This window comes from Dyella sp. EPa41 (assembly GCF_016586165.1).
Taxonomy (GTDB): domain Bacteria; phylum Pseudomonadota; class Gammaproteobacteria; order Xanthomonadales; family Rhodanobacteraceae; genus Dyella.
In genome coordinates this window covers 1-57671 of the sequence record NZ_BCPR01000015.1, presented here as the reverse complement: position 1 = coordinate 57671, position 57671 = coordinate 1, and the positions used below count along the sequence as shown (strand labels likewise).

Annotated in this window: 42 protein-coding genes and 1 pseudogene (1 of these 43 running past the window's edge); 26 read left to right on the top strand and 17 right to left on the bottom strand. The window is 65.2% G+C overall.

The features are described from left to right. Together uvrD and JMF82_RS07215 are read left to right on the top strand one after the other, a co-directional pair. On the top strand, window positions 1-1260 hold the 3' portion of the coding sequence (gene uvrD, locus JMF82_RS07220) for a DNA helicase II (protein ID WP_201313853.1). The gene continues 936 nt to the left of window position 1, outside the view; the window shows 1260 of its 2196 coding nt (coding positions 937-2196); its start codon lies beyond the left edge, outside the window; it ends in the stop codon at window positions 1258-1260. 121 nt (window positions 1261-1381) lie between these two features. Continuing rightward, on the top strand, window positions 1382-1738 hold the full coding sequence (locus JMF82_RS07215) for a hypothetical protein (RefSeq protein WP_201313852.1): 357 nt from the start codon (window positions 1382-1384) through the stop codon (window positions 1736-1738). A gap of 110 nt (window positions 1739-1848) precedes the next feature. Here the strand turns inward: JMF82_RS07215 and JMF82_RS07210 are convergent, their stop codons facing one another. From JMF82_RS07210 to JMF82_RS07200, 3 genes are all read right to left on the bottom strand, one after another. Further along, window positions 1849-3105, bottom strand: coding sequence for a heme biosynthesis HemY N-terminal domain-containing protein (locus tag JMF82_RS07210; protein ID WP_201313851.1), 1257 nt, complete (start codon window positions 3103-3105; stop codon window positions 1849-1851). After that, window positions 3102-4193 carry a uroporphyrinogen-III C-methyltransferase gene (locus JMF82_RS07205; protein ID WP_201313850.1) on the bottom strand — a complete coding sequence of 364 codons (1092 nt, stop codon included), beginning with the start codon at window positions 4191-4193 and terminating at the stop codon, window positions 3102-3104. Before JMF82_RS07205 ends, JMF82_RS07210 begins: the two co-directional genes overlap by 4 nt. A 105-nt stretch (window positions 4194-4298) precedes the next feature. Continuing rightward, window positions 4299-5069 carry a uroporphyrinogen-III synthase gene (locus JMF82_RS07200; RefSeq protein WP_201313849.1) on the bottom strand — a complete coding sequence of 257 codons (771 nt, stop codon included), beginning with the start codon at window positions 5067-5069 and terminating at the stop codon, window positions 4299-4301. 88 nt (window positions 5070-5157) lie between these two features. Between JMF82_RS07200 and JMF82_RS07195 the strand changes: the two genes are divergently transcribed. The 3 genes from JMF82_RS07195 to JMF82_RS07185 all read left to right on the top strand — a co-directional run bounded on the left by JMF82_RS07195 (window position 5158) and on the right by JMF82_RS07185 (window position 6742). Beyond that, window positions 5158-5640: a YiiD C-terminal domain-containing protein gene (locus JMF82_RS07195; protein ID WP_201313866.1), complete on the top strand. Its 483-nt coding sequence runs from the start codon at window positions 5158-5160 to the stop codon at window positions 5638-5640. Between the two features lie 50 nt (window positions 5641-5690). Then, on the top strand, window positions 5691-6104 hold the full coding sequence (locus JMF82_RS07190) for a hypothetical protein (protein ID WP_201313848.1): 414 nt from the start codon (window positions 5691-5693) through the stop codon (window positions 6102-6104). Between the two features lie 194 nt (window positions 6105-6298). Beyond that, entirely contained in the window at window positions 6299-6742 is a 444-nt protein-coding gene (locus JMF82_RS07185; RefSeq protein WP_201313847.1) for a rhodanese-like domain-containing protein, read from the top strand. 112 nt (window positions 6743-6854) lie between these two features. Here the strand turns inward: JMF82_RS07185 and JMF82_RS07180 are convergent, their stop codons facing one another. Beyond that, the gene (locus JMF82_RS07180; protein WP_201313846.1) at window positions 6855-7916 is read right to left on the bottom strand and encodes a 2Fe-2S iron-sulfur cluster-binding protein; all 1062 of its coding nucleotides are present in this window, start codon (window positions 7914-7916) and stop codon (window positions 6855-6857) included. Window positions 7917-8001: 85 nt separating this feature from the next. On the opposite strand from JMF82_RS07180, the gene JMF82_RS07175 reads away from it, so the two are divergent. The 7 genes from JMF82_RS07175 (at window position 8002) to rmuC (ending at window position 14648) form a co-directional block, all read left to right on the top strand. Continuing rightward, window positions 8002-8442, top strand: a complete 441-nt coding sequence (locus JMF82_RS07175; RefSeq protein WP_201313845.1) for a hotdog fold thioesterase — start codon at window positions 8002-8004, stop codon at window positions 8440-8442. After that, window positions 8439-9383, top strand: a complete 945-nt coding sequence (locus JMF82_RS07170; RefSeq protein ID WP_201313865.1) for a serine/threonine protein kinase — start codon at window positions 8439-8441, stop codon at window positions 9381-9383. Before JMF82_RS07175 ends, JMF82_RS07170 begins: the two co-directional genes overlap by 4 nt. A gap of 68 nt (window positions 9384-9451) precedes the next feature. Next, window positions 9452-9955, top strand: a complete 504-nt coding sequence (locus JMF82_RS07165) for a hypothetical protein (RefSeq protein WP_201313844.1) — start codon at window positions 9452-9454, stop codon at window positions 9953-9955. Window positions 9956-10030: 75 nt separating this feature from the next. Next, complete coding sequence (locus JMF82_RS07160; RefSeq protein WP_201313843.1) at window positions 10031-10465, top strand: hypothetical protein; 435 nt, start codon at window positions 10031-10033, stop codon at window positions 10463-10465. A gap of 253 nt (window positions 10466-10718) precedes the next feature. Continuing rightward, entirely contained in the window at window positions 10719-11891 is a 1173-nt protein-coding gene (locus JMF82_RS07155; protein WP_201313842.1) for a class I SAM-dependent rRNA methyltransferase, read from the top strand. 26 nt (window positions 11892-11917) lie between these two features. Continuing rightward, complete coding sequence (locus JMF82_RS07150) at window positions 11918-13120, top strand: DUF2252 domain-containing protein (RefSeq protein ID WP_201313841.1); 1203 nt, start codon at window positions 11918-11920, stop codon at window positions 13118-13120. Window positions 13121-13202: 82 nt separating this feature from the next. Further along, complete coding sequence (rmuC, locus tag JMF82_RS07145) at window positions 13203-14648, top strand: DNA recombination protein RmuC (RefSeq protein WP_201313840.1); 1446 nt, start codon at window positions 13203-13205, stop codon at window positions 14646-14648. A gap of 328 nt (window positions 14649-14976) precedes the next feature. Here the strand turns inward: rmuC and JMF82_RS07140 are convergent, their stop codons facing one another. The 11 genes from JMF82_RS07140 to JMF82_RS07080 all read right to left on the bottom strand — a co-directional run bounded on the left by JMF82_RS07140 (window position 14977) and on the right by JMF82_RS07080 (window position 36177). Then, window positions 14977-15234, bottom strand: coding sequence for a hypothetical protein (locus tag JMF82_RS07140; protein ID WP_201313839.1), 258 nt, complete (start codon window positions 15232-15234; stop codon window positions 14977-14979). Window positions 15235-15393: 159 nt separating this feature from the next. Beyond that, window positions 15394-15747 carry a hypothetical protein gene (locus tag JMF82_RS07135; protein ID WP_201313838.1) on the bottom strand — a complete coding sequence of 118 codons (354 nt, stop codon included), beginning with the start codon at window positions 15745-15747 and terminating at the stop codon, window positions 15394-15396. Between the two features lie 175 nt (window positions 15748-15922). After that, the gene (locus tag JMF82_RS07130; protein ID WP_201313837.1) at window positions 15923-16177 is read right to left on the bottom strand and encodes a hypothetical protein; all 255 of its coding nucleotides are present in this window, start codon (window positions 16175-16177) and stop codon (window positions 15923-15925) included. Then, a complete protein-coding gene (locus JMF82_RS07125) occupies window positions 16174-16383 on the bottom strand; it encodes a hypothetical protein (RefSeq protein ID WP_201313836.1) in 210 nt (69 codons plus the stop codon). The genes JMF82_RS07130 and JMF82_RS07125 overlap by 4 nt, the downstream gene beginning before the upstream one ends. Before the next feature lie 179 nt (window positions 16384-16562). Beyond that, window positions 16563-16946, bottom strand: a complete 384-nt coding sequence (locus JMF82_RS07120; protein ID WP_201313835.1) for a hypothetical protein — start codon at window positions 16944-16946, stop codon at window positions 16563-16565. Window positions 16947-17273: 327 nt separating this feature from the next. Continuing rightward, complete coding sequence (locus tag JMF82_RS07115; RefSeq protein ID WP_201313834.1) at window positions 17274-17729, bottom strand: hypothetical protein; 456 nt, start codon at window positions 17727-17729, stop codon at window positions 17274-17276. Between the two features lie 159 nt (window positions 17730-17888). Further along, on the bottom strand, window positions 17889-18353 hold the full coding sequence (locus JMF82_RS07110) for a hypothetical protein (RefSeq protein WP_201313833.1): 465 nt from the start codon (window positions 18351-18353) through the stop codon (window positions 17889-17891). After that, window positions 18353-21907 (bottom strand): hemagglutinin repeat-containing protein, encoded by a 3555-nt coding sequence (locus JMF82_RS07105; RefSeq protein ID WP_201313832.1) that lies wholly within the window; start codon window positions 21905-21907, stop codon window positions 18353-18355. The genes JMF82_RS07110 and JMF82_RS07105 overlap by 1 nt, the downstream gene beginning before the upstream one ends. An 833-nt stretch (window positions 21908-22740) precedes the next feature. Continuing rightward, window positions 22741-23028 carry a hypothetical protein gene (locus JMF82_RS07090; protein ID WP_201313830.1) on the bottom strand — a complete coding sequence of 96 codons (288 nt, stop codon included), beginning with the start codon at window positions 23026-23028 and terminating at the stop codon, window positions 22741-22743. Further along, window positions 23025-34454: a hemagglutinin repeat-containing protein gene (locus JMF82_RS07085; RefSeq protein ID WP_201313829.1), complete on the bottom strand. Its 11430-nt coding sequence runs from the start codon at window positions 34452-34454 to the stop codon at window positions 23025-23027. Before JMF82_RS07085 ends, JMF82_RS07090 begins: the two co-directional genes overlap by 4 nt. Window positions 34455-34512: 58 nt before the next feature. After that, window positions 34513-36177 (bottom strand): ShlB/FhaC/HecB family hemolysin secretion/activation protein, encoded by a 1665-nt coding sequence (locus tag JMF82_RS07080; RefSeq protein ID WP_236585343.1) that lies wholly within the window; start codon window positions 36175-36177, stop codon window positions 34513-34515. 571 nt (window positions 36178-36748) lie between these two features. On the opposite strand from JMF82_RS07080, the gene JMF82_RS07075 reads away from it, so the two are divergent. Both JMF82_RS07075 and JMF82_RS07070 read left to right on the top strand, forming a co-directional pair. Next, window positions 36749-37525 (top strand): hypothetical protein, encoded by a 777-nt coding sequence (locus JMF82_RS07075; protein ID WP_201313827.1) that lies wholly within the window; start codon window positions 36749-36751, stop codon window positions 37523-37525. Window positions 37526-37567: 42 nt separating this feature from the next. Next, window positions 37568-38413 (top strand): hypothetical protein, encoded by an 846-nt coding sequence (locus JMF82_RS07070; RefSeq protein ID WP_201313826.1) that lies wholly within the window; start codon window positions 37568-37570, stop codon window positions 38411-38413. 7 nt (window positions 38414-38420) lie between these two features. On the opposite strand, the gene JMF82_RS07065 is transcribed toward JMF82_RS07070, so the two are convergent. Both JMF82_RS07065 and JMF82_RS07060 read right to left on the bottom strand, forming a co-directional pair. After that, the gene (locus tag JMF82_RS07065; RefSeq protein ID WP_201313825.1) at window positions 38421-39170 is read right to left on the bottom strand and encodes an energy transducer TonB; all 750 of its coding nucleotides are present in this window, start codon (window positions 39168-39170) and stop codon (window positions 38421-38423) included. Window positions 39171-39404: 234 nt separating this feature from the next. Further along, window positions 39405-40253: an energy transducer TonB gene (locus JMF82_RS07060; protein ID WP_201313824.1), complete on the bottom strand. Its 849-nt coding sequence runs from the start codon at window positions 40251-40253 to the stop codon at window positions 39405-39407. 165 nt (window positions 40254-40418) lie between these two features. Here JMF82_RS07060 and folE point away from each other — a divergent pair, with 165 nt between their 5' ends. The 12 genes and pseudogenes from folE (at window position 40419) to JMF82_RS07000 (ending at window position 56773) form a co-directional block, all read left to right on the top strand. Continuing rightward, window positions 40419-41021 (top strand): GTP cyclohydrolase I FolE, encoded by a 603-nt coding sequence (gene folE / locus JMF82_RS07055; protein WP_038623148.1) that lies wholly within the window; start codon window positions 40419-40421, stop codon window positions 41019-41021. Window positions 41022-41034: 13 nt separating this feature from the next. After that, on the top strand, window positions 41035-42330 hold the full coding sequence (locus tag JMF82_RS07050; RefSeq protein ID WP_201313823.1) for a hypothetical protein: 1296 nt from the start codon (window positions 41035-41037) through the stop codon (window positions 42328-42330). Then, window positions 42323-43039 (top strand): hypothetical protein, encoded by a 717-nt coding sequence (locus JMF82_RS07045; RefSeq protein ID WP_201313822.1) that lies wholly within the window; start codon window positions 42323-42325, stop codon window positions 43037-43039. Before JMF82_RS07050 ends, JMF82_RS07045 begins: the two co-directional genes overlap by 8 nt. Further along, window positions 43032-45824, top strand: a complete 2793-nt coding sequence (locus JMF82_RS07040) for an AAA family ATPase (RefSeq protein ID WP_201313821.1) — start codon at window positions 43032-43034, stop codon at window positions 45822-45824. Before JMF82_RS07045 ends, JMF82_RS07040 begins: the two co-directional genes overlap by 8 nt. A gap of 2 nt (window positions 45825-45826) precedes the next feature. Next, window positions 45827-46150 carry an EF-hand domain-containing protein gene (locus tag JMF82_RS07035; RefSeq protein ID WP_201313863.1) on the top strand — a complete coding sequence of 108 codons (324 nt, stop codon included), beginning with the start codon at window positions 45827-45829 and terminating at the stop codon, window positions 46148-46150. 238 nt (window positions 46151-46388) lie between these two features. Next, a pseudogene (locus JMF82_RS07030) lies at window positions 46389-47615 on the top strand (TCR/Tet family MFS transporter); the annotation flags it as partial. Window positions 47616-47733: 118 nt separating this feature from the next. Then, a complete protein-coding gene (locus JMF82_RS07025; RefSeq protein ID WP_201313862.1) occupies window positions 47734-48240 on the top strand; it encodes a DUF1993 domain-containing protein in 507 nt (168 codons plus the stop codon). A 101-nt stretch (window positions 48241-48341) separates the two neighbouring features. Further along, complete coding sequence (locus JMF82_RS07020) at window positions 48342-48995, top strand: DsbA family oxidoreductase (protein ID WP_201313820.1); 654 nt, start codon at window positions 48342-48344, stop codon at window positions 48993-48995. A gap of 151 nt (window positions 48996-49146) precedes the next feature. After that, window positions 49147-50781: an NAD(P)/FAD-dependent oxidoreductase gene (locus JMF82_RS07015; RefSeq protein ID WP_201313819.1), complete on the top strand. Its 1635-nt coding sequence runs from the start codon at window positions 49147-49149 to the stop codon at window positions 50779-50781. 256 nt (window positions 50782-51037) lie between these two features. Then, on the top strand, window positions 51038-53956 hold the full coding sequence (locus JMF82_RS07010; protein WP_201313818.1) for a TonB-dependent receptor: 2919 nt from the start codon (window positions 51038-51040) through the stop codon (window positions 53954-53956). A 163-nt stretch (window positions 53957-54119) separates the two neighbouring features. Then, window positions 54120-56222 (top strand): ATP-dependent DNA helicase DinG, encoded by a 2103-nt coding sequence (gene dinG / locus JMF82_RS07005; RefSeq protein WP_201313817.1) that lies wholly within the window; start codon window positions 54120-54122, stop codon window positions 56220-56222. Then, a complete protein-coding gene (locus JMF82_RS07000) occupies window positions 56219-56773 on the top strand; it encodes a HutD family protein (RefSeq protein WP_201313816.1) in 555 nt (184 codons plus the stop codon). The genes dinG and JMF82_RS07000 overlap by 4 nt, the downstream gene beginning before the upstream one ends. The last annotated feature ends 898 nt before the right edge of the window (window positions 56774-57671 follow it).

Sequence of the window (57671 nt, the reverse complement as noted above, 5' to 3'; positions counted from 1 at the left end):
GGCGATGGCGAGCGCATCGCGCTGTACGCCTCGTACAACGAACAGGACGAAGCCCGCTTCGTGGTGGAGCGCATCCGCGAGTACATCGCCGAACACGGCGAAGCGCGCGACATCGCCATCTTGTACCGGTCGAATGCGCAGTCGCGCAACTTTGAAGAGCAGCTGATGCAGAGGGACATCCGCTTCCGCGTCTACGGCGGCCAGCGCTTCTTCGACCGCGCGGAAATCAAGGATGCGCTTGCCTATCTTCGCCTGGCCTCCAATCGGCACGACGACGCCGCGTTCGAGCGCGCGGTGAACACCCCGCCGCGCGGCATCGGCGATCGCACGCTGGACGTGCTGCGCCGTCGCGCACGCGTCGAGGGCAGCTCGATGTGGGAGTCCGCGCTCAGCGAGCTGGGCGGCGGCAAGGAACTGGCCGGTCGCGCGAAGAACGCGGTGAAGGCCTTCCTCACCATGATCGAGGACATGGCGCGTGCCTTTGCCGGCACGGAAACGGGCAATGCGCTTGCCCTGGCCGAACAGATCGACCACGCGGTCACGCAGAGCGGCCTGCGCGACTTCTACGAAAAGGACAGCCGCGGCAACGCCGAATCGCGCGTGGAGAACCTGGACGAACTGGTCAACGTCGCCAGCCGTTTCGAGCTCACGCCCGACGACATCGAAGCGGGCCTGAGCGAACTGGCTGCCTTCCTTTCGCACGCGGCGCTCGAAGCGGGCGAAGGCCAGGGCGAATCGTGGGACGACTGCGTGCAGTTGATGACGCTGCATTCGGCCAAGGGCCTGGAATTCCCCGTGGTGTTCCTGGTCGGCATGGAAGAAGGCCTGTTCCCCAGCCAGCGCTCGGTGGAAGACGAAGGCCGCCTCGAAGAGGAGCGCCGCCTCGCCTACGTGGGCATCACGCGTGCCCGCGAGCGGCTGTTCATCACCTACGCCGAATCGCGCCGCATGCACGGCGTGGAAATGCTGGCGCGGCCGTCCCGCTTTCTCTCCGAGATCCCGCCTGAGCTGATCGACGAGGTGCGCCCGCGCGTGCAGGTGAGCCGCCCGCTGTATGGCGCGCGTCCGGGCGGCGGTTCGACGTCGCTGGACGAGCCCATGCCGCTGAAGCTGGGACAGCGCGTCAGCCATCCGAGCTTCGGCGAAGGCGTGGTGGTGAGTGCCGAGGGCAGCGGCGCGCACATGCGCATCCAGGTGAATTTTTCTTCGGCCGGCAGCAAGTGGCTGGTCTATGCCTATGCCAACCTGACGCCGATGTGATGCCGGCGGCGCCGGGAGGTGCCGCGCGGTATGATCGCACCGCTTCATGGGCGACCTGCCCGGGAACCAGTGGCGACAGCCGGGCTCCCAGCTTCCGACCCTTCAGCGACCAGGCCTTGCCATGACATCCAACGTCGAAGAGGAAGCCCCCATCGCACGCCGCCGTCGCCTGGACGACGACATCTGCGTCCACATCTTCACCGCGTCCGCCACCATGGTCGGTGTCTGCCTCACCGTCATCGGCATCCTGCGCGTGGTGATCTCGCTGCGGCGCGAGGACACCCTCGCCGACGACATGCTGGCCGTCAATTCGCTGCTCTACCTGGCCTCGTGCCTGCTGTCGTACTGGGCGCTGCGAACGCGCAACGTCAGCCGCAACTATCGGCTGGAACGCATCGCGGATGTCATCTTCCTGGTCGCCATGGTGTTCACGGCGATCAACGCGGGTTTCATCACCTGGGCGATTTCGGTGGGCTAGGCCGTCCCGCGCTTTTCCAGTGGTGGGAACGCACCCGGTGCGCGATGGAATTGCGTGGTGTCGCGAGGTTGATATCGCGCACTGGGTGCGCTCCTACAACAGAGCCGCGGCTACTCCGGCAGCCGCGGCACGCCGTGCTCGCTGCGCTCTTCCATCGCGATGGGTCGCGTGTCCAGGCGCGTGGAACGCGCGCCTTGCGGCAACGACGTGGCCGGTTCGCCGCGAGCCAGTGCGAGGGCATTGCGGTAACAACGTTGCGCCATGGCCGCGTCGTTCTGCCCGGCATAGACATCGCCCAACGCTTCCCAGGCGCCGCTGCTGGGTGACAGCGCCAACGAGCGTTCGAGGTATTGCGAGGCCTTGCCCCAGAGACCCAGGCGCACGCACATGCGGCCCAGCGTGAGCAGCAGTGCGGCATCGTTGGGATGCGCGTCCAGCCACGATTCGGCGCGGCGCAGGCGCGCCTCGATGTCTTCGGCGCCGAGCGCGCCGTAGGTTTCGATCAGCAGCGGCGACCATTCGCGACGCAGCGCCGACTCCACCTCGTCCATGGCCGGCAGCACCATGCCGAACGACGCCGCCTGGCGGGCGTAGGCATCGACAGCAGCCGGCACGCGGCGCTGCGCCTTGGGCAGTTGGGTCCACAGCGCATTGAGCGCGGCGGCGTCCGGCGCGCCACGCAACGAGGCGGCCAGTACCTGCGCTTCGAGCGCAGCGTAACCGCGCGCGCCGAGGGCGCCGCCCTTCTGCAACGGATCCAGCGCCATGCGCGCCCGACGCGTGTCGCCGGCCGCCAGCGCTGCCAGTGCGAGTTCGCGCCAGCCGCCGGGCGTGAGCTGGCCGTTGTCGGCATCGGTCGCGAGCAGGTTCACCGCCTCGGCCGGCTTGCCTTCGCGGCGCAGCACGCGCGCACGCAACACGCGCGCGGCACGCGGCGCCACCTGGCCGGCTTCGTCGAGCGTGGTCAGCGCGCGGACGTTCTCGCCACGGCGCGACGCCGCCTCGGCTGCCGCGAGCAGCGCCGGACCACGCAAGGCATCCAGGCGGGAGGCGCGATGCAGATCGCGCTCGGCATCGCCATGGCGACCTTCCATCAGCGCCACCAGGCCTTCACCCATTTTCTGCCGGCTGAGCCGACGATGGCGGCGCGTCAGCGCGCCGAACGGCCAGCGGATGGCAAACCACAGCGCGCCGAGCACGCCCCACGCCAACAAGAGGATGACCACCGCGGCGACCACGGTGGTTTCCGCTTGCCAGCCACGCAGTTGCACCATCACGTAACCGGGATCCGCGGCGACCCAATGCCAGCCGAACGCGGCCAGCGCCGCCGCGATCACCAGCAGCAGGATCCAGCGCCACAGCTTCATGGCTTGGCCCCGTTGGCATTGGCATTGGCGGGCTTGAGCGCGTGTACCGCGCGCAGGTTGCGCAGCTCGCTGAGTGCGGCACCCAGTTGCACCGGGGCGGACGGCTGTTGTGCCTGCAGCGCGGCCAGCTGCATGCGGGCCTGCTGCACGGCGGGCGCGCTGGTGTCGAACTGCGCGGCGATGCCGGTGTCGGCACGCTTGAGCGCGGCGGTGTAGGCATCGCGATCGGCCGCCAGCAGCGCGGCCTGCGCCTGCGCGAGATCGATGGCGGTGAGTTCGCGCGCGAAACGCGCATCGGCGACCGAGAGCGGCGCGCCATTGGTCCGCTGCACCTTCACCACGTTGCCGATGGCGGCGGTGATGCGCGACCAGCGGCTGGCCGACGCCTCGGGGCCGGCGGTATCCAGCGGTTTGAGCGGAAGCTCCAGCACGGCCGTGCGCAACGCGGACAAGGCGGTGAGCGAGGCATCGAGCGAAGCGGGCTGGCTCTTGGCGAGCGCCTCGCGCTCCGCACCGATGCTCTGTCGCAGACCCGAGAATGCCCCGTCGTTCACCGCCGCCAGCGCCTGGTCGGCGAGCGCATACGCCGCCGCGGCGCCCTGCGCATCGTGGAACAGGTCGTAGCGCTCCTTGGCCATGCGCAGCAGCGACTCGGTTTCATCCAGCAGCATGGCGTCGTGGCCGGAGAGCGTCTTTTCCGACAGCTTGGCCACGGCATCTTCGAGGTTGCGCGTGCGCTCGGCCTGGCTGAGCAGTTCCTCGCGCAACGAGCGGTTCACCTGGTCCGCATCGCCCAAGCGCTGGCGAAGCAGGTTGCGCTCGCTGTCGCTGGCCTTGGCGACGTTTTCAAGACTGTCCACGCGTTGCTGCAGCCCCTGCAGCCATGCATGGCCGGCTGCATTGCCCTGCTCCTGCTGCCACAGGCGCCAGCCCACGTAACCGGCGCCGCCGATGGCGACCAGCGACAGCAGCAAGGCCACTGCCAGGGTGCCGCTGCCACGCCGTGCGGGTGCACCGCGCGAGCGGGAAGAACCGGAAGGTGCGCCTTCCGGCGCCTCGGATCGGAAGAGGGAGTCGTCTTGGCTCATGGGCGACATGCTAACAGCCTGCCGCAGGGGACTCGCATCAAGCGGGCGTGAAAGTGGCCCGGCCGCAAAACAATGAAAGCGCGCCTACCGCCACCTGTCGGCACATCAGTGCGCGGCAGCGGCAAGCAGGTCGGCGGACAGCGCCGACGCAGCCAGCCGCACGCGGGCAAAACCCGCGCTGCGCGCCGCGTCGGCCAGCCGCTCGCTGCTGGCCACGGCGATGGCGCCGCAGAGTTTCGTCCAAGCAAACGCGGGAAGACCTTGCTGGAGGTTGCCCAACGCCTCGGCGCTCGACAGCAGCACGCAGGCATCCGCCGGTAGCTGCCGCAGCGCTTCGACGTGTCGTGCCTGCCAGCGCGGCACGCCGCGCTGGTACACGTGCACTTCGCGCAGACGCGCACCGCGCTCGGCCAGTGTCGCGCGCAGCACACCGCGGCCACCGGGTGCACCGATGAGCGCCACGCGCCGGCCGCGCGGGTCGGCCAGCAAGGGGTGGTCCAGCAGGCCTTCGCTGTCCTGTCGCAACGCCGGCGCCAGCGGCGCCTTCACCCCGTGCCGGCGCAGCGCCCGCGCTGTGCCCTGCCCCACGGCGAACACCGCGGCCTGCGTGCGCAAGGGCGCCAGGCGTGCGGCAAAGCGCACGGCGGCCGGGCTGGTGAAAATCAGCAGGTCGTCGCCGAGCGCCGCATGCAGGGCGTCGAGGGTTGGGCCTGATGCGCCAGCGGCATGCAGCGACAGGCCCGGCAACAGCACCGGCGTGCCGCCGCGCCGGCGCACCTCCCGCGCCAGCGACGAACCCGTGCCGGCCGGCCGCGTGATGACCACGGTGCGGCCGCGCAGCGCGGGCTGGTCGGCGTTCGAGTGTGGCGCGGTCATGAACCTCTCCATGGAAACCCTTGCAGTGTACCGGCGCACTTCCCATGTGGTGCGTAAACTACGCATTCCCCGACCCGACCTGGCCCCGATGAGCATCACCGAACGACATACCCTGGCGCGCAAGCTGGTGACCTTCATGCGCGATGAAATCCCGCTCGCGCAGAGCATGGACCTGAGCCTCGATGGCTGCGACGAGCAACACCTGTCGATCGCCGCGCCGCTGCCGCCCAACGTCAACGACAAGGGCTGCGCGTTCGGCGGCAGCCTGGTGAGCGCCATGACGCTGACCGGCTGGGGCCTGGTGGAACTGGAACTGCGCATGCGCGATCTGGATTGCGACGTGTTCGTGGGCGAATCCACCGTGCGCTACCTGGAGCCGGTGTGGAACGACTTCGTGAGCGAGGCGCGCCTCGCCGAGAGTGCGGACTGGTCGACTTTTTTCGACACGCTGGCCGCGCGTGGCCGCGCCCGTGTCGAAGTGACCTGCCGGGTGCCGGGCACCGGCGACAAGCCGGCGGCCACGCTGGAGGCGCGATTCGTGGCGAAGCGACGCTCGCCGGACGCGGTATGAAAACCCCCGCGAGGTTGGGCAGAATGAGGGCCTGACCCGGGGGATCCGCCATGCGCCGCATTCTGACCACGCTCGCCGTTCTCGCCACACTGTCGCTCACCGGCTGCGCCACCCAGCAACGCAGCGATGCGCTCACCACCACGCTCAATGCCTATGCCAGCGCCGTGCGCTGGGGCGATTTCAACGCGGCGCAGCAGTTCGTCGACCCGAAGATGCGCGAGGCGCACCCGGTGTCCTCGCTGGAGATGGCCCGCTACCAGCAGTACAAGGTGAGCGGCTACGACGAGGGCAAGGGCCCCACGCCCAACGGCAAGCTCGAGGTGACCCAGGTGGTGCAGATCAACCTGGTCAATGTGAACACCCAGTCCGAGCGCACCGTCTCCGACCATCAGACCTGGCATTACGACGAAGAAGGCAAGCACTGGTGGCTGGTCAGCGGCCTGCCGGATATCAGCCGGCAGTAAGGTGGCGGGGGGTGCGTCTACCCGGGCTCCCGCGCCATCTGGCAAGCCCATGACAGGCCCCGGTTCGTCCGGCTGACACGACCGCAGGAGCGGGCCTGGGCACGCCCGCCTCCCATCCCCGCTACCCGCCTGCCCTATAATCCCCGGTTCCATTGACCCCGCGCGGCCTTCGGCCGCGCCTGCGGAAGTTTTCCATGAACGATGTCATGCACAAGTTGCCCGAATTCATCGGCAACCATCTCGCGCTGGTGGCGCTGTTTTTCGTCCTGCTGCTGGCGATCATCGTGATGGAAATCCTCACGCTGTTCCGCAAGTACAAGGAGCTGACGCCGGCCGGCCTCACCCTGCTGATCAACCGCGAAAGCCCGCTGATGGTGGACCTGTCCGCCTATGCCGATTTCGAGAAGGCGCACGTGCCGGGTTCGCGCCACGTCGCGATGAGCCAGTTCGATCCCGAGCAGAAGGACCTGGCCAAGGCCAAGGACCTCCCGGTGGTGCTGATCGACAAGGACGGCCGCAACACCGGCAAGGCCGCGCAGCGACTGGTGAAGGCGGGTTTCTCCAAGGTGTTCACGCTGGGCGGCGGCGTGCTGGCCTGGCAGCAGGCGCAGTTGCCGGTGGCCAAGGGCAAGAACTGATCGTCCGCGCGCCACCTGTGGGAGCGCACCCTGTGCGCGACCGCGGCGTGTGGTGATCACCGCTCCGTAGGTTTGTCGCGCACAGGGTGCGCTCCCACAACAGAGCCGTAACTCACGTCTCGATGGCGATCCCCGCGCGACTGCCCAGGATCTGCGCCAGCACATCGGGCGCGTAGTCGAACGAGTCGTAGTACAGCCGGTCTTCCGGCAGGTTCGCATCGATGAAAAGCCTGCGGCCGGCATCGATCATCGCCGGCGGGCCGCTCATGTAGACGTCATGGCCCGCGAGGTCGGGCTGGTCTTCCAGCACCGCCTCGTGCACCAGGCCGACGCGCGCACCGTGGCTCGCCGCCTGATCCGGGTCGGAGATCACCGCGTGGAACGCGAGGTCGTGTGCCTTGCCCGCCCAGCTCTCGGCCAGTTCGCGCAGATACAGGTCCGCGGCGCTGCGCGCACCCCAGTAGACGCGCATCGGACGACGTGTCCCCAGCGAGAGGAAATGCTCCACGATGGCCTTCACCGGCGCGAAGCCGGTACCCCCGGCCATGAACACCATCGGCCGCTCGGAGTCCTCGCGCGGCACGAAGGTGCCCAGCGGTCCCTCGATGCGCAGCGTATCGCCCACTTTCAAGGTGTCCGCCACCCACGAGGTGAAGCCGCCGCCCGCCACGTGGCGCACGTGCAGTTCGATGGTGCCGTCCGCCTGCGGATGATTGGCGATGGAGAACGGTCGACGCCGCTCTTCGTCCAGCAGCACGTCGAGGTACTGCCCGGGCAGCCAGTTGAGGCGCACTTCTTCCGATACAGGACGCAGGTGCAGACCGAACACGTCGGGCGCCAGCATCCACTTGCGCGATACCGCCACGTCGAGCTGGCGGCGCGCGATGTCTTCCACCGAGGTGACTTCACGCGCCTCGATCACCAGGTCGTCGCGCGGCACTGCCTGGCACAGCAGGATCGCGTGCTGCGACGGCGCCGTGCCGCTCAAGGCCAGCGGCGGGTTGCGTGGATAGTCGCAATGGCCTTCGATCAACGTGGCCTTGCAGCTGCCGCAGACGCCGGCCCGGCACGAGTACGGCAACGCGATGCCGGCCCGCTGCGCGGCTTCCAGCACGGTTTCGCCCGGCGCGGCAGTGAAGTGGCGACCGGTGGATTGGATGGTGACGGTAAACACGTGGCGCATTGTCGCGGCGACAGCAGTCAGCCGACAATGAGGGTCCCCGCCCCCATTCACAAGCTTTTCCCCGGAGAATCACCTCATGGCCATCTGGAAACAGGACATTTCGCTCGAGCGCATCAACGGCTGGAGCGCCAATACCATGATGGAGACGCTGGGCATCCGCATCACGGAGGTCGGCGACGACTGGCTGCGCGGCACCATGCCGGTGGACCACCGTACCCACCAGCCCTACGGCCTGTTGCACGGCGGCGCCTCGGTCGTGCTCGCCGAAACGCTGGGCAGCACCGCGGCCATGCTGACGCTGGACCCGGCGCAGGAGGTGGCCGTGGGCCTGGACATCAACGCGAACCACGTGCGCGGCGTGCGCAGTGGCACCGTCACCGGCACGGCGCGCGTCATCCACATCGGCCGCACCACGCAGGTGTGGGAAATCCGCATCGAGGGCGAAGGCGGCGAACTGGTGTGCATCTCGCGCCTCACGATGGCGGTGATTCCCTCGCGCGTGGTGGCGCCGCGTTGAGCCTGGACGCGCCCTATCACGCGCTGGATCCGGATGGCGTGCTGGATGCCGTCACCGCCTGCGGGCTGTGGCCCGATGGACGGCTGCTGGCGCTCAACAGCTATGAAAACCGCGTATGGCAGGTGGGCATCGAGGATGCCGCGCCGGTCATCGCCAAGTTCTACCGTCCGCACCGCTGGAGCGATGCGGCCATCCTGGAGGAGCACGCGTTCGCGCAGGAACTGGCCGCCGACGATATCCCGATGGTGGCACCGCTGGTCTTCGGCGGACGCACCCTGCTGCATCACGCCGGCTTTCGCTATGCGCTCACGCCGCGCCGCGGCGGACGCGCGCCGTCGCTGGAATCGACCGAACAGCTGGAATGGCTTGGACGGCTGATTGCGCGCATCCATGGCGTAGGCGCGCGGCAGCCGTTCCAGCACCGCGGGCGCGTCGACCGCGCCACGCTGATCGAACAGCCGATGCGGGCCGTGCTCGCCTCTTCGCTGTTGCCGCCGTCACTGCATGCCGCCTACCGCGCGGCCGCCGAACGGGTGGACCAGGCCGTGGCCATGCGCCTTGAATCCGTGGGCCCGGTGCGTGCGTTGCGCCTGCACGGCGACTGCCATCCGGGCAACGTGCTGTGGACCGACCATGGCCCGCATTTCGTCGACCTCGACGACGCCCGCATGGGTCCGGCGGTGCAGGACCTGTGGATGCTGGCCAACGATGAGGCCGGCATGCAGGCCCTGCTCGAGGGCTACCAGCAGATGCGCGAGTTCGACTTCACCGAACTGGCCCTGGTGCCCGCGCTGCGCGCCATGCGCCAGCTGCATTACGCCGGCTGGATCGCCGCCCGCTGGCATGACCCCGCCTTTCCCGCCGCCTTCCCGTTCGCGGCCGAACCGCGCTGGTGGGAGCAGCACATCACGGACCTGCACGAACTCGCCGACGACTTGTAGGCCCCCGTCTTGTCGGCGCAACCACGACTTGCTATCAAAGGCGCCGGGGAACCAGGGGGGAAAACCAGATGAGCGTGCTACCGGTGACGCACAGGCTTGTGCGTGCGCTTTGCATCGGCCTGGGTTTGGGGGCCATGGCGGGTATCGTGGTCTGCCTGATGCAGGCGGCGCAGCCGTCCATCCTGGCGCGGCTGTTCGCGGGCTTGGCGGCGATCCTCTATGCCGGCATCGGCGTCGCCGCCTACGGCCTATGGCGTGGACATCGCCTGGGCCTGCACTGGACCCGATGGCTGCTGTTGTTGCAGGTGCCGGTGGTGCAGACGCCATGGCTGGTCTACAACCTGTTCGCGGGCGCGGCGCTGGATGTCTATGTCGGCACCACCTCCGGCGTGTGGGCGAACGTGGGGGCCAGCTTCAACTGGTTCTTCGGCAACTCCGGTCGCAGCGGACACATGGCCGGCGTCAACCTCGTGGCGCTGATCGCCCTCCTGCTGCTCGGCCGCGTGCGCCTTGAACGCAAGCGAAACCACGTTTTCGCCACGCCGCTGGAAGTGCTGGCCGCACAGGACTAAGGCGATACTTGCGCGGTGTCGCCTTTCGGCCGCCGCGCCTTCCGCTATGCTCCGGGCTTTTGGGCGAGTACGCACGTGCGCCATTTCCTGTTCCGACTGATCGGCATCCTCGAGGTGGCCGGTGGCTTCTTCGGCATGGTCAACATGCTGCGCCGGCTGTTGCCGTTCGGTTCGCACGACTCGCTGGTCGCGGTGATCGGCCTGATCCTCTACGCGTTCGTGCTGGTGGCCGGCGTGCTGCTGCTGGAAAACAGCGAGCGCGGCGTGACGTTCTCAAGCTGGGCGCAGCTGCTGCAGCTGCCGTTGATCGCCACGCCGATCTTCAGCTATGCCCTGCATTGCGGCGGCTTCGTCAACGTGTTCGCCACGCTGCACTTGCCGGTGCGGCTGGGCCTGGACTGGCACTTCGGCAGCGAGGGCTTCCTGCTCGCGGTGGCGGGACCGGCGGTGTCGCGGATCGGTATCAACCTGCTGGCCTTGTTGTCCTGGCTGGCCCTGCGGCTGCGCTGAGCCACTGCTTTCACTCCCTCTCCCCAGCGGGGAGAGGGTTGGGGTGAGGGGGCAATCTTGCGATAGCGTCGCCCCGAGCTCTCAAAAGGGCCAACGCCAAAGGAGTGGGAGTGCGAGGCAAGACCCGCCCCTCGCCCCGGCCCTCTCCTCGCTCCTCAAAGCCGCGGCCATCCATGGCCGCTTCCCGCGTGCCCCAAAGGGGCGAGGGAGTAAAGAAAAGCGGCCACTTCCGCGCACCGGCTATCATGTGCGGATGAATACCCCCGCTTCCCTCCCCGTCATCCGCCTCAAGACCGACCGCGCTCCCGGCCACCCCTGGGTGTGGTCGGCCCAGGTGCACAAGCCCGAGAACCGCCTGCCGCCCGGCAGCGTGGTCGACGTGGAGGACGCCAAGGGGCGTTTCGTGGGGCGTGGCTTCTGGAACGGCCATGCGCGCATCGCGCTGCGCCTGCTCACCGCCGATCCCAGCGAAAGCATCGATGCCGAATGGATCGCGGCGCGCATCGACCGCGCCATCGGCCTGCGCCAGGAACTGCTGCAGCTCGACCGCGTCAGCGATGCCTGGCGCGTGGTGCACAGCGAAGGCGACGGGCTCTCCGGCCTGGTGGTGGATCGCTATGCCGACATCCTGGTGATCGAATACTTCGCCGCCGGCATGTGGCGCTTCCGCGAGGCGATCCACGCCGCGCTGCTGCGTCATTTCCCCGGCGCGCGGCTGTACTGGTTCGCCGAGAACCACGTGCAGAAGCAGGAATCCTTCGACTGCCGTTCGCCCGAGGCGCCCGCACCGGTGGAAGTGCACGAGCACGGCCTGCGTTTCCACGCGGCGCCGGGTTATGGCCACAAGACCGGCTTTTTTGCCGACCAGCGCGAGAATCGCCATCACTTCGCCCGCCTCGCCAAGGGCCGTCGCGTGCTGGACCTGTGCTGCAATTCGGGCGGTTTCGCCGTGCATGCGTTGGCGGCCGGCGCGCAGTCGGCCACCGGCGTGGACATGGATCCGGGCATCCTGGGCATCGCCCGCACCAACGCGGCGGCCAACGACGTGCCGGCCGTGTTCGAAGCCGCCGACATCTTCGACTGGCTGCGCAACGCGGTGGAGCGTGGCGAACAGTACGACGCGGTGATCCTCGATCCGGCCAAGCTCACCCGCGACCGCAACAAGGTGTTCGACGCGCTGAAGAAATACTTCGCGATGAATCGCCTCGCGCTCGACGTGATCCCGCCGGGCGGCCTGCTGCTGACCTGCTCGTGCACGGGCCTGGTCAGCGAGGCGGATTTCCTGGAGATGCTGCGTCGCGTGGCGCTCAACGCGGGCCGTGAGATCCAGGTGCTGCACGTGGCCGGCGCCGGCGCCGACCATCCGTTCCGCAGCGACGTGCCGGAAGGGCGCTACCTGAAGGCCGTGTTCTGTCGCGTGATGTAAGTGCCAAGCCGCGTGGAGGGCGTGACATGACCGATGTCGTCGATTCCATCCGCAACTACAACGCCAAGCGCGATCCCGAGCGCCTGCAGCGCAAGTACGTGGCCATGCGCCACGATCCGTTCACGTTCCTGCGCGGCACCTGCCACCTCTTCTACGAGCAGCTTCCCGAGGCGAAATGGCTGGCCAAGGCGCCGCCGGTGTGGGTCTGCGGCGACCTGCACCTGGAAAACATGGGCAGCTACAAGGGCGACAACCGCCTCGTCTATTTCGACCTCAACGATTTCGACGAAGCGGCGCTCGCGCCCAGCTCGTGGGAACTCGTGCGCCTGCTGACCAGCGTGCACATGGCCGCCGGCAGCCTGCACCTGAGCCCGGCGCAGGCCGACCACCTCTGCCGTGATTTCCTGGACACCTATGCGGGCGAACTTCGGGCCGGCAAGGCGCGCTGGGTGGAGCGTGACATGGCCACCGGCATGGTGGGCGAGCTGCTCGACGGCTTGCGCGGTCGCCTGCGCCCGCCGTTCCTGGACAGCCGCACCATCCGCAAGGGCAAGCATCGCAGCCTGCGCATCGACGGGCGTCGCGCCTTGCCGGTGACCGACAAGCAGCGCGACAAGGTGGCTGCCTTGATCGACGGCATCGCCGCCCGCGAAGACAAGCCCCGCTTCTACCGCGTGCTGGACGTGGCGCGTCGCATCGCCGGCACCGGCAGCCTCGGCGTCGACCGCTTCGCCATCCTGGTCGAGGGCAAGGGTTCGCCCGACGGCAACTACCTGCTCGACCTCAAGCAGGCTCGGCCCTCCTCCCTCGCGCCGTATCTTGAACTTCGCCAGCCCGAGTGGCGCACCGACGCCGAGCGCGTGGTGGCGGTGCAGGCGCGCATGCAGGCGATCAGCCCGGCCTTCTTCCGCGCGGTCACCATGGGACGCAAGTCGTACGTATTGCGCGGCCTGCAGCCCACCGAAGATCGTCTCGCGCTGGCCGACTGGCGCGGCAACCTGGATCGCCTCGAAGGCGTGCTGCAGACCATGGGCAAGCTGGTGGCGTGGGCCCAGCTTCGCAGCAGCGGCCGCGACGGCTCGGCCACGGCCGACCAGTTGATCGCCTTCGGCGAAAAGCACCGCTGGCAGGCCCCCTTGCTGGGCTTGGCCAAGCGCTGCACGAAGCAGGTGCAGCGCGACTGGAAGGCCTATTGCAAGGCCTTCGACAAGGGTGCCTTCCCGACCTAGCCATGCAGGCGCCGCTCAGCCCAATCCCGGTCGCTGAGACAACAACGCGTACACTTGGCACCCTGTACTGCCGGGTGCCGCCATGTCCGTGACTGAAATCCTGTTGATCGTCCTCGTCGTCGCCGTGCTGGCGCTGATCGTGTTGCAGGTGATGAACCTGCAGCGCCATCGCGACGACGGCAGCCTGACGGCGCGACTGGACGCGCTGAAGGACGACAATCGCCACCTGCGCGAAGCGCTGGCGCAGGAGCAGCGCGCCGGTCGCGGCGAGATGAGCCAGACGCTGGGGCAGTTCCGCTCGCTGGTGCAGGAGCAGTTGGGCGGCATGAGCGCCCAGCAGCACGAGCGCATCGGCCAGTTCGGCCAGCGCCTGGACGTGCTCACCGAGCGCACCGACGCCGGCCTGCAGGCGCTGGCCCAGCGCCTGACCGAGGATGCGCGCCACAGCCGCGAGGAACTCACTCTCGCCCTCAACCGTTTCGGCGAACAGCAGCAGCAGCGCCTTGCCGCGCTCACCGCCGACAACGAAAAGCGCCTCAACGAAGTGCGCGCCACGCTGGAAACCAAGCTCAAGGCGATCCAGGACGACAACGCCGCGAAGCTGGAACAGATGCGCGCCACCGTGGACGAAAAGCTGCAGACCACGCTGGAAACGCGCCTGGGCCAGTCGTTCGCGCTGGTGTCCGAACGACTGGAGCAGGTGCAGCGCGGCCTCGGCGAAATGCAGAGCCTCGCCACCGGCGTGGGCGACCTCAAGCGCGTGCTGACCAACGTGAAGACGCGCGGCATCCTTGGCGAAGTACAGCTCGGCGCATTGCTGGAACAACTGCTCACCACCGAGCAATACGATTCCAACGTCATCACCATTCCCGGCAGCAACGACCGCGTGGAGTTCGCCGTACGCATGCCCGGCGCGAGCGATGGCGCACAGCTCTACCTGCCCATCGACGCGAAATTCCCGGTGGAGGACTACCAGCGCCTGCTCGACGCGCAGGAATTGGCGGACGCCGAAGCCGCCGCCCTCGCCGGCCGCGCGCTGGAACTGCGCGTACGCGAAGAGGCCAAGCGCATCCGCAGCAAGTACGTGGCGCCGCCGCACACCACCGACTTCGCCGTGCTGTTCCTGCCCACCGAAGGCCTGTACGCCGAGGTCATCCGCCGCCCCGGCCTGTTCGAAACCCTGCAACGCGACCACCACGTCACCGTGGCCGGCCCCACCACGCTCACGGCACTGTTGAACAGCCTGCAGATGGGCTTCCGCACACTCGCCATCGCCAAGCGCAGCAGCGAAGTGTGGACGCTGCTGGGCGCGGTGAAGACCGAGTTCGGCAAGTTCGGCACCGTGCTGGAAAAGACCCGCAAGAAGCTCAACGAAGCCAGCAACGTCATCGACCAGGCCAGCGTTCGCACACGCGCGATCGAACGCAAACTCCGCGGCGTGGAGACACTGCCCGGAGACGAGGCGCAGCAGTTGCTGGGCGAAGCGCCTGCGCTGGAAGAAAGCAGTGAGGATGATGCGGAAGTCTGATCGGGGCCGGCATTGAGTAGAAAACGGTGCCCAATGTCAGGGCAAGCTAACTTTGGGCATCTGGGACACACCTGCTTTTCCGTGGGCTAAGCAAAATCGCTGTTAGCGCCGGCGGTGAAGGTCACACTTGTTGCAATGAACATGCCGTCGCTCACGACGGCGCAGCGACCATACAGGCGGCAATGCCGGCCGCGACAGGTCAGCCTGGTCTCCGCCACCGCCGCTTGTACGATGGCGCGGGTCTGCCAAAGAAATTTCGCTAAAACATCCTTATCGCAGCAGCAGCCACGCACCTATCGACCATCAACCTATTGAACAGCGAGGATCATCACTTACGGCACTGATACGGACTTTCGCTAGTCAACGCTTGCCCTGTCTGGATATCTGCAATGAGAACTGTGGCACCGGGATGTGCAGAACACATGGCGTTTCTGACTGAATATATATGTGACCCTTCTGCAGTCATGGAAATGCCGGGAGCCAAGTCTCTGCCATTGGCATCCACTACCGATAACCTGTAGCTGCCGTGCTGAGTGATGCATCCACCCAACAGCACCGCGATCAAAAACGCAACAACCATCTTCATCGACGTGATCCTCAGGTAATAGAGCGAAACGCGGAAAGAGAAAATCTCTCGGAACACAGACGTCCGGCTTCGAAATGGACGCACCTAGAACTTCCCTGCCGCCGCCCGATGCCGATACAAACCTTCGGAGGTGGCGACCGGCAACATATCTTCTCGGCCTCACGAAGTGGCATCAGATAAACCTGAAAGACATGCGGTACTTATCCAAAGAAGCCGCGCACGGGTGATGGTGGTCTTGCCGATGGCGTTGAAGGTGATGTCGCGGTCGGCGATCAGCGCACCGTTACCGGCGATGTCGATGGTGCTGGCCGTGGCGACGATGTCGCGCTTGGCGTTGAGCAGGCCGTCACTCTGGCTAGTGATGGCGCCGTTGTGGATGATGTTGCCGTCGGCCACGATGGCCAGACCGCCGGTGCCGGCGGCGATGACGCCGCCCGTCGACGTGAGGCCGTTGACCCGTGGGGCGTTCACAACGCTGCCGCCGGCCTGGATGCCAATGGCGTTCGCTTTCATGGTGCCGGTGTTGATCGTGTCACCACTCGTGCGGACCCCCAGCTGCTGGCCGTGTAACCATGGGCGCCGATCAAGGCCGTCGTGAAGCGATGCGCTTTGTCGGCCTGCTTGCGCTTCCGAACGCGGTCAGCGATCCACGCGCGAGTGTCTCCTTGATCAAATTCATTTCCATTGGTCACGATTCATTAACATCCATGTTTGCCATAACCGGCAAAGCAAAGACCCAAACGCTATTGGAAACCTCGTCTGCTGCAAACCATTTGCGCTCTCCATTGAAGGTGGCAATCCATACAGGAAGGTTCAACTCCTCTCCTCTGCCATCGATCACAGTGGCGCGCTCTCCCGCAACAAGCGCCCATTTTTTTGACCAAATGTTTTCTCGCTCAAAATAGCGAGCTAGCTGAGCATCCGACGCAATAGCCCATTTCATAACCCTGATCCTTTGGAATCAGCGCCTTCGCGACCACTACTGCCCGACACCAACTTTCCAGCACCCACCAGCCCATGCAGGATGGCTTTGTTGGCGCCACCGTCTTCCCATGATTTCTGTTCGGCTTCAGTGGTGGCGTTATTGGCCATATAGCTTGCGATACTGCCCGCCGTGCGCATGCCCCCGTAGCCGGCGACCTGCCCCATCTCCTATCGAAGGTTGCCCACCCCCACGGCGAATGTCTGTTTTACCGCTGTTTCTGCACACCACGACACCACGGGTCTGAACTGCTCATGGCAAGGCGTCAGAATCGGATTTCCTTCCCCCAAAGAAAACGCCCCTCGTGGTAGTCCAACTCGAAATAGAAGTCACCCGCGTATTCGATTCAGGCGGTGACGCCGTATTGGCCGTCCATGTGTGTTCCTACATTGAGGAACCACATCTTGGCGCCGGGCGGTACGTCATAGGGCGTCAGCTCCCACGGTACGCGCAGGCGATAGCGCTCTTTCCCGTAGGCGTCAAGGACGTAGCAGTTGTCAGTATCACGATCGTCCTCAAAGCAAATGAAACCCGAAGCATCAGGCAATACATTTATGAGCAACCCCTTTCGCATGGGTAAGCTCAGCCGCCGCCCATTCACAATCCAAGATATTTCGACAGGAAGAAATGGACGCCCCGAACCATCGGCGGGCTTCCAATTAATAAGCTGATTTCTAGCTACAGCCTCACCGAGCGCATTGCGTAACGTTGGAAGCTCGACTTTGTTCATTACAACGACCTCCCACTGTTAGGTACATAGCGGAAAGTGTCGACCCTCTGTTCAGGCGGTAAATTGAAGTGCAGTTGGTTGCCTCCACCACTAGCGCCCGGCTGCTCGCCAACGATGCCTATCTGCGCGTTCACATGTCGGACCGCCTCCAACTGGGTGACGTATCCGACATTCGGCTTCATGTCTGAAGTAATCGCCAGTTCGTTGCGAACATAGGCCTGATTTGACACGTCATCGAAGGTTCCCCATGACCCAAGGCGAATGTCTGCTTTCCCGCTGTTTCTGCACATCACGACACCACGGATCTGAACTACTCAAGGCAAGACGTCAGAATCGGATTTCCTTCCCCCAAAGAAAGCGCCCTTCGTGGTAGTCCAACTCGAAGTAGAAGTCACCAGCGTATTCGATCCAGGCGGTGACGCCGTATTGGCCGTCCATGTGCGCTCCTACATTGCGGAACCACATCTTGGCGCCGGCTGGTATGTCATAGGGCGTCAGCTCCCACGGCACGCGTAGTCGATAGCGCTCTTTGCCGTAGGCGTCGAGTACGTAGCAATTGTCGGATTTAAAGTTTGACTCAAAGCATATGAAACCACTGGAATCAGGCAGTTCCTCCCAAAAAGAATCTCTTATGTGAGAAAGCAATTTATCGTCAACGGTCCAGCTATACGATGCAACATTGAACGGCCTCTGAGCCTTAAGGGCCCATCTAATCAGCTTAGAGGACAATACGGACTCGCCACGAGCATTGTGCAGCGTAAAATTTGAAATTTTCGCAACCATTAGTGGAGCTCCGATCCGCCGATATACTTGAATGTCTCAACTCTCTGCTCGGGCGGAAGATTGAAGTGCAACTGATTACCGCCACCCGCAGCGCCTGGTTGTTCGCCGACAATGCCAATTTGCGCATTGATGGGTTTCGTGACATCGACCTGAATGACGTCAGAATCGGATTTCCTTCCCCCAAAGAAAACGCCCCTCGTGGTAGTCCAACTCGAAGTAGAAGTCACCTGCGTATTCGATCCAGGCGGTGACGCCGTATTGGCCGTCCATGTGCGTTCCTACGTTGCGGAACCACATCTTGGCGCCGGGCGGTACGTCATAGGGCGTCAGCTCCCACGGTACGCGCAGGCGGTAGCGTTCTTTGCCGTAGGCGTCAAGGACGTAGCAGTTGTCAGTATCACGATCGTCCTCAAAGCAAATGAAACCCGAAGCATCAGGCAATACATTTATGAGCAACCCCTTTCGCATGGGTAAGCTCAGCCGCCGCCCATTCACAATCCAAGATATTTCGACAGGAAGAAATGGACGCCCCGAACCATCGGCGGGCTTCCAATTAATAAGCTGATTTCTAGCTACAGCCTCACCGAGCGCATTGCGTAACGTTGGAAGCTCGACTTTGTTCATTACAACGACCTCCCACTGTTAGGTACATAGCGGAAAGTGTCGACCCTCTGTTCAGGCGGTAAATTGAAGTGCAGTTGGTTGCCTCCACCACTAGCGCCCGGCTGCTCGCCGACAATGCCGATCTGCGCGTTGATAGGCTGCGTAACCTCCACCTGAATGATGTAGCTCGCATCCTTCTTCATATCTGACGTGATGGCCAATTGATTGCGGGCATATGCCTGATTGGGCACCTCATCGAATGTCGCCCAACCACCGAATGCGCGATCAAAGTTGCCTGCCTTTACGCGTTCATAAGTATCCGCGTCCACCACCATATTCACCACCGTTCCCGGCTTGAGCGTTGCATCGGCCACCATCGTTCCTGATTGCCACGCGGGTGACCAGTTGTAGGTGTCCATCGCCGCATTGACTGCATCCGCGCTCAGGAAACGATTGACCGAGCCCACGTTACCGACAATGTTTTGGGTGAACTGCTCCAACCCCGCCGCATCGCCCTTCCAACCGGCGCGCACCGCCGCCGTGATGGCATCCACCGCGGCGGATTTGGCGACCCCCTCAATCGCCGCAGCAGCCCCTTTACCTGCGCCAGTGGCGCCCATCAAGGTCAATGATGTGTTGAGCGTCGCCAAGGTCGCAGCGGCACTACTCACATCCTGCCCGTACACGGCCCTTAACTGGTCGTTCACCAAACCGGGGTTGAGGGCATAGGCCGCGTTGTTGCCGAGGTCTTGCCCGGCGCCATTGAAGGTGTCCACCGGGTGAAAGATCGCGTTGCCGATGCCGGTGACCGCACCCACCGCGGTATTCCAGACGGTCTCTCCTGGGCTGAGGTAGGCATTGACGCCTGCTTGCGCCAGCATCACCTGCAAGCCCAGGTTGGCGTTGCCCGTGCCCGGCTGCACGTACTGTTGGTAGAAGCCTCTGTTGGCGTTCGCATCAGGCAGATACATCATGGGTTGCAGGAACTGGTTGCCTTCCACCGTGAACACTTTCTGGGCATTGCCCAGTGTGTTGGTGAAGGTGGCTTGGGCACCAGCGAGAAATTGGCGAGCAACGCCATCGTCGCCGGGCAAGGATGCAGACCATAGTACGTCGGTTTGCCGTGCAGCTTGCTGGGACAACTGCGTGGTCGCTGCGTCGATCTGTTGCGCGCTAGGTTCGCAACCGCATTGCTGGCTGGCGAAGTCCTTGGCGTTACTTTTGATCCAGTCGATTTCAGTCTGGTGCAGCTGCCGATTGAACTGCTCCCCCTGCAACGCCGTTGCCGCGCCTGCGCCGCCACCAGCGGCTCCGCCGATGGCGGCACTCGCTAGGTTCATCAGGCTTCGGCCTTCGGCGGAGTACGGGTCCACACCTTGTTGGCGCAAGTAGTCCAGCATGGCCCCGCTCGCGGCTTCGCCGGCAGCCGCACCCATTGCACCGCCCACCACGTCACCATTGCTCAGCGCCGCCGTGCCCGCACCGACCAGGCCGTGCAGGATGATCTTGTTGGCGCCGCCGTCCTGCCATGATTTCTGCTCTTCTGGCGTGGTGGCGTTATTGGCCATATAGCTTGCGATACTGCCCGCCGTGCGCATGCCGACGTAGCCGGCCACCTGACCCATTTCCTGCTGCTCTTGCACCTTCTGCGCATCGAAGATCGGCTTGAGGCCTTGCGCGTTGATGTCGGGGTTGCGATCCAGCCCACTGAGGTCAGTACTGCCATTGCGCACGGTGATGGTGCCTTGGGCAATAGCCGCCTTTGTCGTGCTGTGACTGCTGTCGCTTTGCGGAATACCGATGCCGCCTGACAGACCGCTCGGACCGAAGGCAGCGACGTTGCCATGGGAGCCGCTGCCGCCACCGACACTGATGCTACTGGCACTGTAATGGGCACCGTTCTCGATGTTGCTGTAGGTCAAGGTACCCGTGTCGAGCAGGTTCTTACTGGCGTCGGCCGCGCTGGCAATCACACCGCCCTTGAGGTCCGTGTTGCCGTTGACGTGGATGTGGTAACCACCGTCGCCGGCACCGATACCACTGACGGTGGTGACGCCGGCGTAGTGGCTGTCGACCTTGCTCTGGTTGTAACTGCCGCTGCCACTGGCGCCCACGCCTACGACGACTTTGCCGCTGACTTGCTGTTGTTTGCTGGCGTAGTCGTCGGTGTCTTGCTCGCTGCGGATATTGAGGTTACCGCCGATGTCAGCGAGCACGGTGTTGCCCTTGGCTTGCGCGCCCTGGATGGTGGTGTCGCCACCGCTCACCAACGTCAGGATGTTCTTGGCGTCGACGCTGGTGGTGGCATGGGTGGTGCCGTCGCCGTGCGCGCTGCCTTTGCCCACCGAGGCCTGGGCGTACAAGCCGACACCGTCCGTGCCGATCTGCACACCGACACCGCCACTGGCATTCTTGTTGGTGTTCTTGAGGGTGTGATCTTCCGCCTGGCTAAGCAGGTTGATCTTGTTGGCGGCCATGAGGCCGACGTTGTCGCCGCTGATCTGGCTGCCGATGACGTTGAGGTCACCGCCGGTGGCGGCGATGACGACATTGCCGTTGCTGTGGACGGTGCTGCCGTAGGCGGTTTCGTCGTGGGTCACGGTCTTGCTGCTGGCACTGCTGCCACCGATCCCCACCTGCAGATTGATGCCGCCGTCGGTCCCGCTTTGACTGACGCCACCTTGGGCGGCGCCGATGGCATCGCTGACGCCGTAGGCGGCCTGGGCGGCGTAGAGGGCTTTGAGGCGATCGTCCTTGACTTCGCTGGCGCGATGGACGGCAGCGTAAGCGCCTTGCGCCGCCGTCACGGCCGCACCGCCCAAGCTGACGGTGAGGCCGCTGCTGCTTTGTTTGTAGGTCTGCGTGGTGTCCGTGGTACCCAAAGCCGCATCGATGGTGACGTTCTTGCCGACGATGGCCGTTCCGGTGTCGCTGAGCACGGTGGCGTTGGTGAGGTGGACGGTGTTGCCAGCACTCATCGTCACGCTGCCACTGATGCTTCCGACCAGGGTGCCCTCGGGCGTGGTCTGGGTGATCGTGGTGTCTTGGCTCTGCTTGGCCGTGCCGATCATCACACCCACACCCGCGCCCATCACGCCGCTCTTGGTCTTACTGATGCTGTGCTCTTCCGTATGCACGTCGTTGGCCGTGCTCAACGTGAGGTTGTTGCCTGCGGCCATGACGATGTCGTGATCGGCCACGATCTGGGCGGCCTGAGCGGTGAGGTTGCGGCCCGCACCCAGCGCCACGTTATCGCCACTGAGCGTGGTGCCAACGGCGTAGGTGTCGCTGACGCTGTCGTGCGTGCGCGTGGTGGTGCTCGACAGCATCCCGCTGTCGTGCTTCTGCGTGTCATGCGTGAGGTCGTGCTGCTCGTAGCCTGCACTCAGGTTGATGTCGCGCGCGGCGGTGACGCTGAGGTCGCCCTGGGTCGACGTGAGGGTGGCGGCCGTGGCGTTGACGTCGCGCCCCGCTCCCACACCGACGCCGTTCGTGCCGCTGAGGGCCGTGCCGCGCAGGGTTTCATCGCGGGTGGCGGTGGTGACCTGGGTTTTCCCTTCGGCGGTGTGCGTCACGCTGGATTGGGGCTTGAGGCCAGTGCATTTTGACATCAGCTACATAGAATCAGGCTGGTCAACGAAGGGAAACTTCAAAAGCAAAGCGTTAATTTCATCCCCTTTTCTCTGCGCCCACGACGGACTAAGTTTTTCCAGAAGCATCAACTGATGGGAAAACATTATCCGTCGAGAGTCTTCGCCTGATATTCGATGCGAAAGTTCGTAGCTGGCAGCCATGTCAAACGTTAACGCATCGAATATCCAATAGAGCAACCTATCCAGGTCGGCAGTCTCCCTTCGCTCAATCTCACTTCCACGCTCCGTAATTACATACGCGCACTTATTGCCGTGAATTTCTATATGCGGACTTCCGTTCTCCGTAGGCTCCAAGGGAGGCACAGCACGGTAGGCCGGGACTCCAATTTTCCCTGCCAAATCCACCGCGGCCCGTTGGATCTTTTCAATCAATTCATTCTCAGTTGGGGCCGGCACCACGTTCTCCTTCGCTTACCCGACGCAGATATCCTTCTTTAATGAATTCACTAATCTTCATGCTAGTTTTGTATTGCACACCGCCACCGGGCTGATCAAACCAGGGTGCAGAAACCCCCGACTCCACAGGTAGAGGCTTGACAACTTCATAGGCATAGTAGGGCTCCGCTTTCACTCCAGGTGGAAGTGCGCGCTCCGCTAAACTCGTGCCTTCAGGTGCCAAGTAACTTCCGCCTTCACCACCAAAACGGTCAATGCGTGTACCGACGGTTGGCAGAAATTATCCCAGGCACCATTGCGCGTTCGTGAATATCATTTCATTGGTGATCTGAAAGCTGCCATCGAATTAATGACCAAGCTCAACCCAATACCTTAAGTAGATCGCTCAAACTCCATGAGCCACTCTCAAATATGGGCAGGAGCTGCGGCCACTTAATATCGCCTCGCACAAACGCGCCGGTTGTATCGTCAAAATAGTCAACAAAACACTGGCCTCGCTCTCTTTCAATGCGTAGCAATCCATGCATCGTTTCTACTTCAGCAACGAAATCACCAAAGCTTTTTTCGCTATAGCTCACGATAGTTGTTCGACCAAGCTCCAATCCCGATCTATCGAACTGTTCCTTGATGAACTGCACTGGATTCATTTCTTAACTCCCGGGGGAAGCAAGCTTCTTCCGTCAGACGAAACGGTGTAACCGCGCTGAGTCATGTATTCAATCTCTTTCGCGTAGTAGGAACCGGGGCGGGCATTTTCTACAGGAGTGGCTAGTCTCACCACATCCCCACGCTCAATCGTTCTATCCAAAAATTTCGCATTTGCAGTCCAGCGATCCAATTCTGACATGCTGTTCCAGACCTCGTCTGAGATCTGATAGCGTCTCGCCATGGATGCATCTGACATCTCCACGTATTCTGGATAGTGACCGAGCACGGTTGTTCCATTGTCACGCTTCGCTGGCGCAATCGCTTCAAGGTCTCTCGACGGATGCGAAGCAACTGATGTCCCCGCCTCCGCATCTGCCGTTGCGCTGGCAATGGTTGAACCAGTTCGCGAGACGACCTTAGTCGTGGTGTTGATCATCCCGCCTAGCTGGGCGATGGCGGTGGCATCGCCAATGAACTCTAGCCCACCGCGCACCCAATTCTCATTGGCCACGTTAGCTGCACGCATCGCCGTGTTGACGCTATCGCGCAACCCCGGTGCATCGCCCGCATTCACCACCATCGCCGCCGCCATGGACGCATAGGCGTTCTGCAGGCACGTGGCATTCTGGTCACAGAGCGGGATCACGTACTGCTGATAGGTCTCCTGGACCAACGTTTCCCAATCGGCGCGCTGCTTGGGTGTCTCTAAGCCACCCTGGGCATAGGAGACTTCCTTCCACTTGTCGTACGTCTGCTGGCAGGCGCTGGCACTGCCGGTCGTGCAGGCGTTCGTTATTTCGTCACCAAACTGCTTTACCTGGTCCTGGCCCAGTTGGTAGCCCAACAGCTTCATGCCGGGGCCGAGGTGGTTGTTCTCGGTTTCGATCTTGGCGGCGATGGCGGCGGTGGAGGCGTCGCCGCCCAGGGCGGTGGTGATGCCGGCGACAAGGTTTTCGACGGTGGCGGCGCGGGCTTCCTTTTCCGCGGCGCTGAGCGTGCCGGCGGTGATGCCATTGAGGCCATCGAGCAGGTTGTTGATGACCACACTGGCGGCCGCGGCGCTGGCCGCCGTGCCGCAGCTCTGGCTTTGCGCGGCGGCACCCGCACAGGCGACGAGGCCCTGCAGGGCGGCACGGGCTTCGTCGCTGCCGAGCTGGTCGGCGATCACTTTGACCTGCTGCGCACCGAGGCTTTGCAAGGTGTTGATGGCGGCGCTTTGGATGAGGTCGCTGGTGGTGCCGGTGACGTTGCCGCCGATGGCGGCGGTCACGGCGGTGAGGATGACGCGACCGGTGCCGCCGGGTGCCCAGGTGGCGTTGTCTTTGACGATGGCGGACAGTTGGTCGATGCGTTGAAGATCGCGTTCGCCCTCGGGCTTGGCCATTTCGTCGGCGAGCGCTTGTTTGGCGTCCGCCGTTTCCTTGGCCTTGTTGTTGATGAAGGTGCCCGTTTCCCGTGCGAAGCCTCCGGCAATGGCAAAGTCGGCCTGAATCTCCTTTTCGTTGAAGATCGGCTTGAGCGCGTTGGTGCCGTCCACGCCGGTGACGACATCGCGGTTGAGGCTGGCGAGGGTGTCGTCGGCCCCCTTGCCGGCTAGGCCACCTTGGGTGGTGAGGGCACGCTGGGCGGCGTCATCCGTGATCGTGATCTGGCCGCCGCTGATGCCGCTCCGGGTGGTGCTGCTGTCCTTGTCGCTGGCGCCGAGGGCGATCGGGGTTTGGGCACTGAGACCCCCCAGGCTGGGCAGCGTGCTGCCGGGCACGGCGTTGCCGGTGGTGGCCTGGCCCTTCTGGTCGGTGCCGACGCCGCTCGGGCCTTTGCTGTAACCCCCGCCGAGACTCACGCTGCTGGCGCCGTACTCGGCCTTGTTGGTGAGGTCGCTGACCGTGAGCGTGCCGGTGGTGAAGTGGTTGAGGCCATCCGCGACGGCCTGATCGCTGGAGGTGATCACGCCACCCTTGAGGTCGGTGTTGCCGCCGACCTTGATCTGGAAGCCGCCGTCGCCGGCGTGAATACCGGACTGCTCGGTGACGCTGGCGTAGTGGCTGTCCATCGCCTGCTGGCTGGCGTTGACGCTGCCGGAGACACCCATGCCAACGGTGACGCTGCCGCCGAGGCTCTGGTTTTTGCTGCGGTAGTCGCTGGTGTCTTGCAGGCTCTCGATGTTGAGGTTGCCCTTGATGTCACCGATGACCTGGTTGGCATCGACCACGGCGCCCTTGAGGGTGGTGTCGCCACCGGAGCTGAGGATGACTTTGTCGCCCGCGCTAATGTGGGTGTTGGTCCAGCTGACGTCGCTGCCGTTACCCTTGCCCTTGGAGGCGCTGGCATTGGCGGTGATGCCCATGCTCATGCCACCGGAGCCGACGGTGGCGGCCACGCCGACACCACCGCTGGAGCTGCTGCTGGTGCTGGTGGTGTCCACGCTGTTTTTGGCGGCGAGCAGGTTGATGTTGTTGTCGGCGGTGAGACCGACGATGCCGTCGGCGTGGACGTTGCTGCCCTGGATGGTGAGGTTGGAATCCTGACCGCCACCGGTGGCGCTGATACGTACGTTGCCGCCGGCAGTGACGTTGGAACTGGCCGCGGTGTCGCTGGTGGTGGTGGTTTTGCTGTCACTGCGGGCCGAACCGATAGTGGCGGAAATACCTAAACCACCGCCGGCCTGCGGATCGGCAGCGACCGCCGTACCGGCGTTGTACGCGGCCAGGCCGGTGGTGACGCCCGCCAGGGCCTGCATGCGCGAATCGCTCGTGTTGCCGGCGGCGCGGTGCATGTCGTTGGCGGTTTGCAGCGCAGCGATCACGGGCGAGGAAACCGCGACGGTGAGGCCGCTCTGGCGGAAATGGGTCTCGTCGGTTTGCGTGCCGGTCTCGCGCGCTTCGGTGATGTCCACACGCTTGGCGTGGATGTCGATGTCGCCGTTGGGCGCGAGGACATTGCTGCCGATCTGTTGGTAGTGGTCGCCAGCGACGAGGATGACGTTACCGTCCACGGCGCCGACGTTGGACGCGGTCGCATAGGTTTGGGTGCTGCGGTTCTCGGCACTCTTGGTTTGCGTGCCGAGGGTGACGGAGGGACCGCCGTTGCCCATCAGGCCGTTCTTCTCCACCTCTTTGCTGTGCTCTTGCGTGGTGGTGGTCGTGGCCGCCTGGAGGGTGAGGTTGTTCTTGGCGACCAGCGTGGTGCCGTGATCGGACACGACGTTGCTGCCCGTGACGGTGACGTTGGTGCCTTGCACGATGACCTTGTCGCCGCTGACCAGCGTGCCGACTGCGACTTGGTCATGGATGGCGTCGTGGGTGCGAGTGCTGGTGCTGGTGAACGTGCCTTCGTCGTGTTTCTGCGTGTCACGACTGATGTCGTGGCACTCAATGCCAGTCTGCAGGTTCACGTCGCCTTCGGACGCTACCACCGCCTTGCCTTGGTTGGAGGTGATAGTCGCAGCGGTGGCGGTGAGGTCGCCTACGGCATACGCCGTCACGCCGTTCGTGCCGCTGAGGGTGGTGCCGCGCAGGGTTTCATCGCGCGTGGTGGTGGTGACCTGCGTTTTCCCTTCGCCCGTGTGCGTGACGCGGGACGTGCTGTCGGTGACGGCGTTCAAGGTCATGGTGCCGTCAGCCCGCACGGCCAGCTTGTCGCCGGCCTGGAATTGCGCGCCGTGGCTGGTGAGGTTGCCGCCGGATGCGACGGCGAGGTTGCCGCCAGTGGTGACGGTGCTGACGGTGTGGGTGGTGGTGTCGGTGCTGTCGAAGTTGGCGCCACGGCTGGTGGTGGTCTTGCCGGTGGCGTTGAAGGTGATGTCGCGGTCGGCGATCAGTGCACCGTTGCCGGCGATGTCGATGGTGCTGGCCGTGGCGACGATGTCGCGCTTGGCCTTGAGCAGGCCGTCGCCCTGGCTGGTGATGGTGCCGTTGTGGATGATGTCGCCGTCGGCCACGATGGCCAGGCCGCCCGTGCCCGCGCTGATCACGCCACCTTGTGCAGTGAGTCCGTTGACTTGCGGTGTATCCCCCAAGGGGACTGGCTGCGCGGCGTTGATCACGCTGCCGCCGGCCTGGATGCCGATGGCGTTCGCTTTCAGGGTGCCGGTGTTGATCGTGTCACCACTCGTGCGGATACCCAGCTGCTGGCCACCGTTCAAGGTGCCTTGGTTGATGAGCGTGCCGGCGCTGAGCCAGGTGCCCTTGCCGCCGGTGATGGTGCCGTCGTTGCGCACGGTGCCGCTGGCTTCGAGGTTGACGGTGTCGCCGGCGATCAGGGCGCCGTCGGTTTTCAGGCGATCGGCCGTGGCTTTGCTCAAGTACACCACGGGCACGAGCACGTGCTGGCCATTTACCACCTGATCGACCAACCACACGATGTCGCTGTCGAGCGCACCGATCTGCGCGGTGGTGAGCGGTGCGCCCAGTTGCAACCCTAGACGTGCGGCTTCGGCGGCGGCGCCATCCATCAGGGCGCCGTACTGCGCCATGGGGTCGCCACCGTTCAAACTGCGGCGGCCGGTGAGCTGCAGAATCTGGTCCAGTACCAGGTTCTGCTCGTAGTAGCCGTCACCCAGCCGTTTGTGGATGTTGGTCGGGTCTTGCTGCAAGGCGCGCAGCAGGTAGTCGGAGCTGGTGACCGGCCCTTTGGCGAAGCGCGGGGCGGTGGTGACCAGGAATGGCGCGTCAGCCTCCGGGTGCTGCCCATACACACCGTTGGAGGGCGGCACGTAGCCTGGTAGTAGCTGGTCGGCACTACCCACGACCTGTGCGGCCGATTCACCGGTGCGGGTGGTGCCGGCGACGGCGGTACCCTTGAGGCCGCTCACGACGCCGGTGCGATCGACGCCGTCGCGGTTTGCCGACTGGACATCACCGGCGGTCGCGGCCTTGGCGCCTTGGGCATGCCCCAGATCGGCTGGATCGGAACCGTTGAGAGAGGTGGTAATGGCGTCCAGCGGGTGGTTCGGATCGACGTAGCCGTTATCGATGCGGCGACCACGGATGTCCACGCCAGCGGCACCCGTCATGGTGCTGTCCAGGCGGGGGCCGGTGTCGACGGTCAACCAGCTCGGCGCCTGGCCGGGAGCCAATGTCAGTGAGAGCGAGCCACCGTCCGCACCGGCGGGATAGGTCGCGGTGTAGTCCTTGTAAGGCTGGGGGACCCAGCAGCGATCCTTGCCGTTGATCGGCCCGCACACGCTGGCGTTATAGGACTCGCGCTCCCAACCCACTTTCAGCACGTCCGAACGCGTCACCGTGATGCTGGGCGCCCACGCGAGGTTTTGCACCCGGTAACCGTTGATGGAGGTGTCGGTGCTGCCGTCATAGTCGCCACCGTTGATGATGAGACGCCGGTTGGCGGCGATGGTCGAGGTGATGTTGCGCACGTTGCCGGCCAGTTCGATGTCGCGCCCGGCACTGATGACACTGGCTTCGCTGTAACGCTTCAGGCGCGTCACCGCCGTGACGGTATCGGTCTGGATGGCCTCGAAGTACATGGGTGTGTTGGGGGCATAGTCGCCGTAGCCCGTACAGCGTTCGCCACGACCACCCACGCTGCCCTGGTGGCTGGTGCAGTAGGCCGCGGCGGATGCGATTTCCTCAGCGCTAATCACCTGGCTGGGATCGACGTACGGCGGGCGGTGCAACGGATCGGGATCGTCGTAGCGGTAGCGCACCACCGTTTCGGTGATCTTGTTCGCCGCCTGCTCCGTCGGCGTGAGCGCGACAGTTTCGACCTCCAACACGCGGCGCTCGTTGATCAGCTGCTGGGTGGCTATGGCGAGGTCGCCCATCACTTCGATCTTGCCGGTGCGATTGAGCACCTCGGCAGTCAACTGCGTGGGGCGACCGACATCATCGCGTGCGTCGCTGCCGGCGATGACGAGGTTGCCCTGGCTGAAGATCCACGCGTTCTGGTTGACCAGGCGATCACGGACGTTGAGCTGCAAGTCCTTGGCCGCGCCCAGGGTGGCGGTGCTGTAGGGGGCGGACGGATCGTCGGCGGCGCCGAGATCCGCACCGTTGGTCAGCGTGTTGGCGTCGATGCGTACGAGGTCGCCCAGGATGTCGCCAGTGTTGGTGACGTCACTGGCCTGCAGCGTGAGGGTGTCGCCTTCGATGGACGCCCCTGCTTGATTGTCGATCCGGCCACCCGCCTGAATATGGGCAATCGCGGTGCCATCGCTGTTGCCGGCGTTGATCACCGCGCCTGCGGTGTTGGTGAGTTGGCCGGCCGTGATGTCGAGTTCGCCCGCAGTTTGCAGGGTACCCTGATTGGTGAGGGTGCCGTCCACGGTGAGTGCGAGCACGCCGTTGCTGTCGAAGTGCTGACCGGCGAGGTGAGTGTAGTCACCCAGGAAGCGGACATCGAGGGTCTCAACGCCACGAAGGTAACCGAGGCCATTCAACGTCACCAGCGTGGTGTGCTGGGTGTTGGCTTCGACATGGCCGTCCGCGTTGTTCAGCCATGGCGTGGTCAGCCATAACGTGTCGGCTTGCACGCGGCCGCTGTTGTTGGTGAGGCTGGCCAAATTCAACCAGGCCGTATCGCCTGCACCGAATTGGCCGCCGGTGTTGTCGAGCGTGGCGTTGCCGTTCTGGTAGCTGAGATGGCGCGTGGCGTAGGTGGTGCCATCGGTGTTGTCGAGCCAACCCACGTTATCCAGGTTCAGATCGCGCTGGGCGACCAGCGTGCCGTTACTGCTGTTATCGATGCGGGTGGCTTGCAGGCGAACGTCACCCGCGCGGTTGCCGATGGTGCCACCGCGATTGTCGATGGTCGCCGACGACAGGCTGAGACCTTTCTCGGGGTTGGGGATGTCCTTGTCACCCGCGAGCAGTTGGCCACCGACGTTGGTGAGGATAGCGGCCGAGAGGCTGGCGGAACCCGTGGCGTCGATGCTGCCGGCGCTGTTGTCGAAGGCGCCGTTGACGACCCCGTGGAACGAGCCATTGGTTTGCAGTTGGCCACCATCGCGATGGAGCAGATCACCGTCACTCAACACGGTGAGGTCATGCCGCGCGAAGGTGATGCCACCACGGTTGTCGAACGTGCCGGCGTGCAGGGCCGCCGTGCCTTCGGCACCGATGAGACCTTGGGCGGTGTTGCGCAGGGCTTGGCTGACATCGAGGGTGAGCGTGCCGGTATCGCCACGCTGGATCAACTGGCCCGCGGTGTTGTCGAGTGTGCTGGCGTTAACGGCCACGGCACCGGTGCCGTCGAGGACACCACCCACGTTGGTGAGGGCGATACCCGATGGGGTGCGTCCCTGCAACGTCAGGGCATCACGGGCATGGAGCTGGCCGTGTGTATTGTCGAACACATCGGCCTGCACGGTGACGAGGTTGCCATAGATGCCCGTTGGCGGCGCGTCGTCTGTGGCGGCGGGATCGAACGCTGGGACACCTTGGGTGGTATCGCGGTTGATTAGCGCGGCGGCCTGCACATGGAGATCGCCGGCCGCGACCAGCAAACCATTGTTGTTGTCGAGCGTGCCCTCCACGTTCGCGTCGATCGCCTGTTGGGCCTGGATGGCGCCGCCATGATTGCTGACGCTGCCCGCCGTGAGCGCGAGTGCCCCGTTGGTGACCAGCGTGCCGTCGTCGTTCACCAAGGCATCGTCGATCGCCAGCGTGAGGGGCGCGTCGCTAGCGGCCTGCACTTGACCGCTGGTGTTGTCGAGGCGACCGGCGCGGACCGTGGTCGTGCCGGCACTGGCCAGCGTCCCGCGGGTATTGTCGAAGGCGTGGTCAATCGTCAGTGCCGTCGCGCCTGTGCCGGCGGCAAGGATTGAACCGGCCGCGTTGGTCAGCGATGACGCGGTGAGTTGCAGGGCACCGTTGGTGGCGATCTGGCCCGCCGTGTTGTCGATGGCGTCGCGCGCATGCAGATCCAGGCGTCCATCGGCGAGCGCCGTCAGGTGACCACCGGCGGTGATCAGCGAACCGGTGTCGATGTGTATCTGCTGGGCGCTGGTGGTTCCATCGCGCAGATTTGTGAGGCCGCTGGTCAGCGAGAACGCGCCGTTGCTGGCGATCGTGCCACCCTGACCGTTGAGCGTGGTGGCCTGGATCGTCAGCGTACCCGGCCCGGCGTGCTGGATGGTGCCTTCCGTGTTGTCCAGCGTGGATGCCGTGACGGCCATATCGTCGTCGCTGGCGATCACGCCCTTGGCGCTGTTGTCGAGCAGGCCATCGACGGTGACCGTGAGCGGCGACGCGAGGCTAGTACCCTCTTGGGACGAACCCGCAACCTGCACGATGCCGCCCTGGTTGATCAGGTCGCCAGCATGCACCGTTGTCGCGCCCATCGCGGCGAGCGTGCCACGCGTGTTGTCGAGGCGGCCATCGACGATGAATTGACTGGCCTCGTTGCCGACGGCCATGAGTTTGCCGTCGACATTGGCGAGTGCACCGGCACTAAGCCATAGCGCGCCGTTACTGGCGATCTGGCCATCGGCATTATCCAGCGTATGGCGCACGCGAAGGCTCAACGGACCGTCACCCAACGCCTGCAGACTGCCTCCTGCGGTACGGAGTGAACCGACATCGACGGTGACGTCTTGCGCGAAGGTACGGCCCTGACTCATGTCGACTATGTCGCCGGTCAGGGTCAATGCACCGTTGCTGGCCAGCGTGCCACCCTGGCCATGCAGGGTCGTGGCGGTAAGGGTGAGCGCACCCGAGGAGCCCGGTACGAAATGGCCGTCGGCATCGACCGCGCCTTGGCGGATCAGGCCCTGGGTATTGTCCAGTGTCGTGGCCGTGATCACCATGTCGCCGTCGGTGGCCAGTACGCCGTGCTGGCTGTTGTCGAGCAGACCATCGACCGTGATCGACAAGGGTGAGTCGCCATCGGCGTGGATCGTGCCACTCTGGTTGATCAAGTTGCCGGCCTTGACCGTCGTGGCGGCAATGGTCCCGACCGTGCCGTGCGTGTTGGTCAGCGTGTCAGTGACCTGCAGCTGGCTCGGTGACGTTCCCGCGGCCAGGAGTCTGCCCTCGGTGTTGTCCAACGAGCGTGCACTCACCTGCAGCGCACCGTTGGTGCTGATCGTGCCGTGCGCGTTGCTGATCGCGCCACGCGCGTCGAGCACGAGCGAATCGTGGCCCAATGCCGTCAAGCTGCCACCGGCGTGGTTGAGCGATCCGGCGTCGACGCGCACCTGTTGCGCAAAAGTGGTGCCCTCGCTCAGGTCGATCGCACCACCGGTGAGCTGAAAGGCGCCGTTGCTGGCGATCGTGCCGCCTGCGCCGTTGAGCGTGACGGCATCGATACGGAGCGCGCCGGCGCCGGCATGCTGGATGGTGCCGTTCGCATTGCCCAGCGTGTTCGCGTGCAGTGACAGGTCCGCGTTGCTCGCGATCGTGCCGCCGTTGCTATTGTCCAGTGCGTCGGTGACCTGCAGTGTGTTGGCATCGTCGCCCGAAGCCGCGATGGTGCCGCCGCGATTATCCAAGCTCATGGCGATCACGTTGACTTGCGTCGCCGTCAGTGTCGCGTGCTGGTGGTCGATCGCCCCCGCCGTCAACTGCACGGCACCGGCGGTGGCGATCTTGCCACCCGCGCCGTACAGCGCCCGCGTGATGACACGCAGGCCGTCGAGCCCCGCGTGGGTGATGGTGCCACCTTCGTTGATCAGCGCGCCGGAGTTGATCGCAAGCTGAGAGGCATTACTGGCCAGCTTGCCATTGGAGTTGTCGAAAGTTCCGAAGACCTGGAAGGAGGTCGCATTCGTGTCGACCTGATTCAGCGTGCCGCCACGATTGGTCAGCGTCTGTGCGTCCAGCGCGAGCGGGCCATTGAAGGTCAATTGGCCACCCTCATTGGTTACGGCGTGAGCGTGCACGGTGGCGGAGCCATCGATCGTTAGCTCGCCGCCGCGGTTGCTGAGGTCACCATCGATCAATGTCAGCGCACGCAGATCGAGGTGACCGCCATCATTGGCAAGGCCACTGTTCGTAGTCAGGTCAAAACCGGACGCGGCGCTGATACGACCGCCATCGTTGTCGAGGGTGCCCGCAATGCGGAGCACACCGTCGGCCAGCGGAGCAATGGGCGTTATGCCCGTGGCGCCATCGTCCGGCGGCGGCGTACTGCCACCACCGCTCACGCCGGGATCCGCGGCCGGCGGTGGCGTCGAGCCACTGGACGAGGAGGAGTCGCCACCGTTGCCGCCGGCATCCCCTGCCGTCGTGCCGATGCGGCCATTCTGATTGGACAGGGCTCCGGCTTGCAGGGCCATGGCTTGAAGTCCGGCCTGCATGATGATGCCACCGGCATTACGCAACGTACCGGCATCAACCGCGATGCGGCCGGCGTTGAGCGTTCCGTGGCTATTATCGACATCCGCCGGCGTGGTGACGTTGAGTTCGCGCGCGGCACTGATCATGCCCGCGTTGGCCATGCCACCGTTCGCACTGATCGATGTATTGGACTGCGATTGCAGGCTGCCGGTGTTTTCCAGGCGACCGTCGACAGTGACGATCAGGTCATCCGACGACGCGCCGATGGTGCCCGCGTTACGCGCGCCCACACCGTGCTCGGTGCCCAGCAATTGGATCTTCCCGCTATACATGCCGCCTAACGCGCCCACATCCAGCGCGAAGGTGGGGGCATTACCGGTGCTTCTGATCGCGGTGACCTGCGTGTGATCCGCATCGACCTGGTTGGCGCCCGTCGTCACCTGCAATTGCGGCGCCCAGATGCCGCCGTTGACTTCGACAGCGCGGGCGATGATATCGGCATAGTTGGCACGGCTGGCGTCCAGGCCCTTGCCGTTGACCTGGATGGCGCCGCCGGTGACACGGTAACCGTCCAGCGCGCCGCCGTTCAACACGGGTGCACCGGTGGTCAACGTGAAGCGGTTCGCGTTGATGACACCACAGCCGTCGCAGGCGATGCCGGATGGGTTGGCGATGACCACCTGTGCACGATCGCCCGCCACTTCGATGTAGCCGTTCAACTGGCTGGGGTGGCTGCCGGTGACTTCATTGAGAATGACCTTGGCCGTACCGGTGGCCAGCCAGGGGTTGCCTGCCACGGTACCCGCCAGCTGCGTCTGCGTGTTGGTGCGCGAGTTGTTGAGTACCGCGCCTTCGCTGCGCACGTCGAAGCGGCTGTAGGTATTGCGCGATACGCCCGCCGCGCTGGGTGTCTGGATATTGATCAGCGGAGCACTGTTGGGCGCGCCCATCACGGTGGGACGCTGGTTGCCCGGTGCCTGCATGTCCGTGGTGATCTGCGCGCTTGCCACGGAGGCCAGGCCGATCCAGCCGAACGCGACCCACAGGCTCAGGCTGACCGGCCGCACAGCGGCAGTGACGGCGCCCTCGCCCTGTGTTGCGCGACACCCCGGTCGACGCACCAGCTCCGACACGACCTGGAACAGGCCCAGCGCGTGATTGAAGACGATGCGATACAGGTGCTTGTTCATGCGGGTTCTTCCGTGACAGGCAAACGATTGGGCGACGCGCTCATGCACGCCGCCGGGGTTAATACGACCAGCTGAGACTGAAACCGGTGGCGGGGTTGTCGGTCTGGAAGCCGCGCGGCTTGCGGATGGGCGCGCCGACGAACACATCCCAGGCGAAGTCGCGCCAGCCACCGCGCAAACCGAGCACGGCGCCCGCCAGCGTCTGGCCCAGTTCCCACTGCGTGGGCGGACCGCTCACGTGGCCTACGTCGACGCCCAGATACAACTCCTGGCCCACGCCCGCCATCCAGCTGAGGTCGTTGCGGAGCAACCAGCCCCGATCGCCCGTAAGCGACAACTCGCCATCGAAGCCGCGCACGGTGTACCGGCCACCGATCGCGAAACGGTCCTGCGGCACCAGCGCCGTCTTGCACCATTGCGCGCGCCAGCCGCCGATGTAACGGAAGCGCTGGCTGCCAAACTGGAACGGCACGGTGAGCGTCGCGTCCGCGGTGATGAGCTTGGTGCGTGAGGTGCCGTCGCCGAAAGCTTCTTCTGGCGCGTGATACGCATTGAAGGCCCCGGTACCGCGTCGATACGCGGCGTCGGCATCCAGTGTGGCGCTGCCAATGAATTGCCTGTAGGTGAAGCCAGCTTCCCATCCACCCTGGCGGCGGCGCTGGACCAGCACTTCGGTGTCATCGACGAAGTTGTTGGAGTCTCGCTCCCAGGCCCGCATGTAGGCGCCTGCCTTGATAGTGGCGTTGCGGTACAGAAGTCGGCTCAGCCTGACGTCGACGTTGTGGCTGGTGCCACTGTAAATGTAGTTCTGCGCGTAACCGGCGATGGTTTGGTGGTAGGTGTAACTACTCGCGGTCGCGCCCAGCAGCCAGTAACCCTGGGGCACGTCGTAATGCAGCGTGTAGCTGCGCGTGTCCTTGCCGTCGCCGTCGAGCACGGCCTGGCCGAGGTTGGCATAGAACAGGTCGTTCCACGTCAGCAGGTTGTCCAGCGAAAGCGTGGCGCCACCCTGGATCTTGCCCGTGGCGTCACTGCCGGAATCGTCCAGCGTGACGGCTAGGCGCATTGGCGAGGATTGCTTCCACACGATCACCAGATCGCTTTCGCCCGGCCGGGCATCGCCATCGGCGGGCGCGATCTGGATGTCGGCGTCAACGGTCGGCACCTTTTTGAAGTTTTCTAGCGCCTGCTCGATATCGCGCAGATTGAGCAGGTCGCCCGGACGCGCAGGCAAGGCATCGCGCCAAGAGGTGGCGCGCGCGTCGACACCGGGTGCAAAGCGGATCGCTCGAATGCGGCCCGGCACGACGGTCAGCGTCAGCACGCCGGAACGCAGGTCCTGGTTCGAGGCAAGGACGCGCGTGGTGACGTAGCCGTGGGCGACGATCGCATTCTGCATGCGGCTCATGACGACCTGGATGCCACCCGTGCCGAGGCAACCGCCGGTGGCAGGATCGTCTTTGGGATCAGCAGCTTTTAGGGCCCACTGAAAATGTGCAGCGGCCTCGCCGTCCAGACGAATACGATGGATGGGAAAGCATGGGGTTTCCGTCGCGGGAAGGTGATCCGGCGCGGCCTGCGCCGGTCGCGGCAAGTGCACGTCGGGTGTGGTGTCGCGCTGTTCTCGGAGGGCACGCTCGCGTTCCTGTTGACGCAGCAGTTCCTGCGTTGCCGGGTCGACCGCCTGTGCGAAGCTGGGCGTGGGATACACGGTCGTTGCCAATGCGAGCAACGCCCCAGGGATCAGCCAACGTGATCGCCACCACCGAGGTGAGCCATAGTCGGTCGCCGCACCAACATCCATATCCCCAACTGCTCCCTTGTCCGATAAAAAGCGTGCTCGGAGTCGCCCGCCGCCTTCGGGGGGGACAAGAGTCAAGCGACTTCGAGCACGACAATTCAGCCTCGAACGCTAGTGAGTCGTGCGCCTCTCATAAATCGGACAATTCCTAAAAAAGCGTGCGACGAGGGTGCACCGAGCATGCAGATAATCGGTGTCGGGGATGTCTCCCGTACCTACATGACTGGGATGCATGGGTTGCAGATCATGAGGGTGCGCCCAAGAGGTATGGCCGGGTCCATCGACATGACAGCCACCATGCGAGCCGTTGGGGTTGCCCGTACCGCACCGACCAGGCGGAGAAATGGCCGCGGCGGCGGGCATCGTCTTGGCCGCCCCAAACAACCATCGATCGGGGCGCCCGCGGGGTATCTCGTGGCACCATCAACCCCTTTTTATCACCCGAGACGTTTCACCTCATGCATCGGTCTTCGATGCCTGCCGGAGTCGTCGCATGAACACCGCATGGAAATGGGTTCTTGGCATGGCCGCGTTGGTCGCCGGTGCGCAGGCCGGCGCCGTTGGCCGCCTGGTGGACCTCAAGGTCTACGACTGCACCTCGCAGCAGGAACTGCCTGTCTACCGCTACGACGGCCGCTACTACATCGCGGGGCAGCCCGGCCACCGCTACCAGATCCAGCTCCACAGCCGTGGGGGTGGACGCGTGCTGGGCGTGCTCTCCGTCGACGGCGTGAACGTGGTCTCCGGTAATACGGCGGACTGGTCGCAGACCGGCTACGTGCTCGATCCCTTTGTCGCCACCGAGATCCGTGGCTGGCGCAAGAGTCTTTCCGAAGTGGCCGATTTCGTGTTCGCCGATGCTTCACGCAGCTACGCCGCACGGACGGGAAGGCCAGACAACGTGGGCGTGATCGGCATGGCCGTGTTCCGCGCGCGGCCGCTGCCCACGCCCATGCCGGTGCGACCCATGGTGGAGGAATCCTCCGGCGCGGCTGCCGACCAGATGCGCCAGGCGCCCGCCGCATCGGCACCGGCCGCCAAGGCGCTCTCGGCGATCGGTGGGCCGATCGGCACCGGCCACGGCGCGCGCGAGACCTCGGTGGTGAGCTACACCGATTTCGAGCGCGCCTCGGCCACGCCCGACGATGTGGTCACGCTGTACTACGACACGCGCGAGCGTTTGATCGCCCAGGGCATCATTCCATCGCCGGAACGTTTACCCGCGCTGCCCGATCCATTCCCGGGCCACTTCGTGCCCGACCCACGCTGAGTGCTTTGGTTCCAAGCCGGCGCGTGGCAGCATGCGCACGCCATGAATGATGTGTCCCTGACTTACGCCCACGCGATGATCGATGCGCTCGAACGCGATGCCACGCTGGTTGAGCCCATGCAGTTGGCTGAACGCATCCGCGCGCTGGAATGGCTGGAGGAATGGCTCGACGAGTCGCGCGACGACGAACCGCTCGGCATTCGCGCGCGGTCACTCCACGCGCGGCTCGCCGATGTGCAGGCACGCCTGTGCGAAGCCTTGCGCATTGAGATCCGCGCGGGTAAAGGCGCGGCCGCCCTGCGACGCTGGCGACCGGCGCTGGTCGACGGTGCGGAGGGCTATGACCATCTCGATGGGCTGCTGAGCGACGTGTTCGCCTTCGACGAACCCACGGACCCGATCGCGCCGCTGGAGCCGGACATGGTGTTCTACCAGCCCACGCCGGTGCGCCACATTTTTGATCTGGTGGAACGTTCCTGTATCACAAACAACGATGTCTTCATCGACCTTGGCTCCGGCCTGGGGCACGTACCGATACTGGTGGCGATCCTGACCGGCGCGCGCTGCGTGGGCATCGAGCAGGAGCACATCTATGCTGGGCTGGCGCAACGCTGTGCCGAATCGTTGAAGCTCGACACTGTGTCCTTCGAGGCGCGGGACGTCCGTGACGCGGACTTCTCGGACGGCACCGTGTTCCATCTCTATACGCCTTTCACCGGCGCGATCCTGCGCGGCGTACTCGATACGTTGCGCATAAAGGCGGAACGGCGCGCTATGCGCATTACGTCGTTTGGGCCCTGCACAAGTATTGTCGCAGCCGAGCCTTGGTTGACCCCGGTTGGACCCCACCAGCCCAACCGGATCGCTGTATTCCGAAGCTGTCGTTGAGCTGCCTTCAGGTACCGCTCGGGGAGGTCTGCAACTGCAGCATCGGGTTTCCGGTATGAGGTTCGCTCCCCCGCATCGCGTCTGGCGCCTCGCTCAACAGGATCTGGCTAGTCCAACTCGGTGTTTGTCGGGGACCAGGAATATAGACATGCCATGTGCCATAGGCGGGCTCTTCTTTCGGATGCCCTGCTCCATATAGGCGAAAGTTCACTGGAATCCGTATCAACCAATAGGGGTCGGCAACTTCCTTGCCACGCGTGGGCAAATCGAAAGTCCAGTGCTTGGCTGCTTTCAGTGAGGCGTCTGCCAACATCTTTCGAAGCTGGTTCATCTGACTCTGCGATCCGTATTGATCCAGATTGACCTGCTCAGCAACCGATTCGTCCACGGTGCCATCGCGACTTACACGAAGCAGCACGTAGACTGTTCCGCTGACACGCGCATTGATCGCAGCCTCAGGGTAGATCGGCTGGACATCGGCGGCTTTGCGCTTCACGCTTTCACCGGTTTCGTCCGGATAACCGCCAAAGGACACGCCTGACACCGCGATGGCGTATTTCCCATCGCCAATGGGCTTGTTGACGATGAGCAAGCTCATTGTTGCTTTAACCACGCCGCCGGGAGACTTGAAGTCCCAGCGGGGGATGTCCTTGCCGATCACGGCCATCACGTCAGCTGGCACCTTGTCCTGCTGGTCGATGGTGTAGGCATGCACACGGCCATCCGGATTCACTTCGACAGCACCGGTCACCACCATGCTTGCCTCGGCGGTCTTGCGTGCACTCTGCGCATGAGTCGCGCCTAAGCCACAGACCGACAACAGGCAGCACCAAACCACTCGCCCTAGCTTCATACCGACTCCCCCATACGGTCGCCCCATAGTCTAGCTGTAGGCCATAGCCTGCACTCGATGACGTACCCGCCTCTTGCCAAGTCATTGGCGAGACCCACCGGCGGCGGGAATTTCGCACGAAGCAAGCCTGATGACCGCTCAGCTCCCGCCCAGCGGCGTGGCCAGGCTCAGCAACGCGTTGCCGGCGTGCAGCCCGTCCCCGGGCATGGCGTCCGGTGCTTCGCTGAGCAGGGTCTGGCTGATCCACGACGGCGTCTGGCGCGGGCCGGGGATATAGCCGTGCCAATGGCCGTATTCGTCCTTGGGCCGCTCGCCGAACGGCAACAGGTTGAACTGCACCGGCACGCGCACCTGCCAATAGGGATCATCGACGCCCTTGCCGCGCGTGGGCGGGTTGTACGTCCACTTCTGCCCCGCCTGCAGCGCCGCGTCGGCGAGCAGCTTGCGATACAGGCGCATCTCGTTGGCGGTGCCGAACTGGTCCAGGTTGACCTGCTCGGCCACGGCCTCCTGCACCAGGCCGTCGCGGCCGATGCGCAGCAACAGGAACACCGTGCCGCTGACGCGCGCGTCGATGGCGGCCTTCGGGTAGGCCGGCATCGGATCATGCGATTTGTAGCTCACCGTATCGCCGTTGCGGCCGTCGTTGTCGCCGAAGGAGGCGCCGGACACGGTCACGGCAAATTTGCCCTCGCCCGCGGGCTTGGCCAGCAGCAGCAGGCTCATCTTCGTATGGACCGCGTCGGTGACCGGCGCGGAGAGCTTGAACGTCCAGCGCGTGATGTTCTTGTCGACGATGGCGACGACCTCGGGCGGCACTTTCTCGCTCCGGTCGATGGTGTAGCCACGCAGGCTGCCATCGGGGTTCACGTCCACCGTGCCGGTGAGCACCATGCTGGCTTCGGCGTCCTTGTGGACGGTCCCGGCATGCGCGCCGCCGGCCAGAACGGCCAGCAAGCCCCAACCCATGATGCGTCCCAGCTTCATGTCCATCCCTCCGGTTGATGTCCGGGCGAGTCTAACCGGCCCCGGTAGCCGCGGTAAGCACCTCGCCAAGTCTTTGATCCGGCGACGCAAGCGCCCCGCCGGCGGCCGAAAGCTTGACGGTGGCGTTACACTGGCGCGTCCGAAAGAGGTACCGAAGGAACCCGCATGACCGAGCGCAACGAGCCGACCGAAGTCACCCGCGAACAGGCCGAAGAGGCCGTGCGCGTACTGCTGCGCTGGTCGGGCGAGGATCCCAGTCGCGAAGGCCTGCTCGATACGCCCAAGCGCGTGGTGAAGGCATACAAGGACTGGTTCTCGGGTTACGACATCGACCCGGGTGAATACCTGCGCCGCACCTTCGAGGAAGTGGCCGGCTACGACGAGATGGTCGTGCTGCGCGACATCGAGTTCGAAAGCCATTGCGAGCATCACATGGCGCCGATCATCGGCCGGGCGCACGTGGGCTACCTGCCGACCAACCGCGTGGTGGGCATCAGCAAGCTGGCCCGCGTGGTCGACGCGTACGCCCGCCGCTTCCAGGTGCAGGAAAAGCTCACCGCGCAGATCGCGCAGTGCATCCAGGAAAACCTGCATCCGGCCGGCGTGGCCGTGGTGGTGGATGCCAGCCATGAATGCATGACCACGCGCGGCGTGCACAAGCGCGGCGTGTCGATGGTCACCAGCCAGATGCTGGGCGCCTTCCGCGACGACGCGCGGACCCGCGCCGAGTTCCTGCAGTTCATCGGCATCCACGGCGCTGGCCGCTGAGCCCTCGCGCTTGATGTTGCCGACCGATAGCGCCGACGCCGACGAGCGTCTGCAGGACGTACTGCGCGAAGGCGTCACCGCCGAAGACCTCCCCGCCGTGTTTCCGTTGTTGCGCGGCCGTGCCCTGCTGCGTGCCTTCAGCGCGCTGTTCCACGGCGGCGAAGCGCAGGTGCTGCTGCGCCTGCTGGTGCTGCGCACGCTGGGCGCACGCGCGCACGCACCGGAGTGGACGCCCGCGGAAATCCGCGACCAGCTTGCCTTCGTCGAGCCGGTGAAGCTGGAAACCGTGGTGCAGCGCCTGAAGGAGCACGAGCTGCTGGGCTGGGACAGCGAGACGCTGCGCTACCGCGTGAGCCCGCTGGGACGCAAGGCGCTCGCCGCCGTGTCCACGTTGCTGGAATTCGAACGCGACGACGAAGACGGCCTCGGCTACCTCACCGCGCAGCTCGCCGCCGGCCAGGCGGTGGGCCGCATCTCGGCCGACGAGCTGGGGCACCTGCTCTCGCGCCTGTCCGAACTGAAGGAAGACTTCGACCGCGCCGTGCTGTCCGGCTCCGAATACCGCATCCGCCGCGCGGCCCAGCGCCTGGAATCGGTATGGACCTGGGTGGAGAAAGGCACCGAGGTGGTGCGCGCCATCGCCGACAACGAAGACCTCGACCCCGCGGCGCACCGGCTCGCCCAGGCCGTGGGCCGCGCGCAAAGCGCGCTGCTGCGCCAGGCCGGTGTGTTCCAGCGCGAGCTCAACAAGATCGACCAGCACCGCGTGCACCTGGGGCGCACCGGCCTTTCCTCCTCCGATCTGGTGGCCTGGCTGCGCTCGCTCACGTCGGAGGCGCTGGCCCGGCACGCGGAGGAAGCGCACCTGTTGCCGCTGCATCCGCCGTTCCTGCAGGACCAGATCGCGCTCGACGTCGCCGAATTCGAACTGCTGGAACGCGAACGCGCCGCCGCCGAAAGCACGGAGCTTCCCGGTGCGGAAGCCACGCCCACCACGCACGACCTGCCCATCGACGAGGAAGATCTCTCGCCGCTGCTCGACTGGCATGGTGAACTGGCGTCGGTGACCGGCCCGATGGAGCTCACCGACGCGCTGCGCGGCGGCGACTACGCGTTGAGCGCGTATCGCCTGTCGCTGCTGGGCCTGCTCGGCGATCCCGAATCCTCCGCCCTGCAGGGCCCCACCGCCGATCTCGCGCGGTTGCCGCTGCAGCTGGAAATCGAACCCCGCCTGGTGGATCCGGGCCTGGCGACGATCGCGCTGGTGAGCGCGGGCCGTCTGCATCCGAAGGACAAGAAACATGCATGACGAGATCGCCGCGCTGATCGCGCGCCTGCTCTCGCAGCGCTGGCTGCCGCGCGACGACGCGCAGGCGCGCAAGGCGCTGCTGGACGAAACCTTCCGCGAAGACCTGGACCGCCGCCTCGCCGCGGTGGGCCTGGAGCTGCGCGAGCATCCCTATTCCGCCTATATCGGCGTGGCCGTGGCGCGCAGCGCCGAGCGCCACGTGTTCGGCGGCAGCGACAGCTGGATCTCCAACACCTTGCAGCTCGACCGCGACGCGGTCGCGTTGCTGGTGGTGCTGTGGGCGCTGATCGTGCTGCCCAAGCGCCAGCGCCAGCTGGAGCGCCAGCAGGCCGAGGCCGATGCGTCGCAGACGCTGATGTTTGCCGAAGCCAAGCCGATCTCGCGCGATCCCTCGCTGTCGCCCATGCTGGCCGAGCGGACGCTGCTGGCCGACTTCGGCGACCGGCTCGGCGGCAAGACGCGCGTGAACTTCAACCTCGGCGTGCTGAGCCGCCACGGCTTCATCATCCGGCGCAAGGGCGAACTGGCCGAAGGCCCGCTGCTCGACCTTGTGTTCGACTACGAGCGCACCGCACGACGCATCCTCGACGGCGCGCTGGGCGACCTGCTGGCCGGACTCACGCCACGCGACGATGCCGAGAACACCGACGAGCCGCTGTACGACGAGACCGATGACGCCGAAGACGGCGAGGTGATCCACGATGTTTGATTTCCGCAGCCTCGAAGTCATCCATTGGGATTACTGGCAGCGCTTCAGCCTGCCGCTGGACACCAACATCGTCACCGTGGTCGGCCCCAACGGTTCGGGCAAGACCACCCTGCTCGATGCCTTGCGCACGCTGCTCACCATCGACTGCGCCGGCAACCGTGACTACAAGAGCTATCTGCGCCACAACGGCAAGCCGTTCGCGTGGCTGCGCGCGCGCGTGGGCAACCTGCCGGGGCCGCGCGGCGAGCGCCCGTTCTTCCCGATCATGGACGGCGAAGTGACGCTGGCCGTGCGCATCCAGAAGAAGGGCGGGGAATGGCAACGCCAGTACGCCGTGCTCGGCGGCGACGTCGGCATCGACGAGATCGAGGCGCGCAACGACTGGCTGGGCCTGCGCGAGTACCGCGTACGCCTGGAAGGCGCCGGCCTGTCGCAGGCGATCCGCCGCGTGCTCACGCTGGAACAGGGCGCCACCGACAAACTCTGCCAATTGGCGCCGAAGGCTTTGCTCGACCTCGTCTTCGACGTGTTCGGCGACAAGAGCGTGCTGGAGGATTACCAGCGCGCGCGCAACGAACATGTCGAAGCCGATCGTGAACTGCATGGACTCGAACACCAGCTTTCGCTGATCGGCGTGAGCCTGCAGGAGGCCGAAGGCCGGGTGCGTTCGTGGCAGGAATGGGATGCGCTCAAGCACGAGCACACCGATCTCGTCGCCGAAACCTTGCCACGCACCGAGTTGTCGGAACTGCACGCCGCGATCCGTGGCGCCCGCCCGCAGCTGCTCGGCCTCAAGCGCAAATGCCGCGATCTTTCCGCCCGCGACGTGGAATTGCAGCTGCGCCTGCAGTCGCTCGATGCAAGCGAGGAATCACTGCGCGGCGACCAGCACGCGGCCGACCAGGCGCGCCAGCAAGCCAAGCAGCAGCTGGACGACGCGCGCCGCGCGGAAACCGAGAACGCCACCCTGCTCAAGCAGGAGCAGCACCTGCGCAAGCTGGTCGCCGAGCAGGACGGCGCGGACCATGAGCAGCAGGGCAAAGTGCTCGTCGAAGCCCGCAGCCAGCTCGGCCGCCTGCAGAACGACGAATCGCGCCTGCGCGACCAGTTGAGCACGCTCACCGCGCAGCTCGGCGCCTGGCGCCGCGGCCAGCGCTACACGCCGGAGTTCGAGCAGTCGTTCCGCCGCGCGCTGGATGACGCCGGCATCGGCCACAGCATGCTGAGCGAGATCGTGGAGATCGTCGAGCCGCGCTGGCAGGCGGCAGTGGAAGCCGTGCTGGCGGGCTATCGCCACGTCGTGCTGCTCGACCATCCGCGCGATCGCGAAGCGGCATGGCGCCTGGGCGAGCAACATCGCTACAAGCACTTCGTGGTGGCCGAGCGCGCGCCGGCCACGCCGCCGACGCGCGGCTCGCTGCTGGAAGTGGTGGACTTCACCGCCGCGGCTCCCGAGTGGCTGCTGCGCCAGCTCGACCGCATCCGCCGCGTCGAAGACGTGGCCGAGGGCGCCAAGCTTGCCAAGGACCAGGACTGGATCACGCCGCAGGGCTATTTCCGCGAACGGCGCGGCGGCCGTCACCTCGGTGTCGACGACGTCTACTTTGGCAGCGCGGCGCGAGAGCGCCAGCTGCGCGAGGGCGAAGCGCGCCTGCAGTCGATCGAGCAACAACTGCGCGCCATGACCGAGCAGCGCAAGCAGTGGCAGCAGCAGGCCGCCGATGCGGAAAGCCTGTTGCGCGGCGCCAACGCCAGTGGCCAGCTCGCCGACCGTGCCGACGAATTTGCCGAGGCGCATGAAGCGCAGGCCGCGTTGCAGGACGACGTGCAACGCTGCGCCGACAGCTATGCCGCTGCCGAGGCGCATTACGAGGGCGTACGCGAAAAGCGCCTGCAGAACTCGCGCCAGCGCGACAACGAAGCGCGCGAACACAGGCAGGTGCAGCAACAGCTGGCCGACAGCGCGCGTCAGTTCAACCAGTTCCGCAATGAACAGGTCGAACGGCTCAAGGCGTTCCGCCACAAGCGCAGCCACGTGCGCCCCGCGCATCGCGGCCGTCGCGCCATGGCGGAGCTGCGCGAACGCTACGAATCACCGGCTGCCGTGCGCCGCGAGATCGAGCGCATCGAGCGCCGCCTCAACGAAGGCCATTGGGAAACCGACGAGGGCTGCCTGCCGCTGCGCGACAAGTACGCCAACGACCACGACGGCCTGAAGCAGGACCTGCAGCGCCGCCGCGTGCACCTGGAGCGCGCCGCGCGCATCACCCACGAGGCGCGCGCGGCCTACCTCAACGTGCTGCGCAATACGGTGAAGCGCTACGCGCGCAACCTCAAGTCGCTGGCGGACATGGCCGGCATCGGCGTCGAGGTGGACCTGCCCGAGCTGTCGAACGAAGACCTGGCGCTGGCACAGGCCGGCCTCACCGTGCGCTTCGAGTTCGACAAGAAGGGCTGGATCGGCATGGACGACGGCGAGGCGTCGGGCGGCCAGCAGGTGATGAAGTCGCTGCTGCTGCTGGTGGCGCTGATGCGCGATGAGGACAGGCCCGGCGGCTTCGTCTTCATCGACGAACCGTTCGCGCACCTGGACATCTTCAACATCGACAAGGTGGGCGCGTTCCTCAAGTCCACGCGCGCGCAGTACATCCTCACCACGCCGGCCACGCACAACATCAACGTGTTCCAGCCGAGCGACCTCACGCTCGTCACCAGCAAGCGCCGCCCGGGCGCCACCTGGGCGCAGCCGCTGGCCGTGCTGCGCCGTCGCACCGAGGCGGCGTGACCGTGCGCCGCTTCGGCCTGCTGCTGCTCTTGCCCATGCTTGCGCATGCGCAGAGCACGCCGGCCGAGTACCTGCGCCTGTTCGACGCCGATGGCGACGGGCGCGTGAGCGAACCCGAGTATGTGGCGCACCTCAGCGAAGGCTTCCAACGCCTCGACGCCAACGGTGACGGTGTATTGGAAGCGGACGAACTGCCGGGCGGGCATGGCAAACCCATCACGCTCAGGCAGTTCCAGGACAACCTGCGCCGGCAGTTCCACAAGCTGGACCGCAACCACGACGGCTATCTCGACGCACGCGAGCTGACCCAGCCACCGCAAGGCTGACGAAATCCTTTGCCTTTCATCAGTCTGTGGGAGCGGAGCGCACCCTGTGCGCGACTGTCTCGCCTGAGCGCCCCACCACGCTGGTTTGTCGCGCACAGGGTGCGCTCCCACACGAATAGGCCTTGCAGCAACGTGTACCCAGGTCCTGCTTCGATAGGGTAAAGAACCTCTACTGCACTGCACACACCCTGTCACGCGCAATCGGCTATCGTGCGGACTTCACTGCCAACCCCGCCCCATGGACCAGCCGACCGTCAACGAACTCCATCCGCGCCGCCGCGCCGCGATCGCGTTCATCTTCGTCACCGTGGTGCTGGACATGCTTGCGTTCGGCATCGTGATTCCGGTGCTGCCGCATCTGATCGAACAGCTTGCCGGCGGCGGCATCGCCAGGGCGGCCTGGTGGGTGGGCGTGTTCAGCACGGTGTTTGCCATCGTGCAGTTCGCGTTCTCGCCGGTGCAGGGCGCGTTGTCGGACCGCTTCGGGCGGCGGCCGGTCATCCTCATCTCCAACGCCGGCCTGGCCATCGATTTCATCGTGCTCGCGCTGGCGCCCACCTTGTGGCTGCTGTTCGTCGCGCGCGTGGTGCTGGGCATGACGGCGGCGAGCTTCACCACCGCCAATGCCTACATCGCCGACATCACGCCGAAGGAGAAGCGTGCCGCGGCCTACGGCATCCTCGGCAGCGCGTTCGGGCTCGGCTTCATCATCGGACCGGGCCTGGGCGGCTTTTTGGGCGATATCCATCTGCGCCTGCCGTTCTGGGTGGCGGGCGGGTTGGCCGCGTGCAATTTCCTGTACGGCCTGTTCGTGCTGCCCGAGTCCCTGCCGAAGGAAAAGCGCACGCAGCATTTTGAAATGCACAGTGCGCATCCGCTGGGTTCGCTCAAGCTGTTGCGGCGCTATCCGCTGGTGATGGGCCTCGCGGTGGTGATGTTTTTGGTGTACCTCGCGCATTACGTGCTGCAGACCACCTTCGTGCTCTATGCGGACTATCGCTATAGCTGGGGCCCGCAGGCGGTGGGCTACGTGCTGATGCTGGTGGGCGCCTGCGACGGCTTCGTGCAGGCCGTGCTTACCCGCAAGCTGGCGCCGAAGTTCGGCGAACGCCGGCTGATGCTGGGCGGCATGCTGTGCGGCATCGGCTCGTTCCTGGTGATGGGCGTGGCCCACACCGGCACGGTGTTCCTGCTCGGCATCCCGCTGATGGCGCTGTGGGGTCTCGCGCAGCCGCCGATCCAGTCGCTGATGACGCACCAGGTCGACCCTTCCGAGCAGGGCCGGCTGCAGGGCGCGATCAGCAGCCTGGCGAGCTTTGCCGGCATCTTCGGCCCGTTCCTGTTCGCGCAGGTGTTCTCGTTTTCGATTTCGCCATCCTCGCGCATCCACGTGCCGGGCCTGGCCTTCCTGTTGTCGGCTGTCCTGCTGGCGGTCGGCGCCGTGATCGCCTTGCGCGTTACCCGCCATGCGGGCGACCTGGCCAAGGCCGACGTCCACTCCGATAGCGGCATGACCGGCGAACTTTCCTCGGTCGTTACGCTTCAAGGCACTGTTACCACCCCGAACCACCGGAGCATTCCCCATGACTTTATCGATGTACCAGGCCTCTGTTCCCGTCTTCCTGCGTGCGCTGAGCAATCTGCAGCATGTGCTGCGCAAGGGCGAAGCACATGCCGAGGCCCGCAAGTACGAACCCGCGCTGCTGCTGCAGGGCCGCCTCACCGTGGACATGCTGCCGCTCACGCGCCAGGTGCAGATCGCCACCGACATGGCCAAAAACGGTGCCGCGCGCCTGGCGGGCGTGGATCCGCTGAAGTTCGAGGACAACGAAACCAGCTTTGCCGAACTGCACGCTCGCATCGAGCGCGCCCTCGACTACATCAAGAGCTTCAAGCCCGACCAGATCGATGGCAGCGAAACCCGCGCCGTCACCATCAAGACGCGCAGCGGCGAGCAGCATTTCGAAGGCGAGGGTTACCTGCTGCACTTCGTGCTGCCGAACCTGTTCTTCCACTGCACCACCGCCTACGCCATCCTGCGCGAGGCCGGCGCGGACCTGGGCAAGATGGACTTCATCGGCAAGCCCTGAGCCCGCCGCACGACGGGGAGCGGCGCCGACGCGCCCTCCTCGCCCTTGATTGTGGGGCGTTCCGCACCCACTGAAGCCGGACCCGCCCAGAGGATCCGTCCATGTCCACCCCCGCCAACCTCAAGATCGATTTCGTCTCCGACGTGGTATGCCCCTGGTGCGCCGTCGGCCTGAAATCGCTGGAGAAGGCGCTCGCCAACATGGGCGACGACGTTACCGTCGACATGCATTTCCAGCCGTTCGAGCTCAATCCGCAGATGGCGCCCGAAGGCGAGGACGTGGTGGAACACTTGGCGCGCAAGTACGGCAGCACGCCCGAGCAGATGGCGCAGAACCAGGAAGCGATCCGCCAGCGCGGCGCCGAGGTCGGCTTCACCTTCAACATGGACAAGCGCAAGCGCATCGTGAACACCTTCGACGCGCACCGCCTGCTGCACTGGGCGGCCCTGCAGGGCCGCCAGCCGGAGCTGAAACAGGCATTGCTCACCGCCTATTTCACCGACGGCCGCGACGTGAGTTCGCGTGACGTGCTGGTGGACGTGGCGGCGCAGGTCGGCCTCGACCCGGTCGAGGCGCGCCACGTGCTGGCCGAGGACCGCTACGCGCAGGACGTGCGGGCGCACGAGCAGTTCTACCAGTCGCAGGGCGTCCGCGCGGTGCCCTCGGTGATCATCAACGATCGCTACCTGATCCAGGGCGGCCAGCCGCCCGAAGTGTTCGAGCAGACACTGCGCAAGATCGCGGCCGAAGAATAGTTCAGCCGTTTCCAGTCGCGCACAGGGTGCGCTCCCACAGAGCCATATGCCTTTGTGGGAGCGCACCCTGTGCGCGACGGCGCCCTCTACCCGCCCCGCGGCCTGGACATGCGAAAATGCGCGACCGACCACGGCTGACGCCCATCCCCGCATGATCCGACTCACCGACATCAAGCTTCCGCTCGATCACCCCGAAGGGGCCATCGAGGCCGCCGTGCGCGCGAAACTCGGTCTCGGCAAGGAGGCCGTTCGCCAGGTCACCGTATTCCGTCGCGGCTACGACGCGCGCAAGCGCGGCGCCATCCAGCTGATCTACACGCTGGACGTGGAGGTCGCCGACGAGGCTGGCGTGCTCAGGCGCCACGCCGACGACAAACACGTGCAGCCCACGCCCGACACCAGCTACCACTTCGTGGCGAAGGCGCCCGAGAAGCTGGCCCAGCGTCCCATCGTGATCGGCATGGGTCCATGCGGGCTGTTCGCCGGCCTGCTGCTTGCGCAGATGGGCTACCGGCCCATCATCCTCGACCGCGGCAAGGCGGTGCGCGAACGCACCGTGGATACCTGGGGCCTGTGGCGCAAGCGCAAGCTGGAGCCCGAATCCAACGTGCAGTTCGGCGAAGGCGGCGCCGGTACGTTCTCCGACGGCAAACTGCACAGCCAGATTTCCGATCCGCACCACCACGGCCGCAAGGTGCTCAGCGAGTTCGTGCTGGCCGGCGCGCCGGAGGAAATCCTCTACGTCAGCAAACCGCACATCGGCACGTTCCGCCTCGTCACGATGGTGGAGAACATGCGCGCGACGATCGAGTCGCTCGGCGGCGAGATCCGCTTTACCCAGCGCGTGGACGACTTCCTCGTCGACACCGATGCCGACGGCGCGCGCCAGATCCGTGGCTTGGTACTCGCCAGCGGCGAGCAGCTGCTGAGCGACCACGTGGTGCTGGCCGTGGGGCACAGCGCACGCGATACCTTCTTCCAGCTGCACGAACGCGGCGTGTACATGGAGGCCAAGCCGTTCTCGATCGGCTTCCGCGTGGAGCATCCGCAATCGATCATCGACCAGGCGCGTTTCGGCTCGCAGGCGGGGCACCCGATCCTCGGCGCCGCCGACTACAAGCTGGTACATCACTGCAAGAACGGCCGCTCGGTCTACAGCTTCTGCATGTGCCCCGGCGGCACGGTCGTTGCCGCGACGTCGGAGCCCGGGCGCGTGGTGACCAATGGCATGAGCCAGTACTCGCGCAACGAACGCAATGCGAATGCGGCCATCGTCGTGGGCATCGATCCCAAGGATTTCGCCGCCTTCGACGACAGCGGCAGCCCGCTCGCCGGCATCGCCCTGCAGCGCGCGCTGGAGTCGCGCGCGTATGAACTCGGCGGGCGCGATTACAGCGCGCCGGGCCAGCTGGTCGGCGATTTCCTCGCGGGCAAGCCGTCATTGGAATTCGGCAGCGTGCAGCCCTCGTACAAGCCCGGCGTGCATCTCACCGATCTCGCGCCCGCCCTGCCCGATTACGCCATCGAGGCCATCCGCGAAGCGCTGCCCGCGTTCGACCGGCAGATCAAGGGCTTCGCCATGCGCGACGCCGTGCTCACCGGCGTGGAAACACGCACCTCCTCACCCGTGCGCATCCGCCGCGGCGACGATTACCAGAGCCTCAACACACGCGGCCTGTACCCCGCCGGCGAAGGCGCCGGCTATGCGGGCGGCATCCTCTCAGCCGCGGTGGACGGCATCCGAGTGGCGGAGGCGGTAGCGCGGCAGATCAACGCCGCGCATTGAGTGTCGAGCCTTAGGTCATCCATCGACTACACGCCACATCGCACTTTGCCGATCGCTATCGCCAAGTGCCCTGACTTGGTCTCCCGACGAAAAGAGACAGCGCCGTCTTTAGCGGCCTACAGCCGCTTGTGAGCAAATCGTAAAAACTTGTTGTCACCCGCAACAAGTTTCGAACCCAGATGGCTGACTCCGCTCACCCTTCCCCGGGTGACGTCCATTCGCGTCGGCTCAAAAACCCAAACCGTAGGGAGGCGGTATGAAGATGTCTTTTTCCTTGTCGCGTAATGTGCTTGCGTTGGCCTGCATGGCGGCGCTGGCTGGTCCTGCCATGGCGCAGGAGGCCACAAACAGCGATGCCGCCGCGGCGGACGCCAAGAAGGCAGTCAGCCTGGAGACGATCACCGTCACCGGCACGCGCATTTCCAACCCCAACGTGATCTCGCCGACGCCGGTGAGCGTGCTGAGTGCCGCCGACATCAAGGCGACGGGCGCCATCAATATCGGCGATCTGATGACGACGATGCCGCAGTTATCCACCACGTACACCATGGGCAACTCCAGCCGCTACATCGGCACGGCCGGCGTGGCCCAGCAAGACCTCCGCAATCTCGGCACCAGCCGCACGCTGGTGCTGGTGAATGGCCGCCGCTACGTGGGCTCCAGCGCGGGCGACACCGCGGTCGACGTGAACCTGATCCCCGCCGACTGGGTCGAGCGCGTGGAAATCATCACTGGTGGCGCATCGGCGGTGTATGGCGCGGACGCCGTGACCGGCGTGGTGAACTTCATCCTCAAGAAAAACTACCAGGGCGCGAATCTGCACGCGCAGTACGGTACGTCCGAGCATGGAGGCCTGGACAAAAAGCTGATCTCGCTCACAGGCGGCATGAACTTCGCGGACAACCGCGGCAACGTCGCCGTCTCGGTGGAACACAGCGACCAGAGCGACCTGCAGTTCCGTGACCGCTTCGGCCATAAGGCCTACGCCACCATCCTCACGCCCGACGGCCCGGCTGATTCCGCGCTGTTCAGCAACGGCGGTGGCTATACCAACTATGCCGGCGGCACCTTCTCTACCGGCAGCGCGACGGCTATCGGCGAGCGCTATGTCTTCAATACGGACGGATCGGTACGCCACCAAAACTTCAACGGACCCTACGACAACACCGGCCGTTGCTCGGACTGCGACCGCACGGACGTCAACCAGGTGCTGCAGTTGGAGCCCCAATACAGCCGCACTACGTTGAGCAGCGTGGCGAGCTTCGACATCACGCCCGAGCAGCACCTCTATGCAGAAGGCACCTATAGCCATATCGACGTGAAGAAGTATGGCCAGCCCGCCTTCGGTAGCGGCGGCAGCGCCTATGTCATCACCCGTGACAACGCCTACATCGATCCGTCACTGGCAGCGGTGATGGACGCGAATAACCTCCAGAGCATCAAGGTGTCGCGCTTCGATACCGATACGGGCCGCCGCGGTGAAGACACTGGCCGCGATACCGCGCGCATCGCCCTGGGCGCCAACGGCGTGATCACGGGTGACTGGGAATACGATACCTCGCTGGTATACGGCGTGATGGATGAAACCCGCCACAACCTCAACAACCGCATCAACGATCGCTTTTATGCGTCGATCGACGCCGTGCGCGATCCGAAGACCGGCAACATCGTCTGCCGCTCCACGCTCAACCCCAATGCGGTGAACCCCAATGCCGGCGGCGTGCTCGATCCGATCGCCCTGGGCGGCGGTTGCGTGCCGACCAGCATCTTCGGCACGGGCGCGGTCAACCCGGCGGCAGCACAGTGGTTCAACACCACCACCACCACCACTTCACGACTCACGCAGTTTGTTGGCGGCGGCACGGTTATCAACAACAACCTGTTCCAAATGCCGTTCGAGGCTGGCGCCGCCAGCATGGTGGCTGGCGTGGAGTTCCGCCGCGAGACCAGCCGCCAGGTCACCGATCCGCTGGATGTTGCCGGCCTCACCTTCCTCAACGCCATTCCGCCCTCCAGCGGAGCCTACGACGTAAAGGAAGGGTATGTCGAAACCGCGATGCCGCTGATCTCCGGCCGCCCGTTCGCCCAGAACCTGACCTTTGATGCGGCCGCACGCTTCTCCGACTACAGCACCATCGGCCATACCAAGGCTTGGCGCTGGGGCTTGGACTGGTCGATCGACAGCAACATCCGCCTGCGTGGCACCATGTCCAGCGCCGTTCGTGCACCGAATATCGGCGAGCTGTTCGGTGGCCAATCAGAGAACTTCTTCACCATCACAGACCCGTGCTCGGTAAAGCAGTTGAAGAACGCGCCCGATCCGGCCCAGCGCACGGCCAATTGCCAGGCATTGGGCGTTCCGGCTGGCTGGACGTCGACCAATACGTCATCCATCCGCGGCCTGTCCGGCAGCAATCCGGACCTCAAGCCGGAACAGGGTCGTACGTGGACGGCGGGCCTCGTGCTCACGCCGGAATTCCTGCCCGGCTTCGGGATGACCGCGGATTACTGGAACATCAAGCTGACCGACGCCATCAGCGCGCCCAGCGGCACCGACATCGCCAACCACTGTGTGGACTCCACTACGGGCATCAACAATCCGTATTGCGGTAACGCCTTGCGCGATCCGGTGACTCAAGAGCTGGTCTACATCAAATCGGTGAATCAGAACATTTCGTCGCTCAGCACTTCGGGCGTGGATATCGGCGCTTACTACTCGCGTGAAATCGGCAGCGGCAAGCTGCGCCTTGACCTGGACCTCACCAAGGTCATCGCTTATACCGAGCACCCGTTTCAGGACGACCCAAGCAATACCGTGCAGAACAACGGCACGCTGGGCTTCCCGAAGTGGAAGGGCATGCTGCGCACGTCCTACGCGATGAACAACTGGCTGTTCAACTGGAACATGCGCTACTTCTCCTCAATGTTGCGCGTGAGCAACGAGAGCTACCAGTCGAACCCGACGCAGACCACGCCGATCAAGGCGGGCGCTGGCTTCTTCAACGACGCCAAGGTCGGATACACGTTCCCAAAGAGCGGTTGGCAGGCCTACTTCGGTGTAACCAACGTATTCGACCGCGATCCGCCGGTGAACATTTTCGGCAATAGCTTCGGCGGCGGCCTGTACGACGCCATCGGCCGCGCCTGCTACGCGGGCTTCAACTACAACTTCTGACCTGAGTGGCAGCCCGGGAACTTGGGGTGGAAGGGTCGGCCCGGCCGGCCCTTCCTTTTTCGCCGGACCCGCATGGGAGCGCGGTTTCCGGCCAGGGCCGGCAGGCCGCGGCCGGGCATGAGAGAATGGCCGGCCGACGCGATACCGCGCGCCCATTTGCCCGATGCTCACCGATACCACCAAAGACGCGATCCGCGCCGCCTATACGCGCCTGAAGGACGGGCTGCCGGGTTTTCGTGCGCGCGCGTCGCAGGGAAAGATGATCGCCGAGGTGGCCAAGGCGCTGGCGCAGGAAGGTGGCGCGGCGGTGATCGAGGCGCCCACCGGCACCGGCAAGTCGATGGCCTACCTGATCGCCGGCGCCGAAGTGGCCCGCGCGCAGAAGAAGAAGCTGCTGATCGCCACGGCCACGGTCGCGCTGCAGGAGCAGCTCGTCCAGCGTGATATCCCGCTGTATCTCAAGCTCAATGGCACCGAGGCGAAGGTGGCCTTGGCCAAGGGCCGCGGCCGCTACCTGTGTCCGCGCAACCTCGCCATGGCCAGCAACAGCCTCAATGAGACGGCGCAGATGGGGCTGGCCTTCGACGCCGACCTGGCGCTGTGGACCAAGCCGCCGCAGGAGCGCGACAAGAAGGCCTTGTCCAAGCTGGCCGACCTGTTCGACCGCCACGAGTGGGACGGCGACATCGACACCGCGCCCGAACCGATCAGCGACGTGCTGCGCCCCATGATCACCACCAGCGCGGGCGGCTGCACCGGGCGCAAGTGCGCGCTGTTCATGAACTGCCCGTTCTTCGCCGCGCGGCGTGCCGTCGGCGATGCCGACATCATCGTGGCCAACCAGGACCTGGTGCTGGCCGACCTCACCATGCCTCGCGAAGAGGACGGCTTCGGCGGCGTGATCCTGCCCAAGCCCGACGAGACGCTGTACATCTTCGACGAAGGCCATCACGTGCCGAACAAGGCGATCGATCGCGGTGCGGCGGAGGTCTACATGACCGCCGCCGTGCGCCAGCTGAGCCGCCTCGGCCGGCAGATCCACGCGGCGTATTCGCTTACCGACAAGGAAGTGATCGGCAAGCTCGCGCTGGATGCCGGCGACCAGAAGCTGCAGGAACTGAGCGACGCGCTGGAGGAGCTGGAGAAGGAGATCCGCCTCGGCTGGCTGCCCTCCCCCGATGACGACGAGCCGATGTACCGCGGCTCGCTCGGCCAGCTGCCGGAGGCCTGGGTGGAACATGCGCGCGCGCTCTACGTCTTCACCGGCGAGATCGAACGCTGGGTCGGCGCCGTGCGCCGCGCCGTGCTGGAGATGACCGAGAGCGGCCCCACCCATGAGGCGCTGTCGCGCGAACTGGGCATGGCACTGGAACGCATCGACCGGCAGCTGCGCACCTGGCGCGCGTGGTCGACCTCGGATGGCGAGAACGCGCCGCCGCTCGCACGTTGGGTCACCATGAGCGTCGACCAGCAACTGGTCTGCCATGCGTCCTCCGTGTCGGCCGGCGGACTGCTGCGCAGCGTGCTGTGGGGCAATGCGAGCGCCGTAGTGATGACCTCCGCGACGTTGAGCGCGGGCGGCAATTTCCGCGGCTTCGCCGACGCCGTGGGCCTGCCGGACGACGCCGTGACGCTGAGCCTTCCCTCGCCGTTCGACCTCGCCACGCAGGCTCGATTGGAAGTGCCCGCGCTGCGCGCCCTGCCCGATGCCCGCGAAGAGCACGTGCAGGAAATCTGCGACTGGCTCGCCACGCATCTGGACTGGGCGGCCGGCAACCTCGTGCTGTTCACCTCGCGCATGAAGCTCGATCGCGTGCTGCAGAAGCTGCCGATCGAATATGTGCGCAAGGTGCGCGCGCAGGGCTCGCTCGGCAAGGCGCAGCTGGTGGCCGAGCACATCGCCGACATCGAGGCGGGAAAAGGCAGCACGCTGTTCGGCCTCGCCTCGTTCGGCGAAGGCCTCGACCTGCCCGGCAAGCTCTGCGAAACCGTGGTGATCACGCAGCTCCCGTTCGCGGTGCCCACCGATCCGGTCGGCGCCACCTATGCGGAATGGCTGGAGTCGCGCGGCCGCAACCCCTTCATCGAAGTCACGGTGCCCGAAGCGACACGCCTGCTTACGCAGTATTGCGGCCGCCTGATCCGCACCGAGACCGATCGCGGCCGCATCGTGCTGCTCGATCGCCGCGTGGTGCTCAAGCGCTACGGCGAGCGCATGCTCAAGGCACTGCCTCCCTTTACCCGCGTCATCGAGAAAGTGGCATGAGTTTCCACATCATCCGCGCCGCCGACACGCAACCGCAACCATGGAAGAACGGCATGGGCACCACGCGGGAAATCGCACGCTTTCCCGCCGATGCCTGCAACGAGGATTTTCTGTGGCGCGTGAGTGTGGCCGAGGTGAACAGCGCGGCGCCGTTCTCCACGTTCCCCGGCGTCGACCGGGAGATCGTGCTACTGGAGGGCGATGGTTTCACCATGACCCTCGATGGCGCGCGCGAGCACGCGCTGGTGATCCCGTTCGAGCCGTTCGCGTTTGTGGGCGAGGCGCGCGTGGAAGTGACCATGGCCGGTGGCGCCACGCGGGATTTCAACCTGATGATCCGGCGTGCATGGGGACGGGGCGAGGTACGCACGCTCATGCAGCCGGGCAGCCATGAACCGGCGCCTTCGTGCGTGCTGCTCTACGTGGCACGCGGCATGGTGACGACCATCGATGGTGATCTCCAGGCCGGCGATGCGTGGCTGCCGGATCGCAGCCCGTTCGAGCTGGCCGAGGGCAGCGTCGTGCTGCTGGCGATGGCGCAACCGAACTGAAGCAGCCCACCACCTCGTTGTAGGAGCGCACCCTGTGCGCGAGAGCCTTTCGCCTCGGCCTTGATTGCCGGTTTTCCCGGCACAGTCGTTGTGCGCTGATCGTTGGGTCATCTCGCGATGGGGCTCGCTTGCGACCGCAGGGAGTCCCCATGGGACGGCGGCCTTTCGGACCGCTGCCGCGCGACCCGGGTCACTTTCTCCTCGCGTAGCGATCGTTCCTTTGTAGGAGCGCACCCAGTGCGCGACAGCCTTTCGCCTCAGTCCTAATGACCTGTCACCGACACAGCCTCGCTGTGCCCTGATCGTCGCGTAATTGCGACCTGGCTCGCCTGCGACCGAAGGGAGTCCCTGTGGGGCGGCGGGCTTCCGCCCTCCTGCCGGAGGCCGGGTCACTTTCTCTTGCTTGCCCAAGAGAAAGTAACCAAAGAGAACGGCACCCCACGTGGCGCTGTCTGGGCTTTGCCCAGCCAGTGCGTGAGGGGCGGCCGGGCTTTTCGACCGGGCTCCTGCCCGGACGAAAAGTGCCCGACGTCCTGTCGGGCACCCCTGCGGGGCCTATTCGTCCACCCCTCACCGCCACACAGGGGGTTGTTGAAGGCTCGTGCCGCTGCGCGGCACATCGCGAGCGACAACCTCTCCCTCTCTCTGTAGGAGCGCACCCTGTGCGCGACCGCAGAGGTCACAGATGCACTGCGGTCGCGCACTGGGTGCGCTCCTACAGGGTAGGGTCCGCTCTTGATCTTCCTTCCCCTATGGCGCGAGCAGGCGGGAGGTGGAATCGCCCGAAGGGTGGCCGGCAGGACGCCGGCCAGGGGATCGTCAGGGCAGGAGGCCCTGTCGATCCACCCCGCCTCCCGCCTGCGGCCCCGCAGGGGCGCGACATCGGGGTGGCCTCTCT

What these genes read in the sequence shown, in the direction of transcription:
- JMF82_RS07215 (WP_201313852.1), top strand. Translation starts at nt 1,382, where the DNA reads ATGACATCCAACGTCGAAGAGGAAGCCCCCATCGCACGCCGCCGTCGC.
- JMF82_RS07210 (WP_201313851.1), bottom strand. Translation starts at nt 3,105, where the DNA reads ATGAAGCTGTGGCGCTGGATCCTGCTGCTGGTGATCGCGGCGGCGCTG.
- JMF82_RS07205 (WP_201313850.1), bottom strand. Translation starts at nt 4,193, where the DNA reads ATGAGCCAAGACGACTCCCTCTTCCGATCCGAGGCGCCGGAAGGCGCA.
- JMF82_RS07200 (WP_201313849.1), bottom strand. Translation starts at nt 5,069, where the DNA reads ATGACCGCGCCACACTCGAACGCCGACCAGCCCGCGCTGCGCGGCCGC.
- JMF82_RS07195 (WP_201313866.1), top strand. Translation starts at nt 5,158, where the DNA reads ATGAGCATCACCGAACGACATACCCTGGCGCGCAAGCTGGTGACCTTC.
- JMF82_RS07190 (WP_201313848.1), top strand. Translation starts at nt 5,691, where the DNA reads ATGCGCCGCATTCTGACCACGCTCGCCGTTCTCGCCACACTGTCGCTC.
- JMF82_RS07185 (WP_201313847.1), top strand. Translation starts at nt 6,299, where the DNA reads ATGAACGATGTCATGCACAAGTTGCCCGAATTCATCGGCAACCATCTC.
- JMF82_RS07175 (WP_201313845.1), top strand. Translation starts at nt 8,002, where the DNA reads ATGGCCATCTGGAAACAGGACATTTCGCTCGAGCGCATCAACGGCTGG.
- JMF82_RS07165 (WP_201313844.1), top strand. Translation starts at nt 9,452, where the DNA reads ATGAGCGTGCTACCGGTGACGCACAGGCTTGTGCGTGCGCTTTGCATC.
- JMF82_RS07155 (WP_201313842.1), top strand. Translation starts at nt 10,719, where the DNA reads ATGAATACCCCCGCTTCCCTCCCCGTCATCCGCCTCAAGACCGACCGC.
- JMF82_RS07150 (WP_201313841.1), top strand. Translation starts at nt 11,918, where the DNA reads ATGACCGATGTCGTCGATTCCATCCGCAACTACAACGCCAAGCGCGAT.
- rmuC (WP_201313840.1), top strand. Translation starts at nt 13,203, where the DNA reads ATGTCCGTGACTGAAATCCTGTTGATCGTCCTCGTCGTCGCCGTGCTG.
- JMF82_RS07140 (WP_201313839.1), bottom strand. Translation starts at nt 15,234, where the DNA reads ATGAAGATGGTTGTTGCGTTTTTGATCGCGGTGCTGTTGGGTGGATGC.
- JMF82_RS07135 (WP_201313838.1), bottom strand. Translation starts at nt 15,747, where the DNA reads ATGAAAGCGAACGCCATTGGCATCCAGGCCGGCGGCAGCGTTGTGAAC.
- JMF82_RS07130 (WP_201313837.1), bottom strand. Translation starts at nt 16,177, where the DNA reads ATGAAATGGGCTATTGCGTCGGATGCTCAGCTAGCTCGCTATTTTGAG.
- JMF82_RS07125 (WP_201313836.1), bottom strand. Translation starts at nt 16,383, where the DNA reads ATGGGGCAGGTCGCCGGCTACGGGGGCATGCGCACGGCGGGCAGTATC.
- JMF82_RS07120 (WP_201313835.1), bottom strand. Translation starts at nt 16,946, where the DNA reads ATGAACAAAGTCGAGCTTCCAACGTTACGCAATGCGCTCGGTGAGGCT.
- JMF82_RS07115 (WP_201313834.1), bottom strand. Translation starts at nt 17,729, where the DNA reads ATGGTTGCGAAAATTTCAAATTTTACGCTGCACAATGCTCGTGGCGAG.
- JMF82_RS07110 (WP_201313833.1), bottom strand. Translation starts at nt 18,353, where the DNA reads ATGAACAAAGTCGAGCTTCCAACGTTACGCAATGCGCTCGGTGAGGCT.
- JMF82_RS07090 (WP_201313830.1), bottom strand. Translation starts at nt 23,028, where the DNA reads ATGAATCCAGTGCAGTTCATCAAGGAACAGTTCGATAGATCGGGATTG.
- JMF82_RS07085 (WP_201313829.1), bottom strand. Translation starts at nt 34,454, where the DNA reads ATGAACAAGCACCTGTATCGCATCGTCTTCAATCACGCGCTGGGCCTG.
- JMF82_RS07075 (WP_201313827.1), top strand. Translation starts at nt 36,749, where the DNA reads ATGAACACCGCATGGAAATGGGTTCTTGGCATGGCCGCGTTGGTCGCC.
- JMF82_RS07070 (WP_201313826.1), top strand. Translation starts at nt 37,568, where the DNA reads ATGAATGATGTGTCCCTGACTTACGCCCACGCGATGATCGATGCGCTC.
- JMF82_RS07065 (WP_201313825.1), bottom strand. Translation starts at nt 39,170, where the DNA reads ATGGTGGTGACCGGTGCTGTCGAAGTGAATCCGGATGGCCGTGTGCAT.
- JMF82_RS07060 (WP_201313824.1), bottom strand. Translation starts at nt 40,253, where the DNA reads ATGAAGCTGGGACGCATCATGGGTTGGGGCTTGCTGGCCGTTCTGGCC.
- folE (WP_038623148.1), top strand. Translation starts at nt 40,419, where the DNA reads ATGACCGAGCGCAACGAGCCGACCGAAGTCACCCGCGAACAGGCCGAA.
- JMF82_RS07050 (WP_201313823.1), top strand. Translation starts at nt 41,035, where the DNA reads ATGTTGCCGACCGATAGCGCCGACGCCGACGAGCGTCTGCAGGACGTA.
- JMF82_RS07045 (WP_201313822.1), top strand. Translation starts at nt 42,323, where the DNA reads ATGCATGACGAGATCGCCGCGCTGATCGCGCGCCTGCTCTCGCAGCGC.
- JMF82_RS07040 (WP_201313821.1), top strand. Translation starts at nt 43,032, where the DNA reads ATGTTTGATTTCCGCAGCCTCGAAGTCATCCATTGGGATTACTGGCAG.
- JMF82_RS07025 (WP_201313862.1), top strand. Translation starts at nt 47,734, where the DNA reads ATGACTTTATCGATGTACCAGGCCTCTGTTCCCGTCTTCCTGCGTGCG.
- JMF82_RS07020 (WP_201313820.1), top strand. Translation starts at nt 48,342, where the DNA reads ATGTCCACCCCCGCCAACCTCAAGATCGATTTCGTCTCCGACGTGGTA.
- JMF82_RS07015 (WP_201313819.1), top strand. Translation starts at nt 49,147, where the DNA reads ATGATCCGACTCACCGACATCAAGCTTCCGCTCGATCACCCCGAAGGG.
- JMF82_RS07010 (WP_201313818.1), top strand. Translation starts at nt 51,038, where the DNA reads ATGAAGATGTCTTTTTCCTTGTCGCGTAATGTGCTTGCGTTGGCCTGC.
- dinG (WP_201313817.1), top strand. Translation starts at nt 54,120, where the DNA reads ATGCTCACCGATACCACCAAAGACGCGATCCGCGCCGCCTATACGCGC.
- JMF82_RS07000 (WP_201313816.1), top strand. Translation starts at nt 56,219, where the DNA reads ATGAGTTTCCACATCATCCGCGCCGCCGACACGCAACCGCAACCATGG.